Origin of the sequence: Nitrospirillum viridazoti CBAmc, from assembly GCF_000730165.1 — a bacterium.
GTDB lineage: Bacteria > Pseudomonadota > Alphaproteobacteria > Azospirillales > Azospirillaceae > Nitrospirillum > Nitrospirillum viridazoti.
Genome location: NZ_CP022110.1, coordinates 669,353 through 725,792, shown reverse-complemented (window position 1 = coordinate 725,792; position 56,440 = coordinate 669,353). Strand labels below are relative to the sequence as shown.

At 68.4% G+C, this 56,440-nt stretch carries 50 protein-coding genes and 1 pseudogene (2 of these 51 cut by a window edge); 23 read left to right on the top strand and 28 right to left on the bottom strand.

The features are described 5' to 3' along the window. Both apbC and Y958_RS03365 read left to right on the top strand, forming a co-directional pair. Positions 1-962 carry the 3' portion of an iron-sulfur cluster carrier protein ApbC gene (apbC, locus tag Y958_RS03370; RefSeq protein WP_088872450.1) on the top strand. It extends 160 nt beyond the left edge of the window, so 962 of the gene's 1,122 nt are visible here — the last part of the coding sequence; its start codon lies off the left edge, out of view; the stop codon is at positions 960-962. A gap of 175 nt (positions 963-1,137) precedes the next feature. After that, positions 1,138-1,431, top strand: a complete 294-nt coding sequence (locus Y958_RS03365; RefSeq protein ID WP_145613266.1) for a hypothetical protein — start codon at positions 1,138-1,140, stop codon at positions 1,429-1,431. Positions 1,432-1,639: 208 nt separating this feature from the next. On the opposite strand, the gene Y958_RS31195 is transcribed toward Y958_RS03365, so the two are convergent. From Y958_RS31195 to pgi, 4 genes are all read right to left on the bottom strand, one after another. Beyond that, positions 1,640-2,170 carry an Imm15 family immunity protein gene (locus tag Y958_RS31195; RefSeq protein ID WP_145727750.1) on the bottom strand — a complete coding sequence of 177 codons (531 nt, stop codon included), beginning with the start codon at positions 2,168-2,170 and terminating at the stop codon, positions 1,640-1,642. A gap of 94 nt (positions 2,171-2,264) precedes the next feature. Further along, positions 2,265-4,199 (bottom strand): DNA mismatch repair endonuclease MutL, encoded by a 1,935-nt coding sequence (mutL, locus tag Y958_RS03360; RefSeq protein ID WP_088870905.1) that lies wholly within the window; start codon positions 4,197-4,199, stop codon positions 2,265-2,267. Positions 4,200-4,380: 181 nt separating this feature from the next. Next, positions 4,381-5,736, bottom strand: coding sequence for a pentapeptide repeat-containing protein (locus Y958_RS03355; RefSeq protein ID WP_088872449.1), 1,356 nt, complete (start codon positions 5,734-5,736; stop codon positions 4,381-4,383). A gap of 138 nt (positions 5,737-5,874) precedes the next feature. Then, positions 5,875-7,458, bottom strand: a complete 1,584-nt coding sequence (gene pgi, locus Y958_RS03350; protein ID WP_244909409.1) for a glucose-6-phosphate isomerase — start codon at positions 7,456-7,458, stop codon at positions 5,875-5,877. 396 nt (positions 7,459-7,854) lie between these two features. On the opposite strand from pgi, the gene Y958_RS03345 reads away from it, so the two are divergent. Beyond that, positions 7,855-8,889, top strand: a complete 1,035-nt coding sequence (locus Y958_RS03345; RefSeq protein ID WP_088870904.1) for a GIN domain-containing protein — start codon at positions 7,855-7,857, stop codon at positions 8,887-8,889. 30 nt (positions 8,890-8,919) lie between these two features. On the opposite strand, the gene Y958_RS03340 is transcribed toward Y958_RS03345, so the two are convergent. From Y958_RS03340 to Y958_RS03300, 9 genes are all read right to left on the bottom strand, one after another. Continuing rightward, complete coding sequence (locus Y958_RS03340) at positions 8,920-9,522, bottom strand: hypothetical protein (protein WP_004274180.1); 603 nt, start codon at positions 9,520-9,522, stop codon at positions 8,920-8,922. 80 nt (positions 9,523-9,602) lie between these two features. Then, positions 9,603-10,991: a M16 family metallopeptidase gene (locus tag Y958_RS03335; protein WP_088870903.1), complete on the bottom strand. Its 1,389-nt coding sequence runs from the start codon at positions 10,989-10,991 to the stop codon at positions 9,603-9,605. Then, entirely contained in the window at positions 10,988-12,415 is a 1,428-nt protein-coding gene (locus Y958_RS03330; RefSeq protein WP_244909353.1) for a M16 family metallopeptidase, read from the bottom strand. The genes Y958_RS03335 and Y958_RS03330 overlap by 4 nt, the downstream gene beginning before the upstream one ends. Before the next feature lie 93 nt (positions 12,416-12,508). Continuing rightward, entirely contained in the window at positions 12,509-13,309 is an 801-nt protein-coding gene (locus Y958_RS03325; protein ID WP_088870901.1) for a polysaccharide deacetylase family protein, read from the bottom strand. Between the two features lie 83 nt (positions 13,310-13,392). Continuing rightward, on the bottom strand, positions 13,393-13,896 hold the full coding sequence (locus Y958_RS03320) for a DUF3035 domain-containing protein (RefSeq protein WP_186291244.1): 504 nt from the start codon (positions 13,894-13,896) through the stop codon (positions 13,393-13,395). A gap of 110 nt (positions 13,897-14,006) precedes the next feature. Continuing rightward, on the bottom strand, positions 14,007-14,504 hold the full coding sequence (gene lspA / locus Y958_RS03315; RefSeq protein ID WP_088870899.1) for a signal peptidase II: 498 nt from the start codon (positions 14,502-14,504) through the stop codon (positions 14,007-14,009). Then, positions 14,501-17,368 (bottom strand): isoleucine--tRNA ligase, encoded by a 2,868-nt coding sequence (gene ileS, locus Y958_RS03310; RefSeq protein WP_088870898.1) that lies wholly within the window; start codon positions 17,366-17,368, stop codon positions 14,501-14,503. Before ileS ends, lspA begins: the two co-directional genes overlap by 4 nt. 276 nt (positions 17,369-17,644) lie before the next feature. Then, entirely contained in the window at positions 17,645-18,595 is a 951-nt protein-coding gene (locus Y958_RS03305) for a bifunctional riboflavin kinase/FAD synthetase (RefSeq protein ID WP_088870897.1), read from the bottom strand. Positions 18,596-18,712: 117 nt separating this feature from the next. Further along, complete coding sequence (locus Y958_RS03300) at positions 18,713-19,915, bottom strand: MFS transporter (protein ID WP_211098519.1); 1,203 nt, start codon at positions 19,913-19,915, stop codon at positions 18,713-18,715. Between the two features lie 114 nt (positions 19,916-20,029). Here Y958_RS03300 and Y958_RS32715 point away from each other — a divergent pair. The 3 genes and pseudogenes from Y958_RS32715 to Y958_RS03290 all read left to right on the top strand — a co-directional run. Then, positions 20,030-20,185: pseudogene (locus tag Y958_RS32715) on the top strand (LysR family transcriptional regulator); the annotation flags it as partial. A gap of 233 nt (positions 20,186-20,418) precedes the next feature. After that, complete coding sequence (locus tag Y958_RS32710) at positions 20,419-20,997, top strand: LysR substrate-binding domain-containing protein (protein WP_276328578.1); 579 nt, start codon at positions 20,419-20,421, stop codon at positions 20,995-20,997. A 144-nt stretch (positions 20,998-21,141) separates the two neighbouring features. Further along, positions 21,142-22,143 (top strand): alpha/beta fold hydrolase, encoded by a 1,002-nt coding sequence (locus tag Y958_RS03290; protein ID WP_186291243.1) that lies wholly within the window; start codon positions 21,142-21,144, stop codon positions 22,141-22,143. Here the strand turns inward: Y958_RS03290 and Y958_RS03285 are convergent, their stop codons facing one another. Continuing rightward, a complete protein-coding gene (locus Y958_RS03285; protein WP_244909352.1) occupies positions 22,144-25,338 on the bottom strand; it encodes a transglycosylase domain-containing protein in 3,195 nt (1,064 codons plus the stop codon). 200 nt (positions 25,339-25,538) lie between these two features. Continuing rightward, on the bottom strand, positions 25,539-26,912 hold the full coding sequence (gene hisS / locus Y958_RS03280) for a histidine--tRNA ligase (RefSeq protein WP_088870893.1): 1,374 nt from the start codon (positions 26,910-26,912) through the stop codon (positions 25,539-25,541). Positions 26,913-27,074: 162 nt separating this feature from the next. Between hisS and pyrC the strand changes: the two genes are divergently transcribed. Both pyrC and Y958_RS03270 read left to right on the top strand, forming a co-directional pair. Continuing rightward, positions 27,075-28,136, top strand: coding sequence for a dihydroorotase (gene pyrC / locus Y958_RS03275; protein ID WP_088870892.1), 1,062 nt, complete (start codon positions 27,075-27,077; stop codon positions 28,134-28,136). Between the two features lie 38 nt (positions 28,137-28,174). Further along, on the top strand, positions 28,175-28,849 hold the full coding sequence (locus Y958_RS03270; protein ID WP_004274107.1) for an orotate phosphoribosyltransferase: 675 nt from the start codon (positions 28,175-28,177) through the stop codon (positions 28,847-28,849). Between the two features lie 61 nt (positions 28,850-28,910). Here Y958_RS03270 and Y958_RS03265 read toward each other — a convergent pair whose 3' ends face one another. Continuing rightward, positions 28,911-29,762, bottom strand: a complete 852-nt coding sequence (locus Y958_RS03265; protein ID WP_088870891.1) for a helix-turn-helix domain-containing protein — start codon at positions 29,760-29,762, stop codon at positions 28,911-28,913. 142 nt (positions 29,763-29,904) lie between these two features. Between Y958_RS03265 and Y958_RS03260 the strand changes: the two genes are divergently transcribed. Beyond that, a complete protein-coding gene (locus Y958_RS03260; RefSeq protein ID WP_088870890.1) occupies positions 29,905-30,888 on the top strand; it encodes an alpha/beta fold hydrolase in 984 nt (327 codons plus the stop codon). 78 nt (positions 30,889-30,966) lie between these two features. Here the strand turns inward: Y958_RS03260 and Y958_RS03255 are convergent, their stop codons facing one another. Continuing rightward, positions 30,967-32,481 (bottom strand): methyl-accepting chemotaxis protein, encoded by a 1,515-nt coding sequence (locus Y958_RS03255; protein ID WP_244909351.1) that lies wholly within the window; start codon positions 32,479-32,481, stop codon positions 30,967-30,969. A 782-nt stretch (positions 32,482-33,263) separates the two neighbouring features. On the opposite strand from Y958_RS03255, the gene Y958_RS03250 reads away from it, so the two are divergent. Further along, positions 33,264-33,575 carry a hypothetical protein gene (locus Y958_RS03250; protein WP_040849401.1) on the top strand — a complete coding sequence of 104 codons (312 nt, stop codon included), beginning with the start codon at positions 33,264-33,266 and terminating at the stop codon, positions 33,573-33,575. A gap of 107 nt (positions 33,576-33,682) precedes the next feature. On the opposite strand, the gene Y958_RS03245 is transcribed toward Y958_RS03250, so the two are convergent. Both Y958_RS03245 and Y958_RS03240 read right to left on the bottom strand, forming a co-directional pair. Beyond that, positions 33,683-35,080: a serine hydrolase domain-containing protein gene (locus tag Y958_RS03245; RefSeq protein ID WP_186291242.1), complete on the bottom strand. Its 1,398-nt coding sequence runs from the start codon at positions 35,078-35,080 to the stop codon at positions 33,683-33,685. A 222-nt stretch (positions 35,081-35,302) separates the two neighbouring features. Continuing rightward, positions 35,303-35,725, bottom strand: a complete 423-nt coding sequence (locus Y958_RS03240; RefSeq protein ID WP_050898079.1) for an RT0821/Lpp0805 family surface protein — start codon at positions 35,723-35,725, stop codon at positions 35,303-35,305. Between the two features lie 264 nt (positions 35,726-35,989). Between Y958_RS03240 and Y958_RS03235 the strand changes: the two genes are divergently transcribed. The 3 genes from Y958_RS03235 to Y958_RS03225 are packed head-to-tail and all read left to right on the top strand — an operon-like array spanning position 35,990 to position 38,671. Then, positions 35,990-36,502: a MarR family winged helix-turn-helix transcriptional regulator gene (locus tag Y958_RS03235; protein ID WP_088870886.1), complete on the top strand. Its 513-nt coding sequence runs from the start codon at positions 35,990-35,992 to the stop codon at positions 36,500-36,502. 53 nt (positions 36,503-36,555) lie between these two features. Further along, on the top strand, positions 36,556-37,257 hold the full coding sequence (locus Y958_RS03230) for a response regulator (protein ID WP_088870885.1): 702 nt from the start codon (positions 36,556-36,558) through the stop codon (positions 37,255-37,257). A gap of 31 nt (positions 37,258-37,288) precedes the next feature. Then, positions 37,289-38,671, top strand: coding sequence for an ATP-binding protein (locus tag Y958_RS03225; RefSeq protein ID WP_088870884.1), 1,383 nt, complete (start codon positions 37,289-37,291; stop codon positions 38,669-38,671). A gap of 81 nt (positions 38,672-38,752) precedes the next feature. Here Y958_RS03225 and Y958_RS03220 read toward each other — a convergent pair whose 3' ends face one another. The 5 genes from Y958_RS03220 to Y958_RS03200 form a co-directional block, all read right to left on the bottom strand. After that, complete coding sequence (locus Y958_RS03220) at positions 38,753-39,235, bottom strand: phasin family protein (protein WP_004272223.1); 483 nt, start codon at positions 39,233-39,235, stop codon at positions 38,753-38,755. Between the two features lie 189 nt (positions 39,236-39,424). Beyond that, the gene (locus tag Y958_RS03215) at positions 39,425-39,919 is read right to left on the bottom strand and encodes a YbaK/EbsC family protein (protein ID WP_088870883.1); all 495 of its coding nucleotides are present in this window, start codon (positions 39,917-39,919) and stop codon (positions 39,425-39,427) included. Positions 39,920-39,925: 6 nt separating this feature from the next. Continuing rightward, positions 39,926-40,735 carry a pyrroline-5-carboxylate reductase gene (proC, locus tag Y958_RS03210; protein ID WP_088870882.1) on the bottom strand — a complete coding sequence of 270 codons (810 nt, stop codon included), beginning with the start codon at positions 40,733-40,735 and terminating at the stop codon, positions 39,926-39,928. Between the two features lie 52 nt (positions 40,736-40,787). Further along, complete coding sequence (locus tag Y958_RS03205; RefSeq protein WP_088870881.1) at positions 40,788-41,291, bottom strand: type III secretion system chaperone family protein; 504 nt, start codon at positions 41,289-41,291, stop codon at positions 40,788-40,790. A 270-nt stretch (positions 41,292-41,561) separates the two neighbouring features. Beyond that, positions 41,562-41,867, bottom strand: coding sequence for an accessory factor UbiK family protein (locus Y958_RS03200; protein ID WP_088870880.1), 306 nt, complete (start codon positions 41,865-41,867; stop codon positions 41,562-41,564). Positions 41,868-42,225: 358 nt separating this feature from the next. Between Y958_RS03200 and lgt the strand changes: the two genes are divergently transcribed. From lgt to Y958_RS03155, 9 genes are all read left to right on the top strand, one after another. Then, entirely contained in the window at positions 42,226-43,029 is an 804-nt protein-coding gene (lgt, locus tag Y958_RS03195) for a prolipoprotein diacylglyceryl transferase (RefSeq protein ID WP_186291241.1), read from the top strand. Then, entirely contained in the window at positions 43,029-44,165 is a 1,137-nt protein-coding gene (locus Y958_RS03190) for a class I SAM-dependent methyltransferase (RefSeq protein WP_088870879.1), read from the top strand. The genes lgt and Y958_RS03190 overlap by 1 nt, the downstream gene beginning before the upstream one ends. A 3-nt stretch (positions 44,166-44,168) precedes the next feature. Then, positions 44,169-44,969, top strand: coding sequence for a peptidoglycan editing factor PgeF (pgeF, locus tag Y958_RS03185; protein WP_145727754.1), 801 nt, complete (start codon positions 44,169-44,171; stop codon positions 44,967-44,969). Positions 44,970-45,140: 171 nt separating this feature from the next. Further along, complete coding sequence (locus tag Y958_RS03180) at positions 45,141-46,073, top strand: ribose-phosphate pyrophosphokinase (RefSeq protein WP_040845234.1); 933 nt, start codon at positions 45,141-45,143, stop codon at positions 46,071-46,073. Between the two features lie 202 nt (positions 46,074-46,275). Further along, on the top strand, positions 46,276-46,884 hold the full coding sequence (locus tag Y958_RS03175) for a 50S ribosomal protein L25/general stress protein Ctc (protein ID WP_040845235.1): 609 nt from the start codon (positions 46,276-46,278) through the stop codon (positions 46,882-46,884). Positions 46,885-46,890: 6 nt separating this feature from the next. After that, positions 46,891-47,511, top strand: a complete 621-nt coding sequence (gene pth / locus Y958_RS03170) for an aminoacyl-tRNA hydrolase (RefSeq protein ID WP_088870878.1) — start codon at positions 46,891-46,893, stop codon at positions 47,509-47,511. 155 nt (positions 47,512-47,666) lie between these two features. Then, the gene (locus Y958_RS03165) at positions 47,667-48,089 is read left to right on the top strand and encodes a DUF2946 family protein (protein ID WP_088870877.1); all 423 of its coding nucleotides are present in this window, start codon (positions 47,667-47,669) and stop codon (positions 48,087-48,089) included. A 277-nt stretch (positions 48,090-48,366) separates the two neighbouring features. Next, positions 48,367-50,559, top strand: coding sequence for a TonB-dependent receptor (locus Y958_RS03160; RefSeq protein ID WP_244909350.1), 2,193 nt, complete (start codon positions 48,367-48,369; stop codon positions 50,557-50,559). A 16-nt stretch (positions 50,560-50,575) separates the two neighbouring features. Beyond that, positions 50,576-51,298 carry an energy transducer TonB family protein gene (locus Y958_RS03155; RefSeq protein WP_088870875.1) on the top strand — a complete coding sequence of 241 codons (723 nt, stop codon included), beginning with the start codon at positions 50,576-50,578 and terminating at the stop codon, positions 51,296-51,298. Between the two features lie 34 nt (positions 51,299-51,332). Here Y958_RS03155 and Y958_RS03150 read toward each other — a convergent pair whose 3' ends face one another. Together Y958_RS03150 and Y958_RS03145 are read right to left on the bottom strand one after the other, a co-directional pair. Further along, positions 51,333-51,563 (bottom strand): hypothetical protein, encoded by a 231-nt coding sequence (locus tag Y958_RS03150; RefSeq protein WP_088870874.1) that lies wholly within the window; start codon positions 51,561-51,563, stop codon positions 51,333-51,335. A 63-nt stretch (positions 51,564-51,626) separates the two neighbouring features. Then, entirely contained in the window at positions 51,627-52,151 is a 525-nt protein-coding gene (locus Y958_RS03145) for a hypothetical protein (RefSeq protein ID WP_145727757.1), read from the bottom strand. A 210-nt stretch (positions 52,152-52,361) separates the two neighbouring features. Here Y958_RS03145 and Y958_RS03140 point away from each other — a divergent pair, with 210 nt between their 5' ends. Further along, positions 52,362-53,159: a DUF2987 domain-containing protein gene (locus tag Y958_RS03140; RefSeq protein ID WP_145727759.1), complete on the top strand. Its 798-nt coding sequence runs from the start codon at positions 52,362-52,364 to the stop codon at positions 53,157-53,159. 47 nt (positions 53,160-53,206) lie between these two features. Here the strand turns inward: Y958_RS03140 and Y958_RS03135 are convergent, their stop codons facing one another. Next, the gene (locus tag Y958_RS03135; RefSeq protein ID WP_186291240.1) at positions 53,207-54,859 is read right to left on the bottom strand and encodes a methyl-accepting chemotaxis protein; all 1,653 of its coding nucleotides are present in this window, start codon (positions 54,857-54,859) and stop codon (positions 53,207-53,209) included. A 294-nt stretch (positions 54,860-55,153) separates the two neighbouring features. Then, a protein-coding gene (locus Y958_RS03130) for a GH1 family beta-glucosidase (protein ID WP_244909349.1) crosses the window boundary here: on the bottom strand, positions 55,154-56,440 show its 3' portion. Its footprint extends 174 nt past the window's final position; 1,287 of the gene's 1,461 nt are visible here — the last part of the coding sequence; its start codon lies off the right edge, out of view — the gene reads right to left on this strand; its stop codon occupies positions 55,154-55,156.

The following is a 56,440-nucleotide window of genomic DNA, read 5'->3' as shown; positions in this document are numbered from 1 at the left end:
CCCTGGAGCCGCTGCGCCAGGCGGCGGAGAAGGCGGTGGACCGCCTGCCCGGCGTGCTGTCGGTGACGGCGGTGCTGACCGCCCACCGCCCCGCACCCAAGGCCGTTTCCGGCGGCGGCGCCCCGGGCACGGGCGCGCCGGGTGCGGGCAAGCCCGCCAAGGCCGGGGTGCCCGGCGTGGCCGCCATCATCGCCGTCGCCTCGGGCAAGGGTGGCGTGGGCAAGTCGACGACATCCACCAACCTGGCGCTGGCCATGGCCGCCAACGGCCTGAAGGTGGGCCTGCTGGATGCCGACATCTACGGCCCCTCCATGCCCCGCATGATGGGTCTCAGCGGCAAGCCGGACAGCGCCGACGGCAAGCGCCTGGACCCACTGGTCAACTACGGCATCAAGGTCATGTCCATGGGCTTCCTGGTGGCCGAGGACACGCCCATGATCTGGCGCGGCCCCATGGTGATGAGCGCCCTGACCCAGATGTTGCGCGACGTGAACTGGGGTGAGTTGGACGTGCTGGTGGTCGACATGCCGCCGGGCACGGGCGACGCCCAGCTGACCATGGCGCAAAGCGTGCCGCTGGCCGGCGCCGTCATCGTCTCCACCCCGCAGGACATCGCCCTGCTGGATGCGCGCAAGGGCCTGAACATGTTCCGCCGCGTGGACGTGCCCGTCCTGGGCATCATCGAGAACATGAGCTATTTCTGCTGCCCCAACTGCGGCCACCGCAGCGACATCTTCAGCCACGGCGGTGCCAGGGCCGAAGCGGACAAGCTGGGCATCGACTTCCTGGGCGAGGTGCCGCTGGACATCGCCATCCGCGAGACCAGCGACGCCGGCACGCCCATCACCATCCACCAGCCGGACGGCGTGCACGCCCAGACCTATCGCGCCATCGCCGCCCGCGTGGCGGAGAAGATCAAGGCCGGCGGCGGCCGGGCGGCCCCCCGCTTCGTAATCGAATAAATCTATCGGCCTATAGGTAAACCCTTGGAAAGACAGTGGGACACGGGTGCCGCAGGGCGAACGGAATGCGAAAACGACGTTCTGTTGCGTCATTTCCGTGTCCGCTGTTTTTTCCTTTCCAATGTCGCGCCCCTATGGTACATAAAGTTCCGTTTTGCGAAGCTGAGTGGAAATCATGCGTCGGGTTGACACGGTTCAGGTTGCCTATGCGTTCCGGAACGGGGCCCATTCCTTCCAGGTGGAGGATCCGGCCACGGGTGCCATCGCGGTATCCCACGGTGTCCCGGAAGTGGCGTACGAGCAGGTGACCCGTACCCTGTCCGAACGCGCGACCGGCCTGTCCGGCCGCCGGGTGGTGGCGCGTCCCGCCCTGCCCTTCGATGATTTCTTCAACTGGCTGCGCCAGAACCCCATCGCCAGCGTCGCCGGTGCCCCGGTGAAGGTTGAGTTCGCCTGGGAATTGCGCTGACCGGTCTTAGAGTTCGAACGGCCCTGACCGGCCGTTCCAGTGAGAGTGCCGCCCGCAAATCCGGGAAAACACCGGACGGGCGAACAGGGATAGAGGAAACACCAAGCAATGCGTGGTCCCCAAGGGGCCGAAGCGAAACGCCCGGGAGGTCATCCTTCCGGGCGTTGTCGTTTTGGATCATCGGCCACATTGGACGCATGAGAAGGCTCTATTCCAATATTATCCCATTCAGAAGTCTGCAGTCATTTCTGGCTATATAAACTCGAAACACGTCATCTTCTATCGAGGAACCTGCCCATTCAAGAACGGAACGGCCATTCGCAAGCCCATTCTCAGATAAATATTGCCCGACTGTGGAAGCATAAGGCCCCTTTCCTTGCTTTAGTCGGAAATTGAGCAGCTCCCCTTCGACGTCTGTACAAATCCAGAAACTGGGGTAAATCGGATCTGCCTCATCGTTATTTATGAAATCAAAATCTTGAAGAGAAACCATCACTAAGCAATTATCAATTCCAGCCAAAGAAATATGTTTGATGATGCTATCAAGATGCCTTGTTGCATGCAGAGTCAGAAACTCTGATTTCTGCTTGACAGGCAAATGAGACAAAAAAGATAATTTTTTATATCTGGAATACAAAGGAACTTCGCCTAATGATCGCCGCCGGATGAGGCGTTCAAAATCAAAAAGACGCTCCGATTCCATCATATTTTTAAGACTATCATTAATATCAATGATCATATAGCCCTCCATCGCCCCAAACTTTCGATAGGCCCAATGTCATCGAAGCGACCTCATAGGGATGAGGTCGAGACAGGGTTGACGCAAAAGCCGCTTACCGCCGGCCGAACAGCCTCTCGATGTCCGCCAGCTTCAGCTCAACATAGGTGGGGCGGCCGTGGTTGCACTGGCCGCTGTGGGGCGTGGCCTCCATCTCGCGCAGCAGGGCGTCCATCTCCCCCACCGTCAGCACCCGGCCGGCGCGGACGGAGCCATGGCAGGCCATGGAGGAGCAGACCTCCTCCAGCCTTTCCTTCAGCGCGTGCTGGTCACCCAGTTCCGCCAGCTCATCCGCGATGTCGCTGACCAGGGCCTTGATGTCCGCCTTGGCACCCAGCAGGGCCGGAATCTCCCGCACCACCACCGCGCCGGTGCCGAAGGATTCCAGGCACAGGCCCAACTCCGCCAGCTCGTCGGAGCGTTCGGCCAGGCGGGCGGCCGCGGCCTCCTCCAGTTCCACCACCTCGGGGATCAGCAGCATCTGCCGCTTCACGCCCTGGGCCACCATGGACTGCTTGATGCGCTCATAGACCAGGCGCTCATGCGCCGCGTGCTGGTCGACGATGACCATGCCGTCGCGGGTCTGCGAGACGATATAGGTCTGGTGCACCTGGGCGCGGGCGATGCCCAGGGGAAAGTCGGGCACGTCGTCGGCGTTGGTCTGTGCCAGGGCCGCCACCGCCGTGGCCAAGCCGGGGCTAAGGGGGCCGGGGGCCGCGTCGGCATAGGCCGGCGCCTCCGCCAGAACCGATGACGGATAAGCGGGCGCTGCCGGGGCTGGGCCCTCCCACGCGGTGACAGGCGCCTGGAAGGCGCGCGCGGCCTCGACCTGCCCGGCTGTGGGCCGGGCGAGGCCGGGCCAGCCGCCGCCACCGCCGGAATGGGGTTGCGGCTGCCACTGGAAGGCGGTCTGGGGGATGGGCTTGGCGCCGTCGGCGCGGAAGCTGGCCAATGCCGCCTGGCCCACGGTGGTGGAGGCGCGATGGCCGGCACCGGCGAGCGCATGCTTCAGCGCGCCCACGATCAGGCCACGCACCAGTCCCTGGTCACGGAAGCGCACTTCGGTCTTGGCCGGGTGGACATTGACGTCCACATCCTCGCACGGGATGTCCAGGAACAGGGCCAGCAGGGGATGGCGGTCGCGGGCCAGGAAGTCGGCGTAGGCGCCGCGCACGGCGCCCAGCAGCAGCTTGTCGCGCACCGGCCGGCCGTTCACAAACAGGTACTGGCCGGCGGCGGTGTTCTTGTTCAGGGTGGGCAGGCCGATATGGCCGTAGAGCCGCACGCCCTCGCGCCGGGCGTCGATGGGCAGGGCGTTCTCCTGGAACTCCCGCCCCATGATGGCGCCCAGGCGGGCCAGCAGCGGGTCCTCACCATTAAGAGTTCCCGTCTGAGCCGGCAGGCGCAGGGGTGTGCGCCCCTCGTCCGCCACGGTGAAGGCGACGTCCGGGTGGGCCATGGCCAGGCGCTGCACCACATCGACGGCGTGGTCCGTCTCCGTCCGCGTGGTCTTCAGGAACTTCAGCCGCGCCGGGGTGGCGTAGAACAGGTCGCGCACCTCGATGCGGGTGCCCACGGGGTGGGCCGCCGGCACCGGCCGGCCCTTGGCCCCGCCCTCCACCGTCAGGGCCCAGGCGCTGTCGCTGCCCGGCTGGCGGCTGGTGATGGTCAGGCGGCTGACGGCGCCGATGGAGGGCAGCGCCTCCCCCCGGAAGCCCAGGGTGTGGATGTTCAGCAGGTCGTCGCCCGGCAGCTTGGAGGTGGCGTGGCGCTCCACCGCCAGCGACAGCTCCTCGGCCGTCATACCGCCGCCGTCGTCCACCACCTGGATCAGGGCCTTGCCGCCATCGCGCAGGGTGACGTCGATGCGGCAGGCACCGGCGTCCAGCGCGTTCTCCACCAGTTCCTTCACGGCGGCAGCGGGACGCTCGACCACCTCGCCGGCGGCGATGCGGTTGACCAGGGTCTCAGGGAGAAGGCGGATGGGCATGATGGCGCCATTCTAACGGGGGGCCGGCCCGCGGGGCAATGCGGGGGATCACTTGTTCCGTCCCTCAATCGCCGGGCGCCGGCGTCCGCCGGCTGGGCTTCCTCCCTTTTCAGTCCGCTGACGCTCCCCGAAAAGGTCCGGCGGCCGCGGTCGCGGCCTAGAAAGGAGGGGGCGGGGGGGGCTAGTCGTCGGCCACATAGCGCACGTGCCAGGTGCGGGGCAGGCCGCGCGCGCCGGTGAAGTCCACCGCCCGCATCTGTTCCTCCTGCACCAGGGCACCGCTGAGGTTGGCGCCGCGCAAATCGGCCTCGCGCAGGTCGGCGCCCCGCAGGTCGGCGTGGCTGAGGTCGGCCTGGGCCAGGCGGACGCGGCGCAGGCGGGCGCCGCTGAGATCGGCGTTGCGCAGGTTGGCGCCCGTCAGGTTGGTGCGCACATGCCGCTCGGCATCGATCTGCAGGTAATCCAAGGTGGCGTGGCGCAGGTTGGCGGCGTTGAAGTTGGCGCCCTGGAAGCTGCCGCCGCGCAAATCCGCCTCGGCCAGGGTGGCGGTGCGGAAGTCGGCGTTGTCGAACTGGCCCACCTGCATCTGGATGCCGGTCAGGTCCATGCCATAGAACACGGCGCCGCGACCCACGCCCCGCGTCAGCATGGCCCGCGACAGGATGCCGGACCCGCGCAGATCGACGCCGCTCAAGTCCAGGGCCATGCCCTCCCTGGCCGCCGTGCATACCCAGGTGGCGTGCAGGTTCAGCAGCTCGGCCATGGAGCGACCCAGCTCCGCCGCCGGGCGTCCCTGAGGCTTTTCCGTCAGCACCCCGGTCATGTCGGCGCCGCCCAGCTCCGTCAGGTTCATGACGGTGCCGATCAGCACGGCGCCGCGCAGGCTGGCGCCGCGCACGTCGGCGCCCGACAGGTCCGCCCCCTCCAGGTTGGTGCCGTCCAGCTTGGCGTGGCGCAGGTTGGCGCGCACCAGCTTGGCATTGCGCATGATGGCGTCGGTGAAGTCGGTATGCATGGCGACCGAGCCCGACAGCTTGGCATTGGTCAGGTTGGACCCGCGCAGGTTGGCCTCGGCCAGATCGGCATTGGTGGGGTCCACGCTCATGATCTGCAGGCTGCCGTCGCGGGCACGGGCGGCCAGGGTGCCGTCGCGCAGGTCGGCATCGAACAAGTCGGCGCCCGACAGGTCGGCCCCGCGCAGGCAGGCGCCGCGCAAATCGGCCTTCACCAGCCGCGCGTTGCGCAAATTGGCGCCGCGCAGGTCGGTGACGAACAGCGTGGCGCATTCCAGCAAGGCGCCGCTGAGGTCGACATCGCGCAGGATGGCGTGGGTGAAGTCGGCATGGCTGAGGTCGCGGCCGGCCATGGTGAGGCCCGACAGGTCCATGCGGGCCAGAACGGCACGGGCCCCACCCACCTTGGCGTTACGGAACATGGCGTGGCGCTTCAGCACCAGGTCCAGCTGTTCCTGGGTCAGGCGCACCGCCCCCGGTCGTTCGGAGGCGGTTCCACCAAGGCCGCGCGTGCCGCTTTCCATGTCATCAACCTTGCCGGCGGACAATACCAGGGAGTCTGGATACGCCGCCGTTCCTCGGCAAGCTTACGCCTGTAGGAAAAAAGCCGTCACGGGAAAAGCCGGCGGTCCCCGACGGACATCCGGCCTTCCGTACAACGGTCAGCGCAGGCCCTCGCGCACCACGCGGATGAGGCCAGCGGTGGAGCAGTCATGACCCCGGCGGGCGCCGCCCTCCAGTTCCGGCAGGATGGCCTTGGCCAGCTGCTTGCCCAGCTCCACCCCCCATTGGTCGAAGGAGTTCAGGTTCCACAGGATGCCCTGCACGAAGATCTTGTGCTCATAGAGGGCGATCAGCGTGCCCAGGGTGTGCGGGTCCAGCTTCTGGAACAACAGGGTGTTGGTCGGGCGGTTGCCGGTGAACACCTTGTGCGGCACCAGGGCCTCCAGCTCCTCGCCGTCCAGGCCCTGGCCGGCCAGCTCGGCCCGCGCCTCATCCTCGGTCTTGCCCAGCAGCAGGGCCTCGGTCTGGGCCAGGAAGTTGGCCAGCAGCAGGGTGTGGTGGCGGCCCACCGGGTTCTGCGTCTCGATGGGCGCCAGGAAGTCGGCCGGGATCAGCGGCGTACCCTGGTGGATCAGCTGGTAGAAGGCGTGCTGGCCGTTGGTGCCGGGCTCCCCGAACAGCGCCGGGCCGGTGGAATAGTCCACCGGGCGGCCGTCGCGGTCCACCCCCTTGCCGTTGCTTTCCATGTCGGCCTGCTGCAGGTAGGCCGGCAGGCGGGCCAGGTACTGGTCATAGGGCAGCACGGCGTAGGACTGGGCATCCCAGAAGTTCACGTACCACAGGCCGATCAGGCCCATCAGCACGGGCATGTTGGCGGCCAGGGGGGCGGTGCGGAAATGCTCGTCCATCGCGTGGGCACCGGCCAGCAGCTCGGCGAAGCGGTCGGGGCCGACCATCAGCATGATGGGCAGGCCGATGGCCGACCACAGGCTGTAGCGGCCGCCCACCCAATCCCAGAAGCCGAACATGTTGTCGGTGTCGATGCCGAAGGCCGCCACCTCCTTGGCATTGGTCGACACGGCCACGAAGTGCTTGGCCACCGCCTCGGCCGGCGCCCCTTGGGCCAGCAGCCAGTCGCGCGCCGTGTGGGCGTTGGCCAGCGTCTCCTGCGTGGTGAAGGTCTTGGAGGCGATGATGAACAGCGTCGTCTCCGCGTCTACCTTCTTCAGCACCTCCGCGATGTGGGTGCCGTCGACGTTGGAGACGAAATGGGCCTGCAGATGGGGGTGGTGGTACGGGGTCAGCGCCTGGGTCACCATGACGGGGCCCAGGTCGGACCCGCCGATGCCGATGTTGACGATGTCGGTGATGGGCTGGCCGGTCCAGCCGCGCCACTCCCCATCCCGCACGGCGGTGGCGAAGGCGCCCATGCGGTCCAGCACGGCGTGCACATCCGGCACCACGTTGCGGCCGTCGACCAGCACCGTGGCGCCCTTGGGCTGGCGCAGGGCCGTGTGCAGCACGGCGCGGCCTTCGGTCAGGTTGATGGGCGACCCGGCGAACATGGCCTCGCGCCAGCCTTCCAGGTCGCGGGCGCGGGCGAAGTCCAGCAGCAGGGGCAGCGTCTCATCGGTCAGCCGGTTCTTGGAATAATCCAGCAGCAGCGTGCCCAGCTTCAGGGAGTATTTGTCGAACCGCTCCGGATCGGCGGCGAACAGGTCGCGCATGTGCACGCCGTCCATCGCCTGGCGATGCCGGGCCAGCGCCTGCCAGGCGGGTGTCTCAACCAGAGGCGTGTCCACGAGGGTCGCGTCCTGGGTGGGGGTCTGCGTGGCGGACATCGTTCTCTCCTGACCTGTGGCCAGGGGCGCCCGGATCCCATTATCCCGCCCCTGGAAAGCCCCTGGGGTGTAACACGGCTGAGGATGGTTAAGCAGCGTTTCGGATGGAGATTTCGTCCATTTGACGCGAATTTGTCTTCGTTTTTGACGTCTGGCGCGGCGGCCGGCCAGACCGCATGGGGCCACTTAGCGTGCGCAGCCCGCCCGGACCGGTTCCATCGCCCGCTACGTCCTTGATCACCTCAGCCGCGCGGTGACAATGGGGACAATGCCGCAACCATAGACGAGTCCGCTCCCATGCCCCGCCCCCACCATATCGCCCTCGCCCTGCCCCTGTCGCTCGCGGCGCTTACCGCCGCCGGCACCGCCTGGGCGGGGGAGCGCAGCTGGGCCCTGGAGGGACAGGAGCTGCGGGTCACCACCCCCTGCGCCCGCACGGTGGACATCACCGCATCGCCCAGTGCGCGCGACGTGCGCATCCAGGCCACGGCGGACGACCCGAAGGAATTGGACCAGCTGACCGCCAGCGGCGGCAGGACGGCCCAGCTGGGCATCAGCGGCCGCCGCTGCTACCGCGAGGGGGAGGATTGGAAGCGCTGGCAGCCCACGCTGCGCATCACCATCACCGTGCCCGCCGGCGTGCCCCTGGAGGTGCAGGAGGGCGGGTCGACCGACTACCGAGCCAGCGGCGGCTTCGGCGCCTTGGCGCTAAACCTGGACGGTTCCGGCAATTTCAAGGCCGATCGCGTGGCCGGCGGCGCCCAGGTCCGCATCCAGGGGTCCGGCGATACCCAGCTGGATCGCCTGGAGGGCGCGCTCAAGGTGCGGGTGGCGGGCTCGGGCAATGTCGGCATCATCCAGATGGCGGGCCCTTCCACCGACCTGGACAGCAGCGGCAGCGGCACCATCACCATCGGCGGGGGCAGCGGCGGCACCACCCAGGCCAAGCTCAGCGGCTCGGGCAACGTCACCCTGCCGGCGGTGCAGGACCTGCGCCTGTCCATCGACGGGTCGGGAGACCTGGTGGTGGCCAAGGCGCAAGGGGCGCTGTCGGCCCACCTGGGCGGCTCGGGCACGCTGACCATCCACGCCGTGTCGGCCACCACCGCCCAGCTGAAGCAGTCGGGCAATGGCGACATCACCATCGATGGCGGGGAGATCGGCACCCTGTCGTCGGCCATCAGCGGCAGCGGCGACCAAGTGCTGCGCGTCAAGGTCACCGACGCCACCCTCTCGCTGAGCGGCAGCGGCGACGCGAAGATCGACCAGGTGACCGGCCGGCTGGACCAGGCGCATAGCGGCAGCGGCAGCGTCCACGTGGGTGGACGCTGATGGGCGGACGCTGACCCGCCGGATGTCTTCCTAGCGCGCCTGACGGCGGGCGGGCCGCACCATGGTGCGGGACCGGGGCAGGCGCACCGGTTCCGCCTTGGCGGCCGGCTCATCCTCATCCACGTCGAACAGGCTGTCCTTCGCCGCCGCCGCCATCTCCGGGGCCGGCATGGGTGCCCGCAGGGCGTTGGGCATGACGGTCAGGGGCAGGCCGATGGCGCTGCCCAGGGCCTCCGCCATCTCCTTGGGCAGGGGACCGCCCGCCATGGTCTTGGCCGCCAGGGTGGGGGTGACGCCCTGGGGTAGCATGGCGTCGTCGCTGAGGGCGCGGTATTCCCGCACCAGTTCCTGCAGCGTGGCCCACACGGAACGGATTTCCCCCTCCAGCACCTCGCGGCGACGGTGCAGGGCGGCAGGATCCGCCCTGATGGCGGCAAGGATTGCCGAGATGGGAATGCCGTCGATGTGGTCGGGCACGGGGGCGGCGCGGGCGCCCCCACGGCGCCGGTCCAGGCCGTTGGGCACGGGATTGTCCTGCAAAGCCACGGGCGCCGGGCTTTCCGGCGCGGCGCGGCCCGTCAGGGTGGCGGCCGGGAAGAAGCGTGCCTTGAAATCCTCGAACGTGAACGTCATCGGAAACCCCCAGCTGCCAAGATCGCGGACGGGGGTACCTCAGCAACTCCTATGCCAAAGGTCAGCTGGGGAACCGTTGCTCAACGCAGCGGGCCGGCGGCCCCGCCAACCACCACCGTGGCCATGGCATCGGGGCGCAACAGCCGCGCCGCCACCCGCCGGACATCGGCCAGCGTCACCTGGCGTAGCAGGGCGTCACGATGGTCGAGGAAGCCGGCGGCGTAGCCATCGCGGCGAATATCCAGCAACAGCGCGGCAATGGCGCGGTCGTTGGTGAATTGCAAGGGAAAGGAGCCGATCAAATAAGTCTGGGCGTCGCGCAGTTCCCGCGCGGTCACCCCATGGACGGCCACCTCCGCCAGGGTGTGGCGCACCAGCCCCAAGGCCTGCCCCACCGTGGCGTTGGCGGTGGAGCCGGTAACGATGAACAGGTCGGCATGGGCATAGGATTGCAAATTGCATTGCACATCGTAAGACAACCCCCGCCGGGTCCGCACCGCCTCCGCCAACCGCGATTCCAGTCCCTCCCCGCCCAGGATGTGGCTCAGCAGCAGGGCGGCGGGCCAGTCGGGGTCGCTGGGGGGAATGCCCGCCCCCGCCTGCACGAACAGGCTCTGCGGCCCCGGCCAGGACACGGCGACCGGCCGGGCGTCGGCAGAGGGAAGCACCTCGGGAAGCGTTTCGGGAATGGCGACGGGTGCGGGCGCGGCCGGCAGGGCGCCGAAGATCCAGTCCACCGCCGCCCCCAGTTCCGCCGGGTCGATGTCGCCCGCCGCCGTCACCAACAGGCCGTCGCGCGCCAGGCGCCGGGTGGCGAACCCCCGCAAATCGTCGGCGGTGATGGCCGCCAGCGTATCGGTCGTGCCACGCAGGGGGCGGCCGTAGGGGTGGTCGGGGAACAGCCGGCGGGCCAAGGCGTGATAGGCGACGGTCACCGGATCCGCCTCCTCCCGCCGCACCGCCACCTGCAACTGACCCCGAATGCGGGCGACCGCGTCGGCGTCGAAGCGCGGCGCCGTCAGGGCCATTCGGGCCAGGGTGAACGCCTCCTCCCGGTTCTCCCGCAGGGTCAGCAGCGCGCCGGAGAACCAGTCGCGGCTGGCGTTGAAGGCCAGGCCGATGGAGTGGTCGGCCAAGCGATCCTGGAAGGCGGCGGAGTCCAGGTCGCCCGCCCCCTCGTCCAGCAAACCGGCCGCCATGGCGGCCAGGCCCAGCCGGTCGGCAGGATCGGTGGCGGCCCCGCCGCGGAAGGACCAGTCGAGCGCGATGATGGGGTTCTTGGCGTCGCGCACCAGCCAGACCTCGATGCCGCCGGGGCTGACCACGCGCTCCACCAAAGAGGCCTTGACCAGGGATGTCTTGGCCACCGTGGCGGCCCGCGCTGGCTGGCCGAGCAACACCAGCGCCAACACCAACGCCCCCTGGAACGCCCACTGGAACGCCCACTGCGACGCCCACGGGGCCTTCATCGGATGGCCCCCTGCGCCATGCCTTGCGCTGCCGCCACATCCTCCAGCTCCTCCTCCGGCGTCGGCGCGTCGGGGTCGGGCAGCAGCAGGGCGGTGACGGAGCCCCGGCCGCCCAACACGGTCCGCAGGGCGCGGTTCACATCCCCCACCGTCACGGCGGCGATGCGGTCGGGCCAGGCCTCGACATCCGCCACGCTTTGCCCCGTGGTCAGCGCCACGCCAAATTCCGAGGCCGGGCCCTGCAGGCTGTCGCGGGCGTAGATGGCGCCGACCTGCAGGCGCCGGATGGCGGCCGCCACCTCCGCCGCGCCGACGCCGTCGTGCAGCAGGCGGGCCAGTTCGGCGTTCAGGCCAGCCTCGGCGTCCGCCACCGTCACGTCCGGCCCCGGCACCACGCCCAGGCTGAACTGCCCCGGCCCCAGCGCATCGGCCAGGTAATCGACGCTGACCCCCGCCACCAGGCCCTGGCGCACCACCAGCGCCTGATAGAGGCGGCCGGTGGCGCCACCGCCCAGGATGGTTTGCAATACCTCCAGCGCGTAGACCTGCGCCGGCTCGGCGGCCCAGCCGTGGGACGGCGCCGCCCACACCCGGCTCAGCGACGGCTGGCGCACCTGGGCGTCCTTCAGTTCAACGCGCCGATCCTGCCCCCCGGCGGACGGCGTCCCCCGCGCCACCACCCGGTCGGGCACCGGGCGGGCGGGGATGCGGCCGAAGGTGCCCTCCGCCAAGGGGCGCAGGGTCGCGGCGCTGATGTCGCCCGCCACCACCAGCACGGCGTTGTTGGGGGCGTACCAGGCCCGGTAATAGGCCCGGGCGTCGGCCGGGGTCAGGGCCGCCACCTCCTCCGGCCGGCCCACCACCGGCCGGGCATAGGGATAGGCCCGGAACAGGGCCGCCTGCACCTGTTCCCGGAGGCGGGCGGCGGGGCTGGCCTCCGTCCGCTGCCGCCGCTCGTTCAGCACCACCGCCAGTTCCGGCGCCGCCGTTTCCGGCCGGATGCACAGGTTGGCCATGCGGTCGGCCTCCAGCCGCAGGGTCAGGGGCAGCTGGTCGCGGGCGATGGTCTGGAAATAGACCGTCTGGTCCTGGTTGGTGTAGGCGTTCTCCACCCCGCCGTGCGCCGCCACCTCGCGGGAAAAGGCACCGGAGGGGACGGTTGCCGTGCCCCGGAACATCAGGTGCTCCAGGTAATGCGCGACACCGGACTTGCCTGCCGGCTCATCCGCGGCACCGGCCTTATAAAACAGCATCTGGGTGACGACCGGGGCGCGGTGGTTGGGCACCACCACCACCTGCAGGCCATTGGCCAGCGTGAAGGTCTCGGGATCGAAAACCCGGGCCGGGGCCGCCGCCGGCACCATGAGGGCAAGCGCCAGGGCCGCGAACCGCGCCCCGCAAAAAGGCCGCCAAAAGACGCCCAAGGCCCCGCCACTCCCGCTACATGCCGCCCCGTTTCCCAGAGGAATAGCATGGGTACGGCGGGGCCCCAAGGAAAGCTGGCCGTTGGGATGGGCTCAGGGATGCGCGTGCGCCCAGTCCAGTGCGCCCTGCAGCGTCGTCACCCACACGTCTTGGCGATTGGCCTTCAGCCAATCCACCAGTTCCCGATGGGCGGCGTCGGAGACCTGGAGATAGTCGCCCCCTACCCCGTGGAACAGGAAGACGGCCATGCCGCCGCCGGCCTCCGCCTCCTGCGCGAAGGCGATCAGCTGGGCGCCCGTCACCCCGTCGGGGAATCCACGCGAGGGGATGTGCATGGGATCGAGGATGGCGACCTTGGCCCGCAGATCCGCCAGCGTCGTCACCACGCCCCGGACGTAGGTCACGAGGTTGGCGGCGCGCAGCGGCTCCAGATAGTCCTGCCCGCCCGCCTGGGTGACGCCGCAGGGGGTGGCGAAGCCGTGGGCCGGCCGGCCGTCCAGGGCCGTCAGCAGCACGTTCTGCTGCGCGATCTCCTTCAGCAGGCCAGCGGGGGTGTAGGCCTCCGACGTGTAGCGGGGGTCGGTGGCGAAGGTCGCGGCCGGGCAAGGGTGAAAGATGGTGTGGTTGCCCAGCTCATGCCCCTCGGCCGCGGCGGCCCGCCAGCGCGGCACGTCCACCTGCTTCACACCGCTGAGGAAGAAGGTGCCCTTGAAGCCGGCGGCGTCCAGCACCGGCACGGCGTGGTCCAGCTGGGACTCGAGCGCGTCGTCATAGGTCAGGACCACGGCCGCCTTGGCGCCGTTGGGCCAGGAATTGGCCCCCTGGCCGGCCCAGGCGGAGGCCGTCGCCGTCAAGCCGGCGGCGGTCGCCAGCGCCAGTATGATCCTCCGCATCGTCCCCCTGCCTTTCCCATTGGCCGCATAGCAAAAGGCCCGGGCGGGAGGGCATCCCGTCCGGGCCTTTGAACCCTGGTCCCTTAGCGGGAACCGGCGGAGCTGCTGTCGCGCTGCACCGTCGGGCCGTTCGCCGCCGGCTTGTCATCGCCCTTCCAGAACATCAGGCCGTCCAGGAAGCCGCGGTCACCGACCACGGTGCCCGGCCATTCCTTGTCGATGATCCTGCGGATCTGGGGATCGGCCTGGTCGCCGCCGGCCTTGGCGACGAGCGCGGCCTCGCCCTTGCTCTGGTTGGCGGTGGCGGAGGCCACGGCCGTCGCCTCGGTGGTGGCGGCGCCGAACACGGTGCTGGTGGCGCGCGTCTCCTTCACGATTTCCTGCGGGCGCGGGCTGCCCGGCTGCGGCGGACGCAGGTTGAAATCGGGCGGCACCTCCAGCGGCGCGCGCGCCAGCACCCGGAACTCGTCCGGAGTCGGGCGCGACCCGCCGAACAGGTAGTCCAGGCTGTCACACCCCGTCAGGGCTGCCAAACCGGCCGCCGCGAGCATCAGCCGCGCGCTAAACACCTTAGAATTCTCGCCCATATCCTCGTCCGTCGAATGTAGGCCCCGAACCCCGGGACCCCCGTGAACCTGACCCAAAAACGGAACCAACCCCATCCGCGGAGCCCCACCGCTCCGTTGACGGCGACACCCTACCGCGTCGCGGGCTTGACGAACAGCCCATCCACGACCAGCACCAGCATGCCGACGACGATGCCGCTATCGGCAACGTTGAATGCCGGCCAATGCCACGCCGCGATGTGGAAGTCCAGAAAATCAACGACGGCGCCCAGGCGCAGCCGGTCGATCACGTTCCCCAAAGCCCCGCCGATCACCATGCCGGCGCATACCGCCTCGATCAGGCGGGCCGCGCGGCGCATCCACACCGCCATGGCGGCGGTGATGACCAGGGCTAACACGATCAACAGGACCGTGCCCGTCGCGCCGCCCTGATTAAACAGGCCGAAGCTGACGCCGTGGTTCCACACCAGCACCAGGTTGAAGAAGGGCAGCAGGGTCACGCCGTCGCCAGCCTCGGCGAAGCGGCCCAGAATGGCGGCCTTGCTGGCCTGGTCGGCGGCCAGGATGACGGCCGCCGCCAACAGGCCCGGAACGCCGAACCGCCCCAACACGCGGGTCAGCATGCTCATACGTGGTGTCCTACCGCGTCATCGCAGCGATGGCACAACTGCTCCACGCCCTCCGCCGCTGCCGGCACTTCCGGCAGGATGCGCCAGCAGCGCTCGCATTTCTCACCCTCGGCCGGGCCGAACACCACGCCCACGCCGGCCACGTCGGCCAGGGCGAAGGCGCCTTCGGGGGCCGCACCCACCATCACGGTGATGCCGGAGGTGATGCTGATCTCCGCCAGGTCCAGGCCGGCCAGGGCCGCCTGGTGGGCCTCCTGCACATACACCGTGGGGTGCGCCTGCAGGGAAGAACCGATGGTCTTGTCGGCGCGCTTCAGTTCCAGGGCGCCCGTGACCGCGCGGCGCACGTCGCGCACCACGGTCCAGCGGGCGGCCAGGGCATCATTGCGCCAATCCGCCGGAATGTCGGGGAACTGGCGCAGGTGCACGCTTTCCGGCCAAGCGGCGCGACGGGCGTCGTCGCCCTCCACCAGGAAGGCCAGCCAGGCCTCTTCCGCCGTGAAGCACAGGATGGGGGCCAGCCAGGCGGTCAGCGTCACGAACAGCCGTTCCAGCACCGTGCGCACGGCGCGCCGGCGGGCACTGGTCGGCGCGTCGCAGTACAGGCTGTCCTTGCGGACGTCGAAGTAGAAGGCCGACAGGTCCACCGCGCAGAAGTTATGCAGCTCGGTGATCAGGCGGTGCAGATCGTATTCCTTGGTGGATTGGCGCACGATGGCATCCATCTCCGCCAGGCGGTGCAGCACCCAGCGCTCCAGGTCCGGCATGGCGGCCGGTTCCACCCGCTCCGCCTCCGTGAAATCGGCCAGGGCGCCCAGCAGGTAACGCAGGGTATTGCGCAAGCGGCGATAGAGATCGGCGTTGCTCTTCAGGATCTCCTTGCCGACCTTCAGATCCTCCGAATAGTCGGAGCCCACGACCCACAGGCGCAGGATGTCGGCGCCGTACTCCTCCATCACCTGCTGCGGCGCCACCACGTTGCCCAGGGACTTGGACATCTTGCGGCCCTGCTCATCGAGCGCGAAGCCATGGGTCAGCACCGCCTTGAAGGGCGCGCGGCCCCGGGTGCCGCAGCTTTCCAGCAGCGAGGAATGGAACCAACCGCGATGCTGGTCCGACCCTTCCAGGTAGAGGTCGGCGGGCGAGGACAGGTCGTTACGCCGCTCCAGCACGAAGGCGTGGGTGGAGCCCGATTCGAACCAGACGTCGACGATGTCGAACACCTGGTCGAAATCGGCCGGGTCATAATCCGGGCCCAGGAAGTCGGCGGCGGGCCGGTTGTACCAGGCGTCCGCCCCCTCGGTCTCGAAGAAGCTAGCGATGCGGTTCAGCACGCCCTCGTCCTTCAGGGGCTGGCCGTCCGCCTTGGACAGGAACAGGGCGATGGGCACGCCCCAGGCGCGCTGACGGCTGATGCACCAGTCGGGGCGGCTTTCCACCATGGCGTGGATGCGGTTGCGGCCCTGCGGCGGCACCCACTGCGTCTCATCGATGGCCGCCAGCGCCCGCGCCCGCAGGTCGTTGGTGTCCATGGAAATGAACCACTGCGGCGTGGTGCGGAAGATCAGCGGCGCCTTGGAGCGCCAGCTGTGCGGGTAGCTGTGCTTCAGGTTGCCCTTGGCCAGCAGCGCCCCTTGCGCGATCAGGGCGCTGATGGACTTGCCGTTGGCGTCACCCGGCTTGCCTTCCGGCGTGTAGACGCGGGCACCGGCGAATAGCGGCACATGGGCGTAATAGCTGCCGTCCGCGTCCACGGTCCGCGGCACCTCCAGCCCGAACTTGCGGCCGAGGTCGAAGTCTTCGGCACCATGGCCGGGCGCGGTGTGGACGAAACCGGTGCCGGCGTCGGACGTGACATGGTCGCCCGGCAGCAACGGCACGGGGTAGTCGTAGCCTCCGTTGGCCTCCGGATGCCCACGGAAGGGATGGGCCAGGATGGCGCCGTTGAGGTCGGCGGCGGCAACGTCCGCGCCCTTGGCGAACGTCGCCTTGGCCGACGTCGCCACCCCCTCGGCCAGGGCCTGGGCCAGGATGAGCTTTTCACCCACCTTGGCGAGCGAGCCTTCCTGCGCCTCGGTCACAGTGTAGACCGCGTAGGGGATATCCTCGCCATAGGCCACGGCGCGGTTGCCCGGCATGGTCCAGGGGGTGGTGGTCCAGATGACGACCGCCGCACCATTCAGCACCGGCGTGGGCGCCGTCACCACGGGGAAGCGCACCCAGATCATGGGCGAGGTCACGTCCTGGTATTCGACCTCCGCCTCGGCCAGGGCGGTCTTTTCCACCACCGACCACATGACGGGCTTGGCGCCCTTGTACAGGCCGCCGTTCAGCAGGAACTTGTGGATCTCGCGCACGATGGCGGATTCGGCGTCGAACGCCATGGTCAGGTAGGGGTTCTGCCAGTCGCCTTCCACGCCCAGGCGGCGAAACTCGGTGGCCTGGATTCCCACCCATTCGGCGGCGAAGTTGCGGCATTCGGCGCGGAACTGCAGGACCGGCACCTCGTCCTTATCCTTGCCGGCCTTGCGGTACTTCTCCTCGATCTTCCATTCGATGGGCAGGCCGTGGCAGTCCCAGCCGGGGACATAGACGGCATTGCGGCCCTGCATCTGCTGGCTGCGGATGACCACGTCCTTCAGGATCTTGTTGACCGCGTGGCCGATGTGGATGTTGCCGTTGGCGTAGGGCGGGCCGTCATGCAGCACGAAGGGCGCGCGCTCCGCCCCGTCCTGGCGCAGCTTGCCGTACAGGTCGATGGCCGCCCAGTGGGCCAGCAGCTCCGGCTCCTTCTTCGGCAGGCCGCCACGCATGGGGAAATCGGTGCGCGGCAGGAAAACGGTGTCTTTAAGATCGCGGGTCATGGCGGGTCAGAAAATCCGGTGTTCGGATGGCGGCCTTGCCCTTGTCCGGAGGCGGATGCGGGCGCCCCGGGGGTAAGGCCGGCGGGATAGTCGGCGGTGGTGGTACGCGGATGAGCGCGCCCTGGTCCCGGCCCCCCTCAGGAGACCGGGTCGATAATTCGCAGGTCCATGACCCTGATCTGGCGCGTTGGCAACATGGGGGCGGATGTTAGCAGCCGGCCCCTGTGGGTCAAGCAAGATGGGATGGTGTCCGGAAGCGTCAAGGCGATGGCCAACTTAAGCGCCGGGGAGCGCCGCCAGCCGGCGGCGGGCCTCGTCCGCGTCCCGGGCGATCTGGTCCTTCAGCGCCTGGAAATTCTCAAACTTCATCTCCGGCCGGATGAAGTCCAGCAGCTGCACGCGGACATGGCGGCCGTAGAGATCGCCGTCGAAGTCGAACAGGTGGGCCTCCAGCCGCTCCACCGTACCCCCCACGGTGGGCCGGCGGCCCAGGTTGGCCACCCCGTCGAGCCAGACGGTGCCCGCCCCTTCGTCCACGCCGGCGCGCACGGCGTAAACGCCGAAATGGGGGCGCAGATAATCGTGGATTTCGATGTTGGCGGTGGGGAAGCCGATGGTGCGGCCCCGCTTGTCGCCGTGCTCCACCCGGCCCTCGATCTCGAAGGGATGCCCCAGGATGGCGGCCGCCTCTTGCGGCCGGCCCTCCTGCAGGTGACGGCGGACGGCGGTGGAGGAATAAGGCTCGCCCGCGCCATTGGCCACCGGCCGCGCCTCGGTCACGCCGAAGCCGTGGCGGGCGCCCAGGGCGCGCAGCAGCGCCATGTCGCCGCTCCGATTGTGACCGAACAGGAAGTCATAGCCGGCCACCACATGGCGCACGCCCAAACCCTGGACCAGCACCGTATCCACGAACTCCTCAGCCGTCATGCCCGCCAGGGCGGCGTCGAAGTGCAGCACCACCATGGCGTCCATGCCCAGCGCCTCGATCAGGTGGGTCTTGATGCGCAGGGGCGTCAGGCGGAAAGGTGGGTCGTTGGGCCGGAAGAAGCTGCGCGGGTGCGGCTCGAACGTCACCACCCCAGCCGGGCGGCCCAGATCGTCGGCCAGCGCGCGGGCTTGGCCGATGACGGCGCGATGGCCCCGATGCACGCCATCGAAATTGCCCAGGGCCACGACAGCCCCACGCAACTCGGCGGGCGCATCCTCATAGTGGCGCAGTAACTTCATGACCGGCGGCTTTCCGTCGACTTGAGGTGGGCCGTGAACAGGCGGGTATCCGATGCGTCCGGATATAGGCGCTAACGCCCCGCCGTGCAAAGCCCTTCCCGCGCAAGCCCCCCGCCCTTAGACCGCATGGGCGGGGTCGGAATAAATCTTCAGCCGGGCGTTCAGGGCGGCGCTGGCGAACAGCAGGATGGCGGTGACGAAGAACACCGCGCGCATGCCGACGTGGCCGCCGATGAATCCGCCCAGCAGCGGCCCCGCCACCTGCCCTGCGAACTGGGCGGAGGTGGAATAGCCCAGGATGGCGCCCGCTACCCGGTCGGGCACGGCATGGCGGATCAGGGTGGTGATGGCCGGCAGCAGGCCCGCCAGGGTCAGGCCCATGAAGAAGCGCAAGGCCACCAATTGCCAGGTATGGGTGACGAAGGCCTGCGGGATCATCAGCAGGCCGGTGGCGGCCAGGCAGGCGATGACCACCGTGCGCGGCCCCAGCCGATCGGTCAGCCGCCCCACGCGGGGTGCCGCCAGCATGCTGGCCAGGGCGCCGCCCGCCATCACCAGGCCGGACAGGAAGGCGACGTCGCTGCCGGGGGCGGCGATCTGGCCGACATAGACGGTGATGATGGGCTCGATCGACATGTTGGCCACCATGAGCATGCAGGCGGTCAGCAGCATGGCGTAGACCGGACGCCGGTCGGGAATCTGGCGCCAGGGGCTGCCGGTGGGGTGAGGGCCGGCGGCCCTGGCCCGCGGCTCCTCACGGATCAGGGTGGCGGTGGCGATGAAGGTCAGGAAGATGACGCCGGCGGCGGCGAGGAAGGTCTGGCGCAGGCCGATGAGGCCGGGCAGCGCCCCGCCGATCAACGGCCCAGCCAGGCTGCCGGCCAGCATGCCGGTGGACAGGATGCCCAGCGCCCAACCGGAGCGGGACTTGGGCGTCTGCGTCGCCACCAGCACGATGGAGCCGGAGGCGTAACCACCCAGCAGGCCCGCCAGCAGGCGCAGCGCCACCAGCTGATAGACGTCCTGCACCAGGCCGGTCAGGGCGATGGCCACCGTCATGGCCAGGCTGGCGCGGATCAGGATGACCTTGCGGCCGTAGCGGTCGGCGAACTTGCCCCACAGGGGGGCGGTGGCGCCCGCGCCGAAGAAGGTGGCGCCATAGGCGATGCCCGACCACTGCACGATGGCGGCACGCCCCGCCACCCCCAGATGCTCCACATACAGGGGAAGGAAGGGCAAGATCAGGCTGAGGCCCGCGATGGTGGTGAAGGACCCGAACAGGCAGACGTACAGGTTCCGTCGCCAATGTAGGGATTCCATGATGGCCATCCTCAAAAATAACAGTTCGCCCAGGAACGGGCCTACACCGGAAACTGGCGCCGGCGAGGCCAGAGGTCCAATATATGGCACAGGCGAAGGTGATCGCTTTTAGCAATGGCGAAACCAGGAACCGGGGCCACGAACATGGAACTGCGCCACATCCGCTATTTCCTGGCGGTAGCCGAGGAAGGCAACTTCACCCGCGCGGCGGCCCGCCTGGGCATCGGCCAGCCGCCGTTGAGCCAGCAGATCAAAGACCTGGAGCGCGAGGTGGGGGCGGCGCTGTTCCACCGCGTGCCCCATGGCGCCGAACTGACGGAGGCAGGCCGCGCCTTCATGGACCGCGTGCGCCCCTTCCCCGCCCTGGCGCAGCAGGCGCTGGACAGCGCGCGGCGGGCGGCGCGGGGGGAGCTGGGCAGCCTGCGGGCGGGCTTCACCTCCTCCTCCGCCTTCAACCCGGCGGTGGCCGGCGCCATCCGGTCCTTTCGCCGGGCCATCCCGAGGTGGATTTGGGCCTGGTCGAATCGAATTCCATTCCCTTGCTGGCGGCACTGGAAGGGGGAGAGGTCGACATCATCTTCCTGCGCACCGACCCGCCCCCGGGCGGCCCGGTGCAGACCCGCCTGCTGGCGGTGGAGCCCATGGTGGCCGTCCTGCCCGCCGGCCATCCGGCGGCGGGCGCCCCGGTGCTGGACCTGGGCCGGCTGAGGGACGACCCCTTCATCCTGTTTCCCAAGGGAGCCGGCCCCAGCATGTTCGAGACCACCATGGCCGCCTGCCGCGCCGCCGGGTTCGAGCCGCGGCTGTACCAGACGGCGCCGCAGATGAGTTCCATCGTCAACCTGGTGGCGGCCGAATTGGGCGTGTCCATCATGCCGGCGTCGATGTCCCAGGTGCGGGTGGCGGGCGTGGTCTTCCTGCCCCTGGCCCCGCTGTCGGGTATTCCCCAGCCGACGGCCCGGCTGGCGCTGGCCTGGCGGCGGGGTGACACGCGTGTACTGGTGCGCAACTTCATCAACCACGCGGGCCCCGCCGTGGCCGAACCCCAGGGGACGGATGAAACTTTTCCACCCGCCCTGTGAGCACGCGCATAGCGGAAAGCGGCACCCCGCCAATAATCTGATAAAATGTGCAGATATGGATCGGCGACTTGATCGCCGCCCCGAATCGCGCCGACAATGGGGACAATAGCGCCGAGAACTATGCGGGCCGGAACCGTCGCTGTCATGGACAACGCAGTCGAAACAACCCCTGGCGAAACATCCCCCGGCGCCGCGCCGGCGGGATGGACTTACCCGTCGGCCGGCGCCGGATGGGCCTACCTGTATCTGGACCGCCCGGACGGCGCGCGGCTGCGGCTGGGCTGCTGGCAGAGCGCGGGGGAGGAGGGCCGCCGCGGCACCTGCCTGCTGGTCAACGGCCGCAGCGAATTTCTGGAAAAATATGCGGAGCAGGCGGCAGAGTGGGCCGTCAGGGGCTGGCGCGTCGTGTCCTTCGACTGGCGCGGCCAAGGCCTGTCCACCCGGCCCCTGCCCAACCGCCAGCTGGGGCACATCGACGACTTCTCGACCTACCTGGAGGATCTGGAGGCCATCATGGCCGCCCTGTGCCCACCCACCGGGCCGGTCGTCGCCTTCGCCCATAGCATGGGCGGCCACCTGATGCTGCGTCATGTGCTGGACTGCGACACGGCGATGGAGGTGCCGCGGCTGAAGGCCCTGATCCTGTCGGCCGCCATGGTGCGGATCAACACCGCCCCGCTGCCCGGCCGCGCCGCCGCCCTGATCGCCAACCTGGCTTGCCGCCAAGGCAAGGCGGAAACCTACGCCCCCGGCCAGCGCGATTTCGACCCCGACGCGCAACGGTTCGAGGGCAACCCCCTGACCAGCGATCCGCGCCGCTTCAAGGTGGCGTTGGACGCCTGCCGCCAGCAGCAGGACCTTTGCCTGGGCGGCGTCACCTATGGCTGGCTGGCAGCCGCCTACCGCTCCACCGATTATCTCGCCCACGCCACGATGTCGGGCCTGGACCTGCCCATCCAGATCCTGGCAGCTGGCGCCGACCGGATCGTCAGTTCCCCGGCCTTGCGCGCCCTGGCCCGTCGCCTGCCCGACGCCCGCTTCCATCAGTATCCGGGCGCCAGGCATGAGCTGATGATGGAGAACGACACCATCCGCCGCGCGGTGTGGGAGGATATCGACCACTTCCTGGAGGAAACGGGGCTGTAGTTACCCCTGGTCCGGCGGCATCAGCATCAGGGGCTGCAGCGCCGGGGCCAAAACGCGCAGCAGCTGGGCCGGCAGGGCGCTGGTGAAGTGGTAGTTGGCGGCCTGCGCTCCATGGACATGGGCGGTGATGACACCGAAGAAGCGGTCGCCGGCGTAGAAGACGAACGTGGCGGTGCGGTTCACCACCCGTGATTCCAGCAGCACCCCGCCGGGCCCGAAACGGTCGAAGCGCTGATCGCCCGTGCCGGTCTTCCCGCCCAGGGGCAGCGGGTTGCCGTCGGCGTCGTGGAAGGCGCCCTTGGCGCGCTGGGCCGTGCCGTTCTGCACCACGTCCAGCAGGTGGGCCTTCACCACCTCCACCAGGTCATGGGACAGCACGCGCTCCCCCTTCATCTGGTCGTCCAGGCCCACCACCGTCTCATAGGGTGTTCCGGCGGCGAAATGCAGGCGGGTGACGCGGGCGGTGGGCAGGCGGATGCCGTCATTGACGATGATGCCCATCAGGTCGGCCAGCGCCCCCGGCCGGTCGCCTGAACTGCCGATGGAGGTGGCGTAGGACGGCACCAGCGCCTCGAACGGATAACCCAGGCGTTTCCAGTCGGCATGGATGCGGGCGAAGGCCTCCTCCTCCAGCACGATGCCGATGCGCGTGTCCTGCGCGTGCTTGTAACGGGTGGAGAACAGCCACTGATAGCTTTCCTGGCGCGAGGTGCTGCTCTCCTTCAGCATCTGACGCTTGGGCGCCTTGGGGCTGTCCTGAAGATAGGCCACCAGCCACAGCTCCAGCGGATGGACGCCGGCCATGTAGCCGCGATCGTTCAGGCTCCACTTCTCGGGGTCCACTTTTTCGAACAGGGCGGCCACGGTGGCCGGCTTCAGCGGCTGCGGCTTGGCGGCAGGATGCGCCCCTGGCCGGTTGTCATTCTCCACCGCGCCATGGGCGGCCAGGAAGCGGGCCAGATCCTCCGGCGTCGAGTTCGGCCGGACGGAGCGGTAGATGACGGCCAGCCGCTCCTCCCGCGTGCCGGCCTTGGCCGCCAGCTTCTCCAGCGCCTTGTCGGGGCTGAGTCCGCCGTACTCGTCCCAGAAATGGTTCAGGAAGGTGCTGCCTTCCCGGTCCGCGAACTGGGCCAGATAGGTCTGGCGGGCCGGGTGGTGCGGGTCGTCCAGGACGTCGTCCTTCCGCGCCGGCCCCTCGGCGATGTAGTGGTTCACCACGTCGCGCATCAGGCGGATGAACACCAGGTTGACCGAGCGGCGCAGCGCCTCCGACACCGTCAGGATACGGTGGTCGTCCGACTTTTCGAAATTGTTGAAGCTGTGCAGGCCGCCGCCGGTGAAAAAGCGCTCGCCCGTGCCGGCGGAATAGGTGCGCTCCATGGCCGCGTTCAGCATGGCCGGCAGGCCCTGGTCGCCCGTCTGTGCCAGCGTGTCGGTCACCCAGCGCGTCAGGTTGTCGTCCGCCGCGGCCGAGATGTCGCGAAGGGAGGCAGCGTCGCGCTGGTGATAGTCGCGGTACAGCTTCTCGACGATTTCCAGGTAGGAGATCAGCGTGCGCAGCTTGGCGGTGGACCCCAGGTCCAACCGCGCGCCCTCGTTCAGGTCCAGCGGCTGGTCCAGGGTGTCGACCTGCACCCGTACCAGGTTGGCGTGCGGCGCGCGCTCATACAAGGTAACGGAATAGACCACCTTGGCCGGGTCGGCGCCGGTCAGCAGCCGGTCACCGGTCAGGCCCAGCTCGGCCGTCGCCGCCGGATCCGCCAGGCGTTTCAGCACCCCGGTCACCCGCTCCTGCGCCGCCTGGTCCAGCGTCGTCTCGGTGGTCAGGTCCAGCCGGTCCAGCTGGTACAGCGTATGGGCCCCCAGCATGGTGGTCAGGCGGTTGCGGATGGCGTTGACCGCCTTCTGCTCCACATACGACACGTCGGGCGGGTCCGGCGCCTCATCCCGGAAGCGCAGCTTGAAGTTCTGGGCCGCGTCAGCCAGCGCCGGCGGGATGACGCCCGCCTTCTCCAGCACGCGCAGATGCTCATTGCACAGGGCGTCCAGCGCCGTGCGGTTGGTGGTGAGGTAGAAGGAGGGCCGCCGCTGGGCCAGCAGCAGGCTCAGCACCTGTTTGTAGACCACCGCCTGGGTCGCCAGATCCTCTTCAGTTTGGGGCGTCGCCCGCAGGATCTGGTTGGCGGCGGCGAAGTCGGTGCCGTACCAGGCCCACAGGCCGTCGCCCAGGCCGTTGATCTCGCCGATGCCGGGCCGCGCGGACAAGGGCGTGGAGTTCAGGTAGTCCACCAGGATCCGGTAGCGGGTCTGTGTGGTGTCGGCGCCGTCCATATAGGCGCGCATGCTGGCCGACGCCATCTGGCGCAGCTTCTCCACCCCGTCCGCCGTCTGCCCGCCGGCGGAATGGCGGTACTTCTCCGTCTGGGTCGCCAGGGTGCTGCCGCCGATGCGCTGCGCGCCGGGGTTGATGACCTGCAACGGGATCTGCAGCAGGGCCAAGCCGAAGCGGTCCCAATCCACCGCCGGGTTGCGGTAGGGATGGGCCGGGTCCAGCAGCTGGCGATTCTCGATGAACAGCAGGGTGTTGGCCACCACGGGCGGGACGGAGGCGTAGCTGGTGAACACCCGCTCCGGATAGCTGGCGCCATAAAGCAGCGTGCCGCCCCGGTCCAGCACCTGCAGCCCGGCCGAGGTTTTCTCCGCATAGGGCGGATAGAAGCTGAGGTCCAGGTAGTCCAGCAGCGTAGGCGACATGCGCGCCTGGGCGGTGACGCGATAGGGTCCGGCCGTCAGCCGTTCCAGGAAGCTCGGCATCTGGGTGTAGCCCAGCCGCTCGTCATACGGCCCCGCCGTGGGATAGCGCACTGCCGTGGTGGAGCCGGGGTAAACGGAATAGCGCAGGTCGCGCCCGACCCGGGCCAGCAGCGCGGATTCAAAGCCCGACGTCTCCGTCTCCAGCCAGGCGGCCCCGCCGATGCAGCCCAGGACAGCCAGGCTGGTGGTCCAGCCCAGGACGCGCACCCACAGTGGCGTGCCCCGCCGACGGACCTTCGGCGGCTTGGGCGCAGCGTCGGCTGTCCCAGCGCCCGGCGCCAGGCGGGAGACGGGGGGACGCAAGGCGGCCAAGGTGTCGCCCCGCCCGCTAACACCCGTTAAGGGAGCCCCGCCCAAGCTGTTGTCGGTGCTGGTCGTCATCACCCGCGTACGCGGTACCCCCCTCAGCGCAGACCCGTCACAGGCCACCGGGCAGAGGTTCACCCCCCGTCTCAACTAAGCGGCCTATCCTGCACGCGATCAAGCGATATCAGGGTCAGCCCCCTGTTGGGGGTAGGTTTTGCCGCCGGTGTGGCCAAACACGGCCCCTTAACGCAAGGTCCGTGCCGGTTCTGGTGATCTCAGCGGGTCCGGCCGAACGCCGTCAGCAGATGGCCGGCCAGGTCGGCGCGGGCCACGGCGGCCTGCTCGCCGCTGGCCAGGCGCTTCACCGTCACGGTGCCGGCGGCGGCCTCGTCCGGGCCCATCATCAGCACCACGGGGATGCCGGCGCGGTCGGCATATTTCATCTGCTTGGCGATTTTTGCCGGTTCCAGATGCACCTCGACGTTCAGGCCAGCGGCACGCAGCTCACCCGCCAGGGCCAGGTAGTCGGGCAGCAGCTCAGGCGCGAACTGGGTGACCAGCACGTCGATGGTGCTGGTCTGATCCTTCACCAGGCCGGCCTGGTCCAGCACGTAGAACAAGCGGGTGGCGCCGATGGAGATGCCCACGCCCGGCAGCTTGCTCTTGGTGTACTGGCTGGCCAGGTTGTCATAGCGCCCGCCGGAGCAGACGCTGCCCATCTGCGGGAAATCGGTCAGGAAGGTCTCATACACCGTGCCGGTGTAGTAATCGAGGCCGCGGGTGATGGAGAAATTGACCCGGAAGTGCGTATCCGGCACGCCCAGGGCGCGCAGCCCCGCCACCACCTGGGTCAGCTCGCCCAGGCCTTCCTGGGCCAGGGCGCTGGCGCTGCCCAGATCCTTGGCCTTGGCCAGCATCTCATCCGTGGTGCCATCGATGCCGACGAAGGCCAGGATGGCGTCGGCCGTCTCGGCCGACAGCGCCTGTTCACCCGTCAGGGTGGCGCGCACGGCGTCCACGCCCACCTTGGGCAGCTTGTCGATCTCGCGCAGCACGGCGGCTTGGGCCTCGCCCTCGGTCAGGCCCAGCCCTTCCAGGAAGCCGCGCAGGATCTTGCGGTTGGACAGGTTGATCTGGAAGGGGCCGACGTCGATGCCCACCGCCGCCAGATCGCGGAACACGGTGTAGATGACGGCCGGCATCTCCGCGTCATAGACGACGGACAGGCTGTCCTTGCCGATGACGTCGATGTCGCACTGGTAGAATTCGCGGTAGCGTCCCTTCTGCGCCCGCTCCCCGCGATAGACGCGCTGGATCTGGTAACGGCGGAAGGGGAAGCTCAGGTCATGTTCATGCTCCGCCACATAGCGGGCGGTGGGCACGGTCAGGTCGAAGCGCAGGGCGATATCGGGCCGCTTGGCCTGTTCCAGGGCGCCGGTGGACTGCACGAAATAGATCTGCTTTTCCGTCTCGCCGCCCGACTTGGTCAGCAGCACGTCCACGGTCTCGAACACCGGGGTTTCGATCTGCAGGAAGCCGAAACGCTCATAGCCCCGCCGGATGGTGTCCAGCATGCGCTGGAAGGCGATCTGCTTGGACGGCAGCAGTTCCATCGTGCCGGGCGGCGTGCGGGGGGCGATCAGGGCCATGGGATCGAACTCGGAATCTAAGAGACGGACAAGACGGGCTTCATACCCGATTTGCCCGGTGGCGCGCCACAGGCATGGGCAACCCCAAACCCACGGGGGTTGAGCCCGCGCGCCTGAGCGCGTACCACTGGCGCCCGGACATCATAAGCCGGACCCTGCCCCATGAGCGCGACCCTCGCCGCCCGCCTGACCCTGCGACGCCCCGACGACTGGCACCTGCACGTCCGCACCGGCGCCATGCTGCGCGCGGTGCTGCCGCATTCCGCCCGCCAGATGGGCCGGGCCATCATCATGCCCAACCTGGTGCCGCCGGTGACCGACCGCGCCGCCGCCCGGCGCTACAAGGCGGAAATCGTGGAGGCCTTGGGTCCGGATGCCCGCTTCCAGCCGCTCATGACCGCCTACCTGACGGACGGCAGCAGCGCCGATGAGATCGCCGCCGGCTATGAGGAAGGCCTGTTCCGGGCGGTGAAGCTGTACCCCGCCCACGCCACCACCAACTCCGCCCACGGTGTCACCGACCTCGCCAACGTCGCCGGCGTGCTGGCGCGCATGCAGGACATTGGCATGCCCCTGCTGGTCCATGGCGAGGTAACCGACCCCGCCATCGACATCTTCGACCGCGAGGCCGTGTTCATCGAGCGCGTGCTGCTGCCGCTGATGGATCGCTACCCGGCCCTGAAAATCGTGCTGGAACACGCCACGACGGAAGAAGCGGTAGCCGTGGTGGAGGCGCACGGGGGCAGCGGGCGCCTCGCCTGCACCATCACCGCCCACCACCTGATGATCAACCGGTCGTCCATCTTCGCGGGCGGCATTCGGCCCCACCTCTACTGTCTCCCCATCGCCAAGCGGGAAAAGCACCGGCTGGCCCTGCGCCGCGCCGCCACCAGCGGCCAGCCCTGGTTCTTCCTGGGCACCGACAGCGCGCCGCACCCCACCAGCGCCAAGGAGTCGGGCTGCGGCTGCGCCGGCATCTACACGGCGGCCAGCGCCATCGAACTCTACGCCCAGGTCTTCGACGAGGAAGGCAAGCTGGACGCGCTGGAGGCCTTCGCCAGCCTGAACGGCCCGCGCTTCCATGGCCTGGCCCCAAATGAGGACACCATCACCCTGGTGCGCGACGGCTATACCGTTCCCGACCTGGTGGACGCCGGCGGCAGCAACGCTGTCCTGCCCTTCCGCGCCGGCGAACGGCTGGACTGGCGCCTGCTGCAGGACTAATACCTCCACCAATTTATCTTCAGCGCCCGAGGTCCCCCATGATCGACGCCCAGACCGCCGCCAGCCTGACCGCCCGCATCCTGCTGGACATCAAGGCGATCCACTTCAACGCCACCCAGCCCTTCATCCTGACCTCGGGCAAGGCCAGCCCGGTCTATATCGACTGCCGCAAGGTCATCAGCTTCCCGCGCGCCCGCTCGGCCATCATCGATTACGCCGTGCAGACGGTGATGCGCGACGCCGGGTTCGAGGCGTTCGACGGTGTCGCCGGCGGTGAGACGGCCGGCATCTCCTACGCCGCCTGGATGGCCGACCGCATGGGCCTGCCTATGCAGTACGTGCGCAAGAAGCCCAAGGGCTTCGGCCGCAACGCCCAGATCGAGGGCCAATTCGCCGAGGGCGACCGCATCCTGCTGGTGGAGGATCTGACCACCGACGGCGGCAGCAAGGTGGGCTTCGTCAACGCCCTGCGTCAGGCGGGTGCGGTGTGCGAGCACGCCTTCGTCGTCTTCCACTACGGCATCTTCCCCAAGAGCGTGGAGACGATGCGCGAGATCGGCGTCACCCTGCATGCCCTGACTACCTGGTGGGACGTGCTGAAGGTGGCCCGCGACCACAACTATTTCGATGTCGGAACGATGATGGAAGTGGAGAAGTTCCTGCATGCCCCGGCCGAATGGTCGGCCGCCAACGGCGGCAAGGTGGAAGGATAAGTCCTTCCGCAGCGCCACCGGATACGCGGCAGCGGCAGGGGCATACCCTGCCGCTGTTTGTTTATGCAGACGAGTCCGCCGCCAGCGCCTTGCATCGTTCCGCCGTGCGCTCATCAGCCGGGAACATGCACTCGATGCGCAGTTCCTCCACCGTCACGTCGCGGGCGGAGCCGAAGGTGGTGATGGTGGAGAAGAAGCGCAGGGGGTGGCCCTCGCCGTCCAAGGCGCCACCGGCGAAAACCGTGGTGCACAGCGGCAGGGGGTAGGCGTCGGGATCGCGCGACCGCCAGCGGGCGGGCACGCCGGGATAGGCCAGCACATCGTCCAGCAAGGTGCGCAGCCCCTGGTCCAGCGGCGTGGCCGCAAGTTCGTTGTGCAGGTGACAGATCAGGTCGCCGGCCAGGCTTTCCCAGTTGCCCATGACGGGGCGCATGTCCTCCGGATCGAACACCTGGCGCAGGATGTTGTTGTGCCGGGGCATGCCACCACGCGCGAGGTTGACGATGCGGGCGGTGGCGCGGTTGATGCGCACCACGTCCCAGCGGCGGTTCATCACCAGGGCCGGGTAGGGTTCCTGCTGGCCGATGATGAAGTCGATGGCCTGGCGTACCGGTGCCATGGCCGGGGTGGCCAGCGTCGCCTCGCTGTAGCGCGGGGCATAGCCGGCGGCCACCAGCAGGGCGTTACGCTCGCGCAGGGGCATGTCCAGCGTATCGGCCAGGCGGGCCAGCAGCTCACGGCTGGGCTGGGCCTTGCCGGTTTCCACACAGCTGAGGTGCCGGGTGGAGACGCCGGCCTCCAGCGCCAGATCCATCTGGCTCATGCGCCGCGCCGCCCGCCATTCGCGCAGCAGCAGGCCCAGCGGCGTCGGCTGGGAGGGAATGGCGGTCACGGTCGCGGCGGCATGGGTCATGGTGGGGGAATGATACGGCGGCCACGGGCAAAAGCCATGACCTCGGAGGTCAAGAAACCATGACCTGGCGGGTTATCGACCGCGAATAAGGCCTGGGCGTATCCCTGGGGCATCCGAACAACTTTCCCTTGGGGAATGAAAGATGCTGACCGCACCGTTCGCCCGCCGTCATTTCCTGCAAAGCCTGGCCGGCGCCGCCCTGGCCCTGGGAACCTCCGGTGCCGGCGCGGCCGCCCTGTCCGGCACCGGGCCGCTGGACGCCGCCGCCTACCGCTCTTTACGCCGCTACGCCGGCACGCCCTTCGGCCATGTCGCCTATATGGACCAGGGCAACGGCCCCGACGCCCTGTTCCTACACGGCTTCCCCCTGAACAGCTTCCAATGGCGCAGCGCCATCGACCGGCTGTCGGCCCACCGCCGCTGCCTGGCACCGGATTTCCTGGGCCTGGGCTACAGCCGCGTGCCGGATGGCCAAGCGGTGACGCCCCTGGTCCAGGTGCGCATGCTGGCCGCCTTCCTGGATGGCGTGGGCGCCAACACGGTGGACATCGTGGCCAACGACAGCGGCGGGGCGGTGGCCCAGCTGTTCGTCACCCAATACCCCAAGCGGGTGCGCAGCCTGCTGCTGACCAACTGCGATACCGAGCCCGACAGCCCGCCCCCCGCCCTGCAGCCGGTGCTGGAGATGGCGCGGGCCGGCACCTTCGCCGACCGCTGGCTGGCGCGCTGGGTGGCGGACAAGGATTTGGCACGTAGCCCGACAGGCTTGGGCGGTCAGACCTTCAGCGACCCCACCCGCCCCACGGATGAGGCCATCGACTATTACCTGGGCCCGCTGGTCAGCAGCCCCCGGCGCAAGGATCTGGTGCACGCCTATACCCTGGGCCTGGATCCCAACCCACTGGCCGGCATCGAGAAGGAATTGCGCCGGGTGGCCGTGCCGACCCGCATCATCTGGGGCATGGCCGACACCATCTTCGACCCCGCCGGCGGCGATTACCTGGCCAGTGTCCTGCCCAATTGCCAAGGCGTGCGCCATCTGCCCCAGGCCAAGCTGTTCTTCCCAGAGGAATATCCGGACGTGATCGCGGAGGAGGCCAGGAAACTGTGGGGCGTCACCGCCTAACCCACCCGTGCCTAGGCAAACAAAACCCCCGCAGGATCGCTCCTGCGGGGGTTTTACTTTTACTCAAGGCGGCGCTGGTTAGGCGGCGCGGACCTGCTGCAGGAAGCGGTCCACCTGGCCGGCCAGGGTGTCGGACTGCTGGGCCAGGCCGGTGGCGGCACCCAGAACCTGGGTGGCCGACTTGCCGGTGTCCTCGGCGGCGTGCTGCAGCGAGCCGATGTTGCGCGACACTTCCATGGTGCCCATGGAGGCCTGCTGGACATTGCGGGCGATTTCCTTGGTCGCCGCGTCCTGCTCTTCCACGGCGCCCGCGACCATGTCGGAGATGTCGTTGATCTCGGCGATGGTCCGGGAAATCGTGATGATGGCGTCGACCGCGTCGCGGGTGGCGTCCTGCATGGTGGAGATCTGGGCGGAGATTTCTTCCGTCGCCTTGGCCGTCTGGTTGGCCAGGCTCTTCACCTCGCTGGCCACCACAGCGAAGCCCTTGCCCGCCTCACCGGCGCGCGCCGCCTCGATGGTGGCGTTCAGCGCCAGCAGGTTGGTCTGGCTGGCGATGTCGGAGATCAGCTTCACCACGTCGCCGATGCTCTGGGCGCGCGAGGCCAGCGACTGCACGGTCTCGTTCGTCTTCTCGGCGGTGGAGGCGGCGGCCTTGGCGATGCGGGCCGAGGTGTTGACCTGGTTGGAAATCTCGGCCAGCGAACCGGCCAGCTCCTCGGTGGCGCTGGCGACCGACTGCACGTTGGCCGAGGCCTGCTGCGTGGCGGCGGCGACGGCGCCGGCCTGGCTGCGGCTCTCGTCGGCCGAACCGGACAGAGTCTGGGCACTGGACTGCATGCGGGTGGCGGCCTCGGACACCTGGGCCACGACGCCCTTCACGGTGCTCTCGAACTCGTCGGCCAGGCGGTTCATGGTGCGGCGCTTCTCTTCCGCCGACTCCCGCTCCGCCTGCTCCTGCACCTTCTTCAGGCGCTCCACTTCCAGGGCGTTGTCCTTGAACACCTGGACGGAGGCGGCCATGGCGCCGATCTCGTCGCCACGCTCCGTGCCGGTGATGTCCACGGTCAGGTCGCCGCTGGCCAGGCGGCCCATGGCGGTCTGCAAGGTGGTCAGCGGACGGCTGACCAGGAAGTGCAGCAGCACGGCCAGGCCGCCGACCAGGATGGCGAGCACGATGAGGGCGGTCAGCAGCGAGCCCTTGACGGTGGAGGAGATGGCCTCGTTCAGGCCCTGGCGGCTCCACGCCACGATCAGGGTGCCGACCTGGTCATGGTTGGCGCCGGCCTTCACCGGCGACATGACGATCAGGTGGTCGCCGCGATCGAAGGCCTTGGTCTCGGTGACCTTCTTGGGCAGGTCCTTGTCCTTGTCGATGGCGTAGGTCGGCAGGGTCTTGCTGTCGAAGCTGTCCAGGGATTCGCCATCGCCGTCGTTCACGCGCACGCCCGCCAGGCTGCCGCCCGCGCGGGTGCTGAGGTCGGCATAGGCGTCGGCGATCGAATCCTGCTGCTTGAAGCGGACGGCGGCGCTCATCTGCTGCGCCAGCATTTCCGTTTCCTGGCGCTCAGACGCCACAGACTGGGCCAGCATGGCCTTATGCATCTGATTGGCGCTCAGCCAAATGACAGCACCCAGGCCGATAATCGTGGGAATGGCGACCGCAGGGGCGATCTTGCGCCCAATGGTAAACCAGCTTTTCGAATTTTCCGGCTTCTTCACCAGGCCACTGACACGCCCCAAAAACCCATCTGCCTCATACGACATTATTTACTACCCCTGCTTTGTTCATTGCCCCGCGCCGCTGTCGTCGCCAAGACCGACAGCCACCCTATCAAACCCGGTGCGCGCCCCCGAACCCTCGCCCACAGTGCGATCGCGGCTCGGCCTAGGCCCTGGGCTAATACCTAGACATGCTTTCGCAGACCTGTAAACTGACTTATAACCTCAACTACAGTTAACGCCGCCAAGGACCACGACGACTGAAATTTATCTTTCGCAATGCGGAAAGGATTTCAGCCTGGATCCATTGGCGCCAGACTCTGGTTAAAACCCCGGAATCCAAGGCGCTAACAGGGTGAGATAAACGAAACGGGGGGAAAGGGGCCAAGCCCCGCTGTTCTTCTTAGCATTTTAAGTAATAAAAATTCAGCGCCGGTGACAAAAACCGTCACTGCTCCGTCACATCGGATCTCGGCCGGCAGCGTTCCGGCCGACTGGATGATGGCTGATCGAGACGCTGATCGTGAACAGGGCGTGGGCCCGCAACGTACGGGCCCCGGGCGTGAAGACAAATGTAGGTAACAGTCCGTAAAGCTTTGACGGATAGTCTTTTTTAGACCGTGTACTTACTGGACTCTGGGAGGTTGGTGCAGATGAAGAAGCGGGTGGCAGCCATCGTCCTGATGGCTGGTTTGGGGGTTGCGGGCGTGGCGCGGGCAGAGTGCACGTTGGGTACGCCCCCCGCCGTGCCGGACGGCAGCAAGGCGGCGGAAGCGGATATGCAGGCGGCATCCGCAGCCGTGAAGAAGTTCATGGCGGAGACCCAGGACTATATGAGTTGCGTCGAGTTTGAAGGCAAAAACGGCAACGGCAACTGGCAGAAGAAGTACAACGATGCTGTCGACCAGATGCAGAAGCTCGCGAGCGATTTCAACAAGCAGTTGAAAGCCTTCAAATCCAAATAAAGGTTAATACCAGCCGCTCCGCCGTGCCCCTCCCGGGGCCGGCGGACAGACGGTATGGATCCCACCCGGAAGCACCACTTTCAGTGGCGGCTAATGGTTAAGGCGCCTCACGGCCGGTGCGGCGATTTGTCCGCCGGCGGCGATCCCCCGTTCGGCTGGCCCCCGTTCGGCTGGCCCCCGTTCGGCTGGCCGGAAGCGCCACCCGGCACGGCGGGGGCAGTCGGCAAGGCCGGCTGGGCATCCTTTCCGTGGGATGGGGCGGCGTCCAGCGGCACCGTCACCACCGTCGGCGGCTTGCGCGGCGTGACGATGGGCGGCATGGCCAACCCTTGCGGCTGGACGGCGATGGAGGAATACGGCGTGCGCTTGGGCTCCGGCGGGCGTTCCAGGTGGCGCGTCACCAAGTTCACCAGGGTGGCGTCATCCCAGGGCTCAACCGCGCGGCCCAGGCGCAGGATCACCAGGTCGGCCGCCTTCGACACATAAAGCCGCTGGCCACCGGCGCCCGCCATGAAGACGGTGTCAGGCTCGGCGAAGGCTTCGGCCGCCTTGACGGGGCCGCCCTTTTCCCGCGGCCAGGCGATGCGCACCCGCATGCCCTCGTTGCGGGCGAACAGCGTGGGACGCTGCATCTCCTCCACCCAGGGCATGGGCAGGACCGGGCGGTTTTCCACCTGACCGCCATCCTTCAACAGCAGGCCCAGGCGCAGCCAGTCGCGCGCCGTCGCCCTGACGCAGCAGCCTACGAGGGTGGCGCGGCCGCTGTCATCCAACAGCATCTCCGCCGGGCGGGCGCCGATCGGGGCCCACAGCCCCTGCGACAAATAGGCGCCCAGCGGCTGCCTGGTCGCCTTTTCCAGCACCAGGGCCAGCACCTGCAACTCACCGTCCGCCGGCTTGTAACGGGTGCCGGGTTCCGCCTCCAGCGCCAGGCCCTTCAGCCAGGCGCCCGCATCGGTCGCCGCCGGGCCACCCGGGGTGCCAGTATCGGGCGGAAAGCCGAGGCCGCTGCTGCCCACCAGCAGGTCGCGCACGGTGATACGGCCCCGCGGATCGTCCTTCCAGTCCGGGAAGATCTGGCCCAGCGCCTGATCCGCGGAGGTAAGGAAACCGTCCTGGATAGCCTTGCCGGTCAGGAAGGTCAGCAGGCCCGCCTGCAGCCCGGCGCCGTCCATCAGATCGGCCGGGCGGGTGCCGGGACCGTAGTCCTCCACCTGCAGGGCACCGCGATACCAGACCAGCAGGGCCGTGGTGCCGGTGCTGGACTCGAAGATGTGCAGGGCCTTCAGGCCCTCATCCGAAATCTGGCGGTCATCGGGCGAGGCCACCGTCAGGATGGGGCCGTCGCCGCCCGCCACCTCCACCGTCACCGGACCGCGGGGGGCCGGCGGCTCGCTTGTCACCGGCGGCGGCGGGGGCGGCGCTTCCGCGCGCTTGCCCCAATGGGCCAGCAGCAGGCCGCCGCCGATAGCCACCGCCGCCACCGGCGCCAGCAGCAGGGCCACCCGAAGGTAGCCGCTCCGGGGCTCACCAGGCCTGGAGGAGCCGGACCTGGAGGGGCCGGGCTTGGGCGGGGTGGCTCCCGATTTCGGTGATTGGGACATCAGTACGTAACGCTCCCCGAAGGCGGATGGGTCCGCCCGGGCGCCGGCCCGGCACGAACTCCAGCATAAGCCTTGGCCGTGACTGTGGCACGGCCAAGGCAGCGAGAGTCGGCGGGGGCCGCCTTACTTGCGTTCGCGGACCGGGTAGTCGACGCCGTCGACCACTTCCCAGCTGCCGTCGGGCTGGCGGCAGATGAAACCGGTCTGGTGGCGGAACAACTGGCCCTGGAACACCACCGAGTGGAATTCGCGGCACGGGCGGTTCTTGGCGTCGAAGCCGTCGCGCAGCATCTTCACGGTGCCCTGGCGGCCCGTCTGCGGGTTCGTCCAGGTCACGGTTTCCTGGATGGGCTTGCCCGTGGCCTCCTTCAGCGCCGTCTGCAGCGCGGTCAGATCGCTGGCATCCAGCGTGATATCCGTGGGCGGCGGCTTGGGCGCCTCGACGGGCGGCGGCTCGGCCGGCGCCGCGGGCTTCTCCTCGGGCTTGGCGGCGCAACCCGCCAGTGCCAGCAGCATCAGTCCTGCGACCGACAGCTTCATCTTCATCCCTTTGGCTCCTGCATCCCCTGGTAAACGCCCCCCAATATCGACGGCGCCCCGATTGAGCGCCCCTTTTGCCAAAGGTGACGCCCACCGCGCAATCCCCGCCGAAGCCCCACCCCCGAAAGCCAGAGCCCGGAAGGCGGTATCCCCCCGAAGGGCCGAGCCAGGCGGGGTGCGACGGATCGTCCGTGAAACCGCTCCCCTTCACCGGCGCAACTGGCATAATGCCGCCCGTTATTTCGTGCCAGTACCGAAAGCCTGCATCGCATGACCGACATGAAAACCGGCGTAAACCCCCTGTTCCTGCGGGAGGAGGAGCTACGGCAGGCGATGGAGATGCTGTTCTACGCCTACCGCGACTTCACCGCCGAACCCGACACCATGCTGGAGAAGATCGGCCTGGGCCGGGCGCACCACCGCGTCATCTACTTCGTGGGCCGCCATCCCCACATCACGGTGACCGACCTGCTGGGCATCCTGCGCATCACCAAGCAGAGCCTGTCGCGCGTCCTGCAGGATCTGGTGCGTGAGGAATACATCGTGCAGCGCCAGGGCACCCGCGACCGGCGCCAGCGCCTGCTGGACCTGACGCCCAAGGGCCAGGAACTGGAACGCCAGCTGTCGGAGCCCCAGCGCCAGCTGATCGCGCGCGCCTACCGCCGGGCGGGGGCGGAAGCGGTGGAGGGCTTCCGCAAGGTCATGGTCGGCATCATGGACGACAGCGATCGGGACACGTTCGCCCAGGCGCGGCCCGCCGCGGCGGCGCTGGCGAAGCGCTGAGCCCGCGTTATGCTATGCTGCCGCCCCGCGACCGTTAGGGAGAGCATTCGGCCATGACGATGACGCAGCAGGCCCTGCCCGAAGAGCAGCCCCACATCCTGGTGGTGGACGACGACGATCGCCTGCGCGAGGCCCTGCGGCGCTATCTGTCGCAGAACGGCTTCATCGTCTCGGCCGCGGCGGACGCGGCGGCGGCCCGGCGCATGCTGGCCTCCCTGAACTTCGACCTCATGGTGCTGGACGTGCGCATGCCCGGCGAGTCGGGGCTGGAGCTGACCCGCAGCTTGCGCGCCGATGGCGGCCTGCCCATCCTGCTGCTGACGGCCAACGGACAGCCGGACGACCGCATCGCCGGGCTGGAGGCCGGGGCCGACGACTACCTGCCCAAGCCCTTCGAGCCGCGCGAACTGGTCCTGCGCATCACCTCCATCCTGCGCCGCCTGCCCAAGCCGGCGACGGCCGCGGCGGAGGTGCGCCTGGGCCGTTGGGTGTTCGATGCCGAGCGGGAGGAACTGCGCTCGGGCGAGGAGACCGTGCGCCTGACCAGTGGCGAGGCCAGCCTGCTGCGCACCCTGGCAGCCCAGCCGGGGGTGGTGTTCACGCGGGAGGATCTGGGGCGCGCCGGTATCGACAGCAACGCCCGCGCCATCGACGTGCAGGTCACCCGCCTGCGCCGCAAGATCGAGATCGATCCGCGCCAGCCGCGCTATCTGCAGACCGTGCGCGGCGAAGGTTATGTGCTGCGGCCCGACTGAGGCCGCCCTTTTAGTCGCTGAAGGACGCCCCATGAGCATGACGCGTGAACAGGCGCCCCGGCGCCAGGGTCTGGGGGCGCCCCCGGTGATCAACCCTTCCGGCGTGGTGAAGCGCCTGCTGCCGCGCACGCTGTTCGGCCGGTCGCTGCTGATCATCACCACGCCGGTGATTCTGGCCCAGGCCATCGCTACCTTCTACTTCTATGACCAGCATTGGGAACGGGTGACCAACAACCAGGCCTTCGGCGTGGCGGGCGAGATCGCCATGGTCATCGAGCAGCTGGGCCGCGACCAGACGGCGGAGGACCGGGGCGTGACCCTGGACATGGTGACCCGCACCACCGACCTGATGGTGACCTTCAGCCCGGGCGAACGGCTGCCCAACTGGCACCGCCAGCACCTGTTCGGCATCCTGGAGCACACGCTGGGCCGGGCCCTGGATGAGAAGGTCGGCCGCCCCTGGACCATAGACACCCACGTCGCCCACGAATGGTATGGCATCAACGTGCAACTGCCCGATGGCGTGCTGCATGTCCTGTCGCCGGAGCGGCGGCTGTTCAGCTTCACCAGCTGGGTGTTCATCCTGTGGATGGCCGGTAGCTCGCTGCTGCTGTTCACCATCGCCATCATGTTCATGCGCAACCAGATCCGGCCCATCCGCCGCCTGGCCATCGCGGCGGAGGCCTTCGGCAAGGGCCGCGACACCCCCCTGTTCAAGCCGGAGGGCGCGTCGGAGGTGCGGCAGGCCGCCACCGCCTTCCTGCAGATGCGGGAACGCATCCAGCGCCAGATCAGCCAGCGCACGGAGATGCTGGCCGGGGTCAGCCACGATCTGCGCACCCCCCTGACCCGCATGCGCCTGCAGCTGGCCATGTTGCCCGAGGCCCAGGAGGTGGAGGAGCTGAAGGCCGACGTGGCCGAGATGGAGGGGATGATCGAGGCCTACTTGGCCTTCGCCCGGGGCGAGGGCGCCGAACCGCCCGCCCCCACCGACGTGGGCGCCCTGCTGACCGACGTGGTGGCCAACGCCCGGCGCGAGGGCCGGTCGGTGGAACTGAGCCTGCCGGACGCCACCATCATCGTGCCGCTGCGCGCCAACGACTTCCGCCGCTGCGTCGCCAACCTGGTGGGCAACGCCGTGCGCTATGCCGGCCGCGCCTGGGTGACCTTGCAGCGCCAGGGCGGCCACCTCTATGTCCTGGTTGACGACAACGGGCCCGGCATCCCGGCGGAGGTGCGGGAGGAGGTGTTCCGCCCCTTCCACCGCCTGGACAGCTCCCGCAACCAAGCCACCGGCGGTGTCGGCCTGGGCCTGGGCATCGCCCGCGACATCGCCAACCGTCATGGCGGCAACGTCCTGCTGGAAGACAGCCCCCGGGGCGGCCTGCGGGCGGTGATCAGGCTGCCTGTGTAGGCAGCTGGACAGCGGAAATGAAAACGGGCGGCACCCGAAGGTGCCGCCCGTTCATCGGTCAGCGCGAGGCTGAAACCAGGCTTAGTGCTTGGTCTGGGCCTTGGCGATGGCAGCCTTCACTTCCTCGATGCTTTCCTTCACGCGGTTGGACAGCACGTCGGCGGCTTCGCTGTTGGACTTGGCGATCAGCTCGGCCAGTTCCTTGACGTTGGCCAGGGCCTTCTCGAAAGCGGTCTTCACCAGCTCGGCCTGCTTGGCGACCTTGTCTTCCGGCGTGCCGGTGGACAGGAAGTCGGAAACCACGGAGGAGGTTTCCTCCAGGCTCTGGCGCAGGATTTCGGCCTGGCGGCGCAGGACGGCCTGGATGCCTTCCACGGCCAGCTGGTTGGCGGCCGTCACGGCCTCGATGTTCTTGCGCTGGGCGGCGACGAAGGCGTCGACGTCGATGCCCGGCACCTTGTAGTCAGCCAGCGTCTTGCTGAAGTCCACCTTGGTGAACTCAGCGAACTTGGACGGGTCGAAGAACTTCGTCATGTCGAAGTCGAGGAACGGATTGGTCGCCATAGTGTTCAGATCCCTATACGGCTTGCGCCGCTGCGGTGCGGCAATTCCGGGGGGATAATGCTTGGGGTAAGCCAGCCGGTCAATCGTTTTTGTGCACCGCACAATAAACTCTTTTGGCTAGTATAGGCCGGCCGAGCACCGCCATAGGTCGAACCGGCTAAGACACCGGTGGCACCCCGTTCCTTCCGCCTAGGCGACGTCCACCACCCGGGCGCCGGCCAGCCGGGCCAGCACGTCGGGGGCGATGGCGAACACGGCGTTCGGCGTCCCCGCCGCCGCCCAGACCGTGGGAAATGACAGCAAACGGCGGTCGAATAATGTGACAGGCGTCACCGCATGACCCAGCGGCGGAACGCCGCCGATGGGGAAGCCCGTGGTCAGCCGCACATACTCCGGATCAGCGCGCAGCAGCCGGTCGCCGCTCAGCATGTCGGCCAGGGCCTTGGCCACCAGGGCCTCGTTGATGCGGGTGGCCCCCGACGCCACCACCAGGACGGGGGCGTTTTTTTCGCGTGTGCGAAAAACAATTGACTTGGCGATTTGTGCCGCATCGCAACCAATCACCGCCGCGGCCTCCGCCGCCGTGCGGGTGGTGGCGGCGAATTCCACAACGTGGATGGGCTGGCCCAGATCGTTCAGCAGGTTCTGGATCTTCTGCGCGCTGGGGCTGAGGGGTCCGGCCATGACGCGTCAGCCCGCCAGTTCCCGCGACCGCCGGTTGGCGGCGGCGACCGCGCGGATCATCAGCGGCGCCAGGCCCTGCCCCTCGTCCATCAACACGTCCAGCGCCGCCTGGGTGGTGCCCTTGGGGCTGGTGACGTTGATGCGCAGCTGGGTGGCCGTGGTATCCGGGTTGCGGTAGAGCAGCTCGCCCGCCCCCGTCACCGTGGCCCGCGCCAGGCGCAGCGCCAAGTCCGGCGGCAGGCCCACGGCGGTGCCGGCGGCGGCCAGGGCCTCCACCAGGTGGAAGACATAGGCGGGACCGCTGCCCGACACGGCGGTCACCGCGTCGATCAGCCCCTCATCCTCCACCCACACCACCTCGCCCACGGCGCTCAGCAGCCGCTGGCACAGCTCGCGCTGGCCGGCCGAGACGGCCGGCGTGGCATAGGCGCCGGAGATGCCCCGGCCCACGGCGGCCGGTGTATTGGGCATGGCCCGCACCAGGGCGGCGCCGGCACCCAGCACCTTCTGGAAATAGGCGACGGTCTTGCCGGCGGCGATGGACAGGAAAACGGCGCCGCCGGCATACGCGGCGTAGGCCGGCAGCGCCTGGTCCATCATCTGGGGCTTCACGGCCAGCACGACAGCGGTGGGACTGAAATCCGCCGGGATGGCGGCGGGATCAGGCACCAGGACCGTCCCCTCCGGCGCGGAGGTAGTGGCGGCCACGGGGTCGACGATGACCACGCGACGGACGGTGCCGGCCGCCTGCCAGCCGGCCAGCATGGCGCCACCCATCTTGCCGAAGCCCACCAACAACAAATCCACAGCCGTCATCCCCGCACCCTATTTATGACATTCCAACGGAGGTCCCGGGGTGTGGGCTGTATCAAGCTTCGCCGAGCGTGTCCAGAATGGCGGCGGAAACGGCGTCCGCGGCACTTTTGCCGCCCCAGATGACGAACTGGAACGCGGGGTAGTAGCGCTCGCACTCCGCCACCGCGATTTCGACCAGATCTTCGATCTGTTCCACGCTGGCGGCCCGCGTGCCCCGCAGCAGCAGCGTCTGGCGGAACATGGGCGTGTGCTCTTCACTGCACACGTCGAAGTGGCCCAGCCACATCTTTCCGTTCACCTCGGCCAACAGCTCGGTGACGGCCAGTTTGCGGGCCGGCGGCACCTTCATGTCGAACTGACATGAGAACTGCATGGCGCTGACTTCGTTCTGCCAAACGAAAAACAGCCGGTAGTCGCACCACCGGCCGTTGATCTCGACGATCATCTCATCTTCGCTGGCGCGCTCGAACGGCCATTCGTTGGCCGAGACGATCTCCTCGACGATATCAAGGGGATTGTGTGTGGTGCTGCTAGTCTCGACGGCAAGTGCCGACATGATACGCCCTCCTGTCGCGCGCGATGGCAAGGGACGACCCATCCCACCCGGCGCCGGATCGGAAACGTCCGATCCGCTCAAAAACAAAATCTGGTGCTGCCGGGCGTGGGAGCTACCAGGGGTACGGTGCCAGAGGACAACCGCCCCCGCAACCGTCTTCTACCCGGCCGCTAGGCCCGTTTGGCGCCCACCCCTTGTGGGTGGGGCCGGAAGCCCGGGATCCCTTGGATTTCGGCCCGAGGCACCCCTTTCGACCAGGGGGGTGCGCGCTCAGGCCGGCTTGTCCGCCTCGGCCGCGGCCTTGGCCACAACCGACTCAAGATGGGTGACGCGGTCCAGCAGCGCCTGCTGCAGGGCCATCAGCCGGTTGATCTCATCCTCCTGCGCGCGGGCGCGGGCGGCCATTTCCTTCACGGCCTCGAACTCGTCCCGGCGCACCATGTCCAGGCCGCTGAGCACGCGTTCCAAACGCTGGCGCACATGGCCCTCGACCTCGTTCTTCAGACCGGCCACGGCGCCGACGGCGCCCCCGGCCACACGGGCCAAATCGTCCAGCACCTTGTTGTCCACCTGCATCGCCTCAATCCTCAAAGCAGTACCGCCGCTGCCCCGGTACCGATGCGGCGGGACCCGGAAAGCGAACGGCCATCAAGCCGCCATTATCGCGCCCCACGTTCGCACGTGCAACAGCACCTTCGAAGCTCCCCGGAGGAGCGTCATGGGGAGCGTCACGCAGGCTGCAGGGTCACGGATTCCCACCACCCGTTGCGACCGGGGCGCGGGGCCCCTATAAAGCCGAACAGCCGAGTCCATTTCTTTCACACGGCCGGCCATGTGGGGGCGGATGTCCGCAGGGACAAGGGTATGCCGATGTGCCCGGCGCCCACCGCATGACAGGCCGGAAGAAGACGTCCACGGGGATATCCGCAGCATCATGGCCCTCGCCTTTCCCAATATCAGCCCGACGATCGTCGAGATCGGCCCCTTCGCCCTGCGCTGGTACGCGCTGGCCTACATCGTGGGCGTCACGTTGGGCTACCGCCTGGCGCTGGGCATGGCCCGACGCATGAACGGCCGCCCCACCCCGGCGGAGTTGGATGACTTCCTGGTGTGGGCCGTCGTCGGCGTGCTGGCCGGCGGGCGCCTCGGCTTCATCCTGTTCTACAACCTGGACTTCTACCTGCAGCACCCGTTCGACATGCTGAAGGTCTGGAACGGCGGCATGTCCTTCCACGGCGGCATGACGGGCGTGGCTCTGGCCGTGCTGCTGTTCGCGCGGCGGCGCGGCTTCAATCCGTTGTCCCTGGGCGATCTGGCTGCCGTGGCCGCCCCCATCGGCCTGTTCCTGGGCCGCCTCGCCAATTTCGTGAACGGGGAGCTGTGGGGCCGCCCCACCGACGTGCCCTGGGGCATGGTCTTCCCCCATGCCGACGATCTGCCCCGCCACCCCAGCCAGCTGTATGAGGCGGGGCTGGAGGGCATCGTGCTGTTCACCGCGCTGTTCCTGCTGTCACGCGTCCCGTCGGTGCGGGACCGTACCGGCACGCTGACCGGGGCCTTCCTCATCGGCTACGCCCTGTGCCGCATCACCGCCGAGTTCTTCCGCGAGCCCGACGTGCAGGTGGGCTTCCTGCTGGGCGGCGGCGTCACCATGGGCCAGATCCTGTCGGTGCCCATGCTGCTGATCGGCGTGGCCCTGGTGGCCCTGGCCCGCCGCCGCGTGCCGGCAGCGGCCTGATGCCAGGGACGATTCCGGCCCCGGGAACCCTGGCCGGCCACCTCATCCGCCGTATCCATGATGAGGGGCCCCTGCGCCTGTCCACCTTCATGGCCGAGGCGCTGGGCCATCCCACGCTGGGCTATTACACCACCCGGGACCCGCTGGGCGCCGCCGGCGACTTCACCACCGCACCCGAGATCAGCCAGATGTTCGGGGAACTACTGGGCCTGTGGTGTGCCCAGGCGTGGCTGACCCTGGGCTCCCCCGCGCCTTTGCACCTGGTGGAACTGGGCCCCGGGCGCGGCACGCTGATGGCCGATGCGCTGCGCGCCATGGCTCGGGTTCCCGGCCTGACCCAGGCCCTGCGCGTCCACATGGTGGAAACCAGCCCGTCCTTGCGCGCCCGGCAGCGTGCCACCCTGGCGGCCCTGCCCACCGCCGTCCAGCCCCCCCACCCCATCGCCTGGGCCGGCAGCCTGGAAGCGGTGCCCGATGGGCCGATGCTGTTGCTGGCCAACGAATTCTTCGATGCCCTGCCCATCCGCCAGATGCAGAGGACAGCGCGCGGCTGGGCCGAACGCTGCGTCACCTGGCTGGAACCGGAAAGCCGCTTCGCCTGGACGCTGGACGCCGGCGGCGGCGCCGAACTGCTGGTGCCGCCCGGTCTTCGGGAGGCGCCCGAGGGCGCGGTGGTGGAGCTGTGCCCCGCCGCGCTGACTGTGGCGGGAGAGATCGGGCGCCGCCTGGCCGCCCACCCGGGCGCCGCCCTGGTGGTGGACTATGGCTATGACGCGCCGCCCCTGGGCGACACGCTGCAAGCAGTGCGCAGCCACGCCTACGCTCCCGTGCTGGACGACCCCGGCCAGTCCGACCTGACGGCTCATGTCGATTTCCGCACCCTGGCCGCAACAGCGGGGGCGGCCGGCGCCCAGTCCCACGGCATCGTCGGGCAGGGGCCCCTGCTCCAGCGTCTGGGCATCCAGCAGCGCGCCGCCACCTTGAAACGGGGTGCCATGGCCCCACAGGCCCATGCCGTCGACCTGGCGCTGGACCGCCTGACCGCCCCCGGCCAGATGGGCCGCCTGTTCAAGGCCCTGGCCCTGACCAGCCCGGGCGCGCCGCCGCCCGCCGGCTTCGAACCCAGCGAAGGCTGATCCATGACCGCCCCGACCCCCGAAGACCGCCCCTACCTGACCTTGGACGCCCTGGACCTGCCCGGGGTGCGCCATGGCTATTTCACCCGGCGGGGCGGTGTCTCCACCGGGCTCTATGCCGGGCGCAACGTCGGCTTCGGTTCCAACGACGCGGCGGCCGCGGTGGCGGAGAATCGGGCGCGCTGCGCTGCCGACCTGGGCCTGCCGGCGGACAGCCTGGTCACCGTCTATCAGGTGCACAGCCCCACGGTGGTGACGGTGGAGCGCCCCTGGGCACGGGAGGACGCGCCCCAGGCCGATGCCATGGTCTCCTGCCGGCGGGGCATCGCCCTGGGCATCCTGACAGCGGATTGCGTGCCGGTGCTGTTCGCCGACTCGACCGCCGGGGTGATCGGCGCCGCCCATGCCGGCTGGAAGGGTGCCTTCACGGGCGTGCTGGAGGCCACGGTGCGCGCCATGGCGGATCTGGGCGCCGATCCCGCCCGCATCGTCGCCGGTGTCGGCCCCCATATCGGCGCCGACTCTTATGAAGTGGGGCCGGAGTTCGAGGCCCGATTCCTGGAAGCCGATGCCGCCAACGCCCGCTTTTTCCGTGCCGGCCAACGGGCGGACCATCCCCTGTTCGACATCGGGGCCTATGTCGGCCACCGGCTGTCCGGATGCGGCTTGGCCAGGGTGGCGCATACCGGTCACGATACGGTTGAGCGAGAGGACCTGTTCTTCAGCTACCGGCGGTCCACCTTGCGGCATGAGGGAGATTATGGCCGTCATATCAGCATGATAGCCCTTGATCCAACCCCTTGACGGTACCTCTGGCGGGGGGCGAATACCCCTGTATCGGCGCATGCCCCCCGTGCCCAGACAGCGGGGGGCGGCGGTTTACAGCCTAGGCCTTGCTTGATATGGTCCGCGCGCCTTTATGAAGGTATGAAGACGCTCCGGCGTCGCCCACTTCCTATTATTAAGAGCGACCCCATGAAGCTCATCGCCGGCAACAGCAATCATCCGCTTGCCGAGGCCATCTCGGCCTGCCTGAAGGTTCCGCTGACGAAGGCCAGCATCCGGCGCTTCAGCGACATGGAAGTCTTCGTGGAAATCCTGGAGAACGTCCGCGGCGAGGACGTGTTCGTCATCCAGTCCACCTCTTATCCCGCCAACGACAACCTGATGGAATTGCTAGTCACCATCGACGCCCTGCGTCGTGGCTCGGCCCGGCGCATCACGGCTGTGCTGCCCTATTACGGCTATGCCCGCCAGGACCGCAAGACGGGTCCCCGTACCCCCATTTCGGCCAAGCTGGTCGCCAACCTGATCACCACCGCCGGCGCCAACCGCGTGCTGACCATGGATTTGCACGCCGGCCAGATCCAGGGCTTCTTCGACATCCCCACCGACAACCTGGTGGCCGCCCCGGTGTTCGTGCAGGACATCGAGGCCACCATGGGCCGCCAGAACCTGATGATCGTGTCGCCGGACGTGGGCGGCGTGGTGCGCGCCCGCGCCATCGCCAACCGCCTGGACGCCGACCTGGCCATCATCGACAAGCGGCGTGAGCGCGCCGGCGTGTCGGAGGTGATGAACGTCATCGGCGACGTCAGCGGCCGCGACTGCATCCTGGTCGACGACATTGTGGACAGCGCCGGCACCCTGTGCAATGCCGCCGTGGCCCTGAAGGAGCGGGGCGCCAAGTCGGTGCGCGCCTACGTCACCCATGGCGTGCTGTCGGGCGGCGCCGTCGCCCGCGTGGCCCAGTCCCCGCTGGAAGCGCTGATCACCACCGACAGCATCCAGGCGACGGAAGCCGTGCGCGTCTCGCGCAACGTCCGCCACCTGACCGTCGCCCCCCTGATCGCCGAGGCGATCGAGCGCATCAGCAATGAGAAGTCGGTGTCTTCCCTGTTCGACTGAACCTACGGTCAGTCGCGCCGGCCTGTTCGACTGAACCTACGGTCAGTCGCGCGGTCCACAGTGCCAAGTACCTCGAAGGCGGCCTCATGGCCGCCTTCTTGACTCTATGGCTTGACTCCGGGCCGTCGCGCGCATACACCCGCGCATTCCGACCGCGCTCAGCACCCCTGGAGGCTGGCGCATATTCTTAAGGAGAGTACCAATGACCCAGATTATCGCGCTCGCCGCCGAGGCGCGGAACGGGGCAGGCAAGGGGACCGCCCGTCAGACCCGCCGCGATGGCCGCATCCCTGCCGTGATTTACGGCAACAAGGAAAAGCCGGTGACGATCTCCCTGGAGGCCGTCAACTTCACCCGCGTGCTGCACAAGCCGGGCTTCTTCACGCACCTGTACGACGTGACCGTCGACGGCGTGACCACCCGCACCCTGCCGCGCGACGTCCAGTTCGACCCGGTGACCGACCGTCCCCTGCACGTCGACTTCCTGCGCGTCAGCGACACCACCGAGATCGTGGTGAAGGTGCCGGTGGAATTCACGGGCCACGACGCCAGCCCCGGCCTGAAGCGCGGTGGCGTGCTGAACATCGTCCGCCACGAGGTGGAGATGCACGTCCGCGCCAATGACATTCCGGAGCACCTGACCGTGTCCCTGGAAGGCTTCGACGTGGGTGCCTCCATCCACATCAGCGCCGTGAAGCTGCCGGAAGGCACCAGCCTGGTCGTCACCGACCGCGACTTCACCGTCGCCACCATCGCCGCTCCCTCGGGCCTGAAGTCCGAAGAGAACGCGGCGGCGGCTGCCGAGGCCTGATAGATAATGCGGCTGGTGGTCGGTCTGGGCAACCCTGGCCCGGAATATGCGCACCACCGGCACAACGTCGGCTTCATGGCGGTGGACGAAATCGCCCAACGCCATCGGTTCGGCCCCTGGAAGAAACGCTTCCAGGGGCTGATCACCGAGGGGCAGATCGGCCCCGAAAAGATCTACCTTCTGAAACCGCAGACCTTCATGAACCTGTCCGGCCAATCGGTCGGGGAGGCGATGCGGTTTTACAAGATGACGCCCGACCAGGTCATCGTCCTGCATGACGAACTGGACCTGCCCCCGGGCAAGCTGCGCGCCAAGAAGGGCGGCGGCCACGGCGGGCACAACGGCCTGCGCTCCATCGACGATCACATCGGCAAGGATTACTGGCGCGTGCGCCTGGGCATCGGCCATCCGGGGGACAAGAACCTGGTGCACGGCTGGGTGCTGTCCAACTTCGCCAAGGCCGAGCAGACCTGGCTGGTCCCCTTCCTGGACGCGGTCGTGGGCGATTTCAGCCTGATGACCGAGGGCGAGCCCGAGAAGTTCCAGAGCCGCGTCGCCCTGGTCACACAGCCGCCCAAGCCGGCGAAGCAATCCGCGCCCAAGATATCCCCGGTCGAGCCTCGCTAAGCCCCCCAAGTCGGCGCCGCGTCGGCGTCGCCTGCAACGCACCCGTCAACGACATGGATCAACCAAAGCCGCCGCGCATCGGCGTGGCTGCCGTGAGTGCCCCTGCGTTGACTTGAGGGTCATGGCCCCGGAAAGTCTTCCGAGGAATCGGGGGCATGACACGACGCACCGCACATAACCGGCTGGACCGGGCACGCCGCAACAGCGGCAGGCGCCTGATCGCCTGGCTGACGCTGGCGCTGCTGGCCATCGACGTGATGGCCGCTGGCGTGCTGCCCCTGCGCGTGCGGGCAGCGCAGGCCGACCCGGACACCGCCTACATCCTCTGCGGCCCGGCATCACCGGCCAGCGGGCATAAGAACAACGATGCGTCCCGTCATGGGACCGGCGGCCATGCCCAGCCGTTTTGCGCTTATTGCCTACCCTTCCTGCACGGCGGCATGGCCCTGCCGTCCCCGGTGCCCCTGCCGCTGCCCCGGCTTGCGGGCCGGTTGGATCTGACCAGCGCCGTTAGTCCGGCGGAGACCACCCCCTACCGCCAGTCCGCCTATCCCCGGGGCCCACCGGCCCGGGCCTGATGTCCCCCAATCGACCCCGCCCCCACCACCCCTCGACCAAGGGGTGGACCGGTGCGGTCCTTCCCAGTCGCGGCCCTTACCGGGTCCAGCGCGCGGCGGAGCATGTCCGGACGCGCCCCATGGCGGGGCGCGCCGCTGGGACGTTGCCGGCCGCGGCCGCCCGGAGTCCGCCGCCCTTTTTGGATTGGCGTCACGAATGTCATTCATCGTTTCCAGCGCCCTCGCCGGGCGCCTCGCTCCGTCGCGTCGCCCGAGTGGGCCGCGCGCGTCCGTCCCTTTGATCCGGGTATCAGCCCTGGCCCTGATGGCCGGTGCCCTGCCTTGGCTGCCGGCCACCGCGATGGCCCAGCAGGCCGCGACCGACGGGAAGCCAACCGCCGTCGCCCTGCCCGCCATTGACGTGGACAGGGAGTTCGCGGTCGGGGGTATGTCCGCCCCGTCCGCTGACGGCCACCTCAGCAGCCAGGCCATCGCCGACCGCCGAACCGCCACCCCCGACACCGCCGCCCTGCTCTCCGGGTTGCCCGGCGTCTCCCTTTATGGGGCCGGTGGCATTTCCAGCCTGCCCGTCCTCCGGGGCCTGGCCGACGATCGGGTGCTGACCCTGGTCAACAATGTGCCGGTGGCCGCGTCCTGCCCCAACCATATGAACCCGGCCCTGTCCTACATCGCCCCCGGCGACGTGGGCGCCATCGACGTTCTGGCGGGGGTGACACCGGTCAGCCGAGGCGGCGACAACATCGGCGGCACCATCGCCGTCACCACGCCGGAGCCACAATTCGTCGGCGAAGGCCGGGGCATGGCCGTGCACGGCGACGTGTCCACCGCCTTCCGCAGCGTGAACAACGGCACGACCGTGGGTGGCCACCTGTCCGTCGCGACCGACCGCTACGTCGTGGGCTATGCCGGTTCATGGAGCCGGGGCGACGACTATGCCCGCGGCGGCGACGGCAAGGACGTCAACTCCACCCTGTTCGAAACCCAAACCCACACGCTCAGCCTGGCGGCCCGGGTGGGCGAGGACGGCGTGCTGGAGGTGCGCGGCGGCGTGCAGTACACGCCCTATGAAGGCTTCGCCAACCAGCGCATGGACATGACCGACAACCGCGGCACCTCGGTCGACGCGCACTACAAGGCCGGCTTCGCCTGGGGCAGCCTGGATGCCACCGCCTATTGGCAGCATGTGCGCCACGCCATGAACTTTCTGGAGGACAAGGGCGGTTCGGATGGCGGCGGCATGCCCATGAATACCCGGTCCAACGCCACCGGTTACACGGTGAAGGCCGACATTCCGCTCAGCGCCGCCGACACGCTGCGGCTGGGCAGCGAGTTCCATCACTACGCCCTGGATGACTGGTGGCCGCCGGTGGGCGGCATGATGGCCATGATGATGGGCCCCAACACCTTCCACACCATCAACGGCGGCACGCGCGACCGCCTGGGCACCTTCGTGGAATGGGAACGGACCTGGGGCGGCGGCTGGAGCAGCCTGGCCGGCCTGCGTAATGACACGGTGTGGACGAACACCGGCACCGTGTCGGGCTACAACACCAGCTACGCCGCCAACGCCGCCGCCTTCAACGCCCGCGACCGCGCCCGCTCGGACGCGAACGTCGATGCCACGGCCGAGTTGCGCTACGCCATCGACGATCAGGCGACGGTCGATTTGGGCTACGCCCGCAAAAGCCGCTCCCCCAACCTGTATGAGCGCTATGCCTGGTCCACCGGCAACATGGCCAGCAGCATGATCACCTGGAATGGCGACGGGAACTACTACGTCGGCAATCCCGACCTGAAGCCCGAGGTCGCCAACACGGTCAGCGCCTCATTCAGCTGGCATGCGGCACCCCCCGCCGACGGTGCAGCAGCGCCCCCGGCCTGGGAAATCCGCCTGACCCCCCACTACAGCTATATCGAGGACTATATCAGCCAGCGCCTGCTGGCCCCGGTGGTATCCAACGGCGTTCCCTTCGCCAAGGTCATGTTCGCCAACCGCGACGCCCGTACCTATGGCGTGGACCTGTCGGGCCAGGCCACCGTCTGGCGTGACGCCGACCATGGTGCCATCGGCATCAGCGGTGTGCTGGGCTGGGTCCGGGGCCAGACGGTATCGGACGAGGATGGCCTCTATCACATGATGCCCTTGAACGGCCGCATCGCCCTGGACCACACGCTGGGCGGCTGGCACGGGGCGGTGGAGGTGCAGATGGTCGACGCCAAGACGCAGGTCGAGCGCCTGCTGCGGGAGCCCACCACCCCCGGCTACACCCTGGTGAACCTGCGCGGCAGCTACACCTGGGGGGATGTGCGGGTGGACTTCGCCATCGAGAACCTGATGGACAAGGCCTATGCCCTGCCGCTGGGCGGCATCGACTATGGCGACTGGCGGGCCGCCAAGTACGCCACGCCCCTGGGCTCGGTGCCCGGCCCGGGGCGCTCGTTCAATGCCGGCCTGACGGTCAAGTTCTGACGGGGACGGTTCGGGCATGAGGCAGAAGACCGCCCCGTCCTGGGTGTCGCCCGGTGTCATGGCCGGCTTTCGTCCGGCCGCCTATGGCCGGGCGGTGCATCCGCGCGCCGGGGCGGTCTTCGCCGCCCTTATCGCCCTCGCCATCCAGGCCGCCTTGGTGACCTGGATGGCCGGGCTGTCGGGCCCGCCGGCGGCAGCCCGCGCGCAGGACGAAACCGTGGTAGTGGCCCGGCTGCTGCCCCCGCCGCCGCGGTTGGTGGAAACGCCCCCGGTCCGGCCCCCCCGCCAACCGCCACCGTCCCAGGCACGGCAGCGGAGCCCCGCAGCCCCCGTGAGCCAGCCGCCCCCCGCCCCGCCGATCGTGGCGGCAGCCCTTCCCGTCCCTGAGACACCGCCACCGCAAGCCGGGACCGCCGACGCACCGCCCCCGGCCGTGGTCCGGCGCCCCCCCGATCCGCCAACGCCGGATGTGCTTGAGGCCTATACCCGCGCCGTGTGGCAGGCGCTGGCCCGCCATCGGCCCGCCCATGTCGCGGCGGCGGGCACGGTGGTGCTGGCCATAACGGTGGCCGCCGACGGTCAGGTGCGCGACGCCATGATCCTGACGTCCAGCGGCAGCGCCGTGCTGGACGACATCGCGTTGCGCGCCGTCAGCCAAGCGGCGCCCCTGCCGACACCGCCGGAGGCGCTGCTGACGGACGGGCGGTTCAGCTTCACGGTGCCGTTCCGCTTCCGCTAACGGAGCAAATGGGGAGGGCCGCCCAAGGGGGCGGTCAGGCCATGATATCCAGCAGCCGCTTGCTGTTGTCGTCCACCGTCTGGGCGACCTTGGTCAGGGCCTTGAAGGTCAGGGCGTCGCTGCTGAGACTGACCACGTCGGTGGGATTGATGTCTCCGCCCTTGGATGCCGCGATGGCCGTGGCGTCCCGGTCCACGCGCGCGCTGCTGGACTGCAGGCCGGCGGCCACGGTGGCGTAGGGGTTGGGGGCGGAGATGCTGGTCATGCTCCGGAATATAGCATCGCCGCCGGCCCTGGCACAGGGGGCCGCGTCGGAAAGGCGCGGGGTTCAGCTTTGCGGCGGCACCACCAGCACGGTGACGGTGGATGCCCGGCTGTTGGTCAGTTGCAGTTGGTAGGTGCCGGCGGCCAGACCGAAATCCACCACCTTATGGATGCCGGAGCAGTTGGGGCCGTGCTTGTGGCTGGTGCTGTCCAGCGACTTGCCGTCCGCCACCACGTCGATCCAGGCTGCCCCATCGATGGCGATGCGGTAGGGACCCGCAGCGGGCACGGTGAAGGCCACGATGCCGGCGTAGGTCTTCTCTCCTGCCGGCTTGGGCGGGGTGACGGCCAGGGTCACGCCTTCCTTCGCCGCCAGGGTCACCCGCGCCGGCGTGCCGGGCATCAGGGCGGGGGGTCCGCCCGGGGTGGTCGCGGCCGTCACCGGCACCGCCGCCAGCCCCCAAGCCTTGAGGTCGGCCGGCCATTCCACAGCGACACCTTTGCAGGAGGGGTCGGCCATCTGGGCCCGGGCCGGCGCCACCAGCGCCATCATCACCGCCACCACTCCTGTCGCAGTTCTCCGCAGCATGACCGATCCCTTCCCTGACGCGGCGCTATATTCAATCTGATATAGCGCCCATGTGTCCCCGCCTGACAAGGAAATCGCGCGGCGACCCGCAGCGGCAAGTCGGCGCGACCACTAAAATTGACCGCCAACCGGCCCTATACTCGCCCCAATCACAACCCTTAGTAAGAGAGCGGCCGATGGGGGCCGGTGATGGACAGGATGGGGATATCCTTGAAAGCCATACTTTATGGGCGGGCGGTGCTGATCGCCCTGGCCTTGGGGTGCGCCGGCGCAGCCGGTGCCCAAACGACGGGGCAGCCAGCGGTGGATCAAGCAGCGACGGCGCAGGCCGAACCCCCGGCGGAAGCGGTGCCGGAAATGGTGGTGACCTCGCGGGAGCAGTTCGGCAAGACCTCTTACGCCAAGCTGGCGGAGGCCCTGAAGGTGCTGGACCGCATGGAGGGCGCCAGCGGCCGGCACCTGCGCATGATCTTCAAGGTGCAACTGGACAAGGACAAGTCCGGCCCCCTGCCCATCCAGCTGTGGGCCGTCTACAACAGCAAGGAGGAGGCCATCGAATCCACGCCCGACGGCTATTTCTACATTCCCTACCGCGCCGACTGGGAGGCTGCCGACGCCAAGCTGGTCAGCAATCAGGCCAAGGGGTCGCTGCGCGCCACGGTGATGCTGGAGGTGCTGTCCGACGGGAAGCAGCCCGTCGCCTACAGCGAATTGCGCCAAGGCGCCAAGGTGCTGGACCAGGCGATCGAGGAATTCGTGGGGCCGGTCATGGGTTTCTTCGTCCCCAGCATCGACGAACTGGACTTCAGTTGCGAGCCGGACGCCCACTGCCACGTCCATGCCGCTCTCGATACGGGGGAAGCGCTGGAAGCCGACGACCAGGGACGGCCCATTCTGGAATTCGGCCGCAAGCTGGACCGGCGCAATCCCACCCTGCAGCTCAGCGCCACGGCGGAGGACGGCACCCCCACGCGTCTCTACGCCCTGCCCCAGCTGCATGTGTTCTGACCGGAAAAGGCGGGGGCCAGCGGCATCACCGCCGGCCCCGCCCCCTTTTAAGCGGCACGCACGCGGCTGATGAAGCTGCCCACCTCCGTGCGCAGGATGTCGGAGCTGCGACCCAGGCCGCTGGCCGCCGCCAGCACCAGGGACGCGGCCTGTCCCGCCTCGGCGGACGCCACGGTGACGCCGGCGATGCTGCGCGACACGTCCTGGGTGCCATGGGCCGCCTGGTCAACGTTGCGGGCGATCTCCTGCGTCGCAGCGCTCTGCTCCTCCACCGCCGAGGCGATGGCGCTGGAGATCTGGCTCAACTCATCGATGACCGCGCCGATGCCCTCGATCGCGCCCACCGCCTGCCGGGTGGAGGACTGGACTTCCGCGATCTGGGCGACGATTTCGTCAGTGGCCTTGGCGGTCTGGGTCGCCAGGGTCTTGACCTCGCCCGCCACGACCGCGAAGCCCCGGCCGGCCTCACCCGCCCGCGCCGCCTCGATGGTGGCGTTGAGGGCCAGCAGGTTGGTCTGGCTGGCGATATTGCTGATCAGCTCGATGACCCGACCGATACGCTCCGCATTCGAGGCCAGGCCGCGCACCATCTCGTTGGCCAGCCGCGCTCGCTCCACCGCGCTGCTGGACACCTCGCTGGAATGGCCGACGCGCTGGCTGATCTCGCCGATGGAGGAGGAAAGCTGGTCGGCGGCCGCGGACACGGTCTGGACATTGGCTGTCGTCTGGTCCGCCGCCACCGCTACGGTGGTGGCCTGGCGGTTGGTCTCCTCGGCGATGGACGACATGGCGCTGGCGGTGGACGACAGTTGCTCGGCGGCGGAAGAAACCGCCTGGACCACCCCGGCCACCTTGGCGTCGAACAGGTCCGCCAACTCGTCCATCGCCTTTTTCTTTTCAGCCGCAGCGCGCTGCTCCTGCTCCCTCGCGGCGGCCTCCATCTCCCGGGTGCGCAGGATGTTGGTCTTGAAGACCTGCATGGTCTCCGCCACCGCCCCCAGCTCATCCTTGCGCCCCATGCCGAAGACGGTGAAGCCCACGTCCCCGGCCGCCAGGCGCTGCAGGCAATCCACGGTGGCGGCGATGGGACGGGCCACGCCGACATGACCGATGAACAGGCCCAGCGCGATGCCCAAAAGGGTGCCGGCGGCCGTGCCGATCAGCATGGTGCGCTTGGCGCCGTCCGCCATGACCTGGCCCCGGTGCGCCATGTCCGTCCCCGCCTTGTCATAATGTTCCGCCAGCGCCCGGATCCGCTGCTGCAGCTGATCGACCAGGGTCCGGCCTTCCTTGACTGAGGTGATGAGGGCCATCTGGTCCGCCGTCGGCACCACCCCGCCCAGGGCGCGCGCCTTCTCCATCGTCGTTTCCAGGCTGGTCACGAAGGCGGCATAACCGTCGGCGACCCCGCGCAGCATTTCCTGTTCCTGGGAATCGGCGCTGGACCGCAGGTCATCCAGGCTGCGTTCGAAAAGGGCGCGACTTTCAGCCACCGACTTTTCAACCGTCGCCATCGATTCCTGCGATGCGTCCAAGCCGATCCGGTATTGAGAACGGTTGAGCGTCAACAGGGTATTGTTCATGCGAGAGGCCCGCAGCGCCTGGCCATCCGCATCGTCGATGTCCTGCCCCGCCATGCCCAGCGTGACGGCGCTGTGGTACCCCGTGTAACCGACATAAATCAAGATGGCAGACAACAAGCCAACAATTATCAATATCTTATGGACAATGCGAATGTTCGATAAAGACATGAAATCCCCCTCAGATCGCGGGCGCGAAACGAAATGTCAACGCGGGAGGATTTTCTGTTCTTACTCGCTTAAGATAAGATTAACGCCGCGATGGATTTAATATTTACTACTATTGTAGTTAAATGAGACCGTTCATATTCGATTAATGCTCAATTTTATTGATTGGCTTTGCAAGTATTTATTAGAAATCACATCCGGATCACTCGCAAGGACGGACGGGGCGCGTGGCCCCGTCCACCGCAATCAGAAGCCGTTGTTCTTGGCGACCTTGGCGTACCAAAGGCCGCTGTCCTTGATGGTCCGCTTCTGGTCGTTCTTGTAATCGACGTACGTCAGGCCGAAACGCTGGGTGTAGCCCTGGGCCCATTCGAAATTGTCCATCAGGCTCCAGGCGTGATAGGCGCGCACCGGCGCCCCATCCTGGATGGCGCGGGACAGGGCCGCGAAATAGGCCTTCATGTACTCGATGCGCTTTTCATCCTTCACATGACCATCGACCAGCGGCGTGTTGTAAGCGGCACCGCTTTCCGTGATCTCGATGGGGCGGTTGCCGATAGCCTTGGCCATGCGGACCAGCGTGTCGTGGAAGCCATCGGGATCGATGTCCCAGCCGATGTCGGTCTTGGCGTGCGGCCCCTCACCCCATTCGTGCGACGTGTTCAGGCCGGGGACGCCGTTGCCCTCGGGCTTATCCGCCACCACCCAGCGGGTGTAGTAGTTCAGGCCCACCATGTCGTAGTCGGCGCGCATGACCTTCTCGTCACCCGGCTGGAAGCCCAGCAGGGCGTCGCGCTGATCGGCCGGCAGCACGTCGGGGTAGGTTCCGTCCAGCACCGGCTGCAGGAACCACAGGTTCAGGAAGCGGTGGTAGCGCTCAGCGGCGACCTTGTCGGCCTCGCTGTCCGTACGCGGCACCATGTTGGCCACGTCGCAGACGCTGCCCACCTGGAACTTGGGGTTGATGGCCTTCATGGCGCGGAAGGCCTTGCCCTGGCTGAGGTTCACCACGTGGGTGGCCTTCAGCATCTGCAGCGGGTCCTTGTGGCCCGGGGCGAAGATGCCCTCCCAATAGCCGAGGTGGGTGAAGGTCTTGGGCTCGTTCAGGATGGCCCAATGGTTGATGCGGTCGCCCAAGGCGCGGCCGACGATGTCGGCGTATTCCGCCAGCCGGTCGGACGTGTCGCGGTTGGTCCATCCGCCTTCATCGTCCAGGGCCTGCGGCAGGTCCCAGTGGTACAGCGTGACCAGGGGGCGGGCCCCCGCCTCCAGCACCGCGTCGGTCAGGCGCTTGTAATAGTCCAGGCCGGCCTGGTTGACCGCCCCCTTGCCCAGCGGCTGCACCCGCGACCAGGCGACGGAATAACGATAGCTCTTCAGGTTCAGCTGGCGGATGAGGGCCGCGTCTTCCCTGTATTTGTGATAGCTGTCGCAGGCCACGTCGCCGGTGTCGTCGTTCTTGATGCGGCCCAGGCCCTTCTGGTGGGTGAACGTGTCCCAGATGGACGGCCCCTTGCCGTCGGCGTTCCAGCC

What these genes read in the sequence shown, in the direction of transcription:
- lgt (WP_186291241.1), top strand. Translation starts at nt 42,226, where the DNA reads ATGGCCCTCGCCTTTCCCAATATCAGCCCGACGATCGTCGAGATCGGC.
- Y958_RS03335 (WP_088870903.1), bottom strand. Translation starts at nt 10,991, where the DNA reads ATGAAGGCCCCGTGGGCGTCGCAGTGGGCGTTCCAGTGGGCGTTCCAG.
- Y958_RS03175 (WP_040845235.1), top strand. Translation starts at nt 46,276, where the DNA reads ATGACCCAGATTATCGCGCTCGCCGCCGAGGCGCGGAACGGGGCAGGC.
- mutL (WP_088870905.1), bottom strand. Translation starts at nt 4,199, where the DNA reads ATGCCCATCCGCCTTCTCCCTGAGACCCTGGTCAACCGCATCGCCGCC.
- Y958_RS03365 (WP_145613266.1), top strand. Translation starts at nt 1,138, where the DNA reads ATGCGTCGGGTTGACACGGTTCAGGTTGCCTATGCGTTCCGGAACGGG.
- Y958_RS03240 (WP_050898079.1), bottom strand. Translation starts at nt 35,725, where the DNA reads ATGAAGATGAAGCTGTCGGTCGCAGGACTGATGCTGCTGGCACTGGCG.
- Y958_RS03230 (WP_088870885.1), top strand. Translation starts at nt 36,556, where the DNA reads ATGACGATGACGCAGCAGGCCCTGCCCGAAGAGCAGCCCCACATCCTG.
- Y958_RS03180 (WP_040845234.1), top strand. Translation starts at nt 45,141, where the DNA reads ATGAAGCTCATCGCCGGCAACAGCAATCATCCGCTTGCCGAGGCCATC.
- Y958_RS03165 (WP_088870877.1), top strand. Translation starts at nt 47,667, where the DNA reads ATGACACGACGCACCGCACATAACCGGCTGGACCGGGCACGCCGCAAC.
- Y958_RS03150 (WP_088870874.1), bottom strand. Translation starts at nt 51,563, where the DNA reads ATGACCAGCATCTCCGCCCCCAACCCCTACGCCACCGTGGCCGCCGGC.
- Y958_RS03305 (WP_088870897.1), bottom strand. Translation starts at nt 18,595, where the DNA reads ATGAAGTTACTGCGCCACTATGAGGATGCGCCCGCCGAGTTGCGTGGG.
- pyrC (WP_088870892.1), top strand. Translation starts at nt 27,075, where the DNA reads ATGAGCGCGACCCTCGCCGCCCGCCTGACCCTGCGACGCCCCGACGAC.
- lspA (WP_088870899.1), bottom strand. Translation starts at nt 14,504, where the DNA reads ATGAGCATGCTGACCCGCGTGTTGGGGCGGTTCGGCGTTCCGGGCCTG.
- Y958_RS03340 (WP_004274180.1), bottom strand. Translation starts at nt 9,522, where the DNA reads ATGACGTTCACGTTCGAGGATTTCAAGGCACGCTTCTTCCCGGCCGCC.
- Y958_RS03300 (WP_211098519.1), bottom strand. Translation starts at nt 19,915, where the DNA reads ATGGAATCCCTACATTGGCGACGGAACCTGTACGTCTGCCTGTTCGGG.
- Y958_RS03260 (WP_088870890.1), top strand. Translation starts at nt 29,905, where the DNA reads ATGCTGACCGCACCGTTCGCCCGCCGTCATTTCCTGCAAAGCCTGGCC.
- Y958_RS03225 (WP_088870884.1), top strand. Translation starts at nt 37,289, where the DNA reads ATGAGCATGACGCGTGAACAGGCGCCCCGGCGCCAGGGTCTGGGGGCG.
- ileS (WP_088870898.1), bottom strand. Translation starts at nt 17,368, where the DNA reads ATGACCCGCGATCTTAAAGACACCGTTTTCCTGCCGCGCACCGATTTC.
- pgeF (WP_145727754.1), top strand. Translation starts at nt 44,169, where the DNA reads ATGACCGCCCCGACCCCCGAAGACCGCCCCTACCTGACCTTGGACGCC.
- Y958_RS03250 (WP_040849401.1), top strand. Translation starts at nt 33,264, where the DNA reads ATGAAGAAGCGGGTGGCAGCCATCGTCCTGATGGCTGGTTTGGGGGTT.
- Y958_RS03345 (WP_088870904.1), top strand. Translation starts at nt 7,855, where the DNA reads ATGCCCCGCCCCCACCATATCGCCCTCGCCCTGCCCCTGTCGCTCGCG.
- Y958_RS03255 (WP_244909351.1), bottom strand. Translation starts at nt 32,481, where the DNA reads ATGCTGGCCCAGTCTGTGGCGTCTGAGCGCCAGGAAACGGAAATGCTG.
- Y958_RS31195 (WP_145727750.1), bottom strand. Translation starts at nt 2,170, where the DNA reads ATGATCATTGATATTAATGATAGTCTTAAAAATATGATGGAATCGGAG.
- hisS (WP_088870893.1), bottom strand. Translation starts at nt 26,912, where the DNA reads ATGGCCCTGATCGCCCCCCGCACGCCGCCCGGCACGATGGAACTGCTG.
- pgi (WP_244909409.1), bottom strand. Translation starts at nt 7,458, where the DNA reads ATGGACGGCGTGCACATGCGCGACCTGTTCGCCGCCGATCCGGAGCGG.
- Y958_RS03325 (WP_088870901.1), bottom strand. Translation starts at nt 13,309, where the DNA reads ATGCGGAGGATCATACTGGCGCTGGCGACCGCCGCCGGCTTGACGGCG.
- Y958_RS03190 (WP_088870879.1), top strand. Translation starts at nt 43,029, where the DNA reads ATGCCAGGGACGATTCCGGCCCCGGGAACCCTGGCCGGCCACCTCATC.
- Y958_RS03285 (WP_244909352.1), bottom strand. Translation starts at nt 25,338, where the DNA reads ATGACGACCAGCACCGACAACAGCTTGGGCGGGGCTCCCTTAACGGGT.
- Y958_RS03355 (WP_088872449.1), bottom strand. Translation starts at nt 5,736, where the DNA reads ATGGAAAGCGGCACGCGCGGCCTTGGTGGAACCGCCTCCGAACGACCG.
- Y958_RS03205 (WP_088870881.1), bottom strand. Translation starts at nt 41,291, where the DNA reads ATGTCGGCACTTGCCGTCGAGACTAGCAGCACCACACACAATCCCCTT.
- Y958_RS03290 (WP_186291243.1), top strand. Translation starts at nt 21,142, where the DNA reads ATGGACAACGCAGTCGAAACAACCCCTGGCGAAACATCCCCCGGCGCC.
- Y958_RS03215 (WP_088870883.1), bottom strand. Translation starts at nt 39,919, where the DNA reads ATGGCCGGACCCCTCAGCCCCAGCGCGCAGAAGATCCAGAACCTGCTG.
- Y958_RS03200 (WP_088870880.1), bottom strand. Translation starts at nt 41,867, where the DNA reads ATGCAGGTGGACAACAAGGTGCTGGACGATTTGGCCCGTGTGGCCGGG.
- Y958_RS03145 (WP_145727757.1), bottom strand. Translation starts at nt 52,151, where the DNA reads ATGCTGCGGAGAACTGCGACAGGAGTGGTGGCGGTGATGATGGCGCTG.
- Y958_RS03270 (WP_004274107.1), top strand. Translation starts at nt 28,175, where the DNA reads ATGATCGACGCCCAGACCGCCGCCAGCCTGACCGCCCGCATCCTGCTG.
- proC (WP_088870882.1), bottom strand. Translation starts at nt 40,735, where the DNA reads ATGACGGCTGTGGATTTGTTGTTGGTGGGCTTCGGCAAGATGGGTGGC.
- Y958_RS03220 (WP_004272223.1), bottom strand. Translation starts at nt 39,235, where the DNA reads ATGGCGACCAATCCGTTCCTCGACTTCGACATGACGAAGTTCTTCGAC.
- pth (WP_088870878.1), top strand. Translation starts at nt 46,891, where the DNA reads ATGCGGCTGGTGGTCGGTCTGGGCAACCCTGGCCCGGAATATGCGCAC.
- Y958_RS03235 (WP_088870886.1), top strand. Translation starts at nt 35,990, where the DNA reads ATGACCGACATGAAAACCGGCGTAAACCCCCTGTTCCTGCGGGAGGAG.
- Y958_RS03265 (WP_088870891.1), bottom strand. Translation starts at nt 29,762, where the DNA reads ATGACCCATGCCGCCGCGACCGTGACCGCCATTCCCTCCCAGCCGACG.
- Y958_RS03155 (WP_088870875.1), top strand. Translation starts at nt 50,576, where the DNA reads ATGAGGCAGAAGACCGCCCCGTCCTGGGTGTCGCCCGGTGTCATGGCC.
- Y958_RS03320 (WP_186291244.1), bottom strand. Translation starts at nt 13,896, where the DNA reads ATGGGCGAGAATTCTAAGGTGTTTAGCGCGCGGCTGATGCTCGCGGCG.